This is a genomic window from Corynebacterium gottingense (genome assembly GCF_002285125.1).
In the GTDB taxonomy this organism is placed as follows: domain Bacteria; phylum Actinomycetota; class Actinomycetes; order Mycobacteriales; family Mycobacteriaceae; genus Corynebacterium; species Corynebacterium gottingense.
The window spans coordinates 1-55,131 of record NZ_NSGN01000005.1 but is presented as its reverse complement, the minus strand read 5'-3'; the positions used below and the strand labels follow the sequence as shown (position 1 = coordinate 55,131).

General features: G+C 66.6%; 56 protein-coding genes and 1 rRNA gene (1 of these 57 only partly in view). 21 read left to right on the top strand and 36 right to left on the bottom strand.

Translation table 11 applies throughout. The features are described 5' to 3' along the window. Window positions 1–1,882, bottom strand: the 5' portion of a protein-coding gene (locus CKJ82_RS06245) for a glycosyltransferase (protein WP_276291592.1). Its footprint begins 65 nt before the window's first position; 1,882 of the gene's 1,947 nt are visible here — the first part of the coding sequence; its start codon is at window positions 1,880–1,882; its stop codon lies off the left edge, out of view. 261 nt (window positions 1,883–2,143) lie between these two features. On the opposite strand from CKJ82_RS06245, the gene CKJ82_RS06240 reads away from it, so the two are divergent. Together CKJ82_RS06240 and CKJ82_RS06235 are read left to right on the top strand one after the other, a co-directional pair. Then, on the top strand, window positions 2,144–3,259 hold the full coding sequence (locus tag CKJ82_RS06240; protein WP_240510710.1) for an ATP-binding protein: 1,116 nt from the start codon (window positions 2,144–2,146) through the stop codon (window positions 3,257–3,259). A 22-nt stretch (window positions 3,260–3,281) separates the two neighbouring features. Further along, window positions 3,282–4,052 carry an alpha/beta fold hydrolase gene (locus CKJ82_RS06235; protein ID WP_095537457.1) on the top strand — a complete coding sequence of 257 codons (771 nt, stop codon included), beginning with the start codon at window positions 3,282–3,284 and terminating at the stop codon, window positions 4,050–4,052. A 290-nt stretch (window positions 4,053–4,342) separates the two neighbouring features. Here the strand turns inward: CKJ82_RS06235 and CKJ82_RS06230 are convergent, their stop codons facing one another. Beyond that, a complete protein-coding gene (locus CKJ82_RS06230; RefSeq protein WP_095537456.1) occupies window positions 4,343–4,981 on the bottom strand; it encodes a 3-oxoacid CoA-transferase subunit B in 639 nt (212 codons plus the stop codon). Next, complete coding sequence (locus CKJ82_RS06225; RefSeq protein ID WP_095537455.1) at window positions 4,982–5,725, bottom strand: CoA transferase subunit A; 744 nt, start codon at window positions 5,723–5,725, stop codon at window positions 4,982–4,984. It lies immediately after the preceding gene. A gap of 151 nt (window positions 5,726–5,876) precedes the next feature. Here CKJ82_RS06225 and CKJ82_RS06220 point away from each other — a divergent pair, with 151 nt between their 5' ends. From CKJ82_RS06220 to CKJ82_RS06210, 3 genes are read left to right on the top strand one after another with little or no spacing between them, the layout of a single operon-like run. After that, window positions 5,877–6,644, top strand: a complete 768-nt coding sequence (locus CKJ82_RS06220; RefSeq protein WP_095536002.1) for an IclR family transcriptional regulator domain-containing protein — start codon at window positions 5,877–5,879, stop codon at window positions 6,642–6,644. A 16-nt stretch (window positions 6,645–6,660) separates the two neighbouring features. Further along, window positions 6,661–7,878: an acetyl-CoA C-acetyltransferase gene (locus tag CKJ82_RS06215; RefSeq protein WP_095537454.1), complete on the top strand. Its 1,218-nt coding sequence runs from the start codon at window positions 6,661–6,663 to the stop codon at window positions 7,876–7,878. A gap of 49 nt (window positions 7,879–7,927) precedes the next feature. Next, complete coding sequence (locus CKJ82_RS06210) at window positions 7,928–8,284, top strand: hypothetical protein (RefSeq protein ID WP_205691389.1); 357 nt, start codon at window positions 7,928–7,930, stop codon at window positions 8,282–8,284. 3 nt (window positions 8,285–8,287) lie between these two features. Here CKJ82_RS06210 and CKJ82_RS06205 read toward each other — a convergent pair whose 3' ends face one another. Then, a complete protein-coding gene (locus CKJ82_RS06205; protein ID WP_095537453.1) occupies window positions 8,288–9,892 on the bottom strand; it encodes a cation:proton antiporter in 1,605 nt (534 codons plus the stop codon). 280 nt (window positions 9,893–10,172) lie between these two features. On the opposite strand from CKJ82_RS06205, the gene CKJ82_RS06200 reads away from it, so the two are divergent. Both CKJ82_RS06200 and CKJ82_RS06195 read left to right on the top strand, forming a co-directional pair. Then, window positions 10,173–10,376, top strand: coding sequence for a CBS domain-containing protein (locus CKJ82_RS06200; RefSeq protein ID WP_240510709.1), 204 nt, complete (start codon window positions 10,173–10,175; stop codon window positions 10,374–10,376). A gap of 99 nt (window positions 10,377–10,475) precedes the next feature. Further along, window positions 10,476–11,429 carry an ABC transporter substrate-binding protein gene (locus tag CKJ82_RS06195; protein ID WP_240510708.1) on the top strand — a complete coding sequence of 318 codons (954 nt, stop codon included), beginning with the start codon at window positions 10,476–10,478 and terminating at the stop codon, window positions 11,427–11,429. A 20-nt stretch (window positions 11,430–11,449) separates the two neighbouring features. Here CKJ82_RS06195 and CKJ82_RS06190 read toward each other — a convergent pair whose 3' ends face one another. The 5 genes from CKJ82_RS06190 to glf are packed head-to-tail and all read right to left on the bottom strand — an operon-like array spanning window position 11,450 to window position 16,401. Next, on the bottom strand, window positions 11,450–12,220 hold the full coding sequence (locus tag CKJ82_RS06190) for an ABC transporter ATP-binding protein (protein ID WP_095537452.1): 771 nt from the start codon (window positions 12,218–12,220) through the stop codon (window positions 11,450–11,452). After that, window positions 12,217–13,212: a FecCD family ABC transporter permease gene (locus CKJ82_RS06185; protein WP_095537451.1), complete on the bottom strand. Its 996-nt coding sequence runs from the start codon at window positions 13,210–13,212 to the stop codon at window positions 12,217–12,219. The genes CKJ82_RS06190 and CKJ82_RS06185 overlap by 4 nt, the downstream gene beginning before the upstream one ends. Beyond that, window positions 13,212–14,234 (bottom strand): FecCD family ABC transporter permease, encoded by a 1,023-nt coding sequence (locus CKJ82_RS06180; RefSeq protein WP_240510707.1) that lies wholly within the window; start codon window positions 14,232–14,234, stop codon window positions 13,212–13,214. Before CKJ82_RS06180 ends, CKJ82_RS06185 begins: the two co-directional genes overlap by 1 nt. Before the next feature lie 12 nt (window positions 14,235–14,246). After that, window positions 14,247–15,149: a siderophore-interacting protein gene (locus CKJ82_RS06175; protein ID WP_095537450.1), complete on the bottom strand. Its 903-nt coding sequence runs from the start codon at window positions 15,147–15,149 to the stop codon at window positions 14,247–14,249. Between the two features lie 58 nt (window positions 15,150–15,207). After that, window positions 15,208–16,401, bottom strand: a complete 1,194-nt coding sequence (gene glf / locus CKJ82_RS06170) for a UDP-galactopyranose mutase (protein WP_095537449.1) — start codon at window positions 16,399–16,401, stop codon at window positions 15,208–15,210. A gap of 156 nt (window positions 16,402–16,557) precedes the next feature. On the opposite strand from glf, the gene CKJ82_RS06165 reads away from it, so the two are divergent. Beyond that, the gene (locus CKJ82_RS06165; protein WP_095537448.1) at window positions 16,558–18,528 is read left to right on the top strand and encodes an N-acetylmuramoyl-L-alanine amidase; all 1,971 of its coding nucleotides are present in this window, start codon (window positions 16,558–16,560) and stop codon (window positions 18,526–18,528) included. 16 nt (window positions 18,529–18,544) lie between these two features. Here CKJ82_RS06165 and glpK read toward each other — a convergent pair whose 3' ends face one another. The 4 genes from glpK to serS are packed head-to-tail and all read right to left on the bottom strand — an operon-like array spanning window position 18,545 to window position 22,979. Then, window positions 18,545–20,011, bottom strand: a complete 1,467-nt coding sequence (gene glpK / locus CKJ82_RS06160) for a glycerol kinase GlpK (RefSeq protein ID WP_095535992.1) — start codon at window positions 20,009–20,011, stop codon at window positions 18,545–18,547. A 22-nt stretch (window positions 20,012–20,033) separates the two neighbouring features. Continuing rightward, window positions 20,034–20,861, bottom strand: coding sequence for an HAD family hydrolase (locus tag CKJ82_RS06155; RefSeq protein ID WP_095537447.1), 828 nt, complete (start codon window positions 20,859–20,861; stop codon window positions 20,034–20,036). Window positions 20,862–20,865: 4 nt separating this feature from the next. Next, a complete protein-coding gene (locus tag CKJ82_RS06150) occupies window positions 20,866–21,726 on the bottom strand; it encodes a lysophospholipid acyltransferase family protein (RefSeq protein ID WP_095537446.1) in 861 nt (286 codons plus the stop codon). Beyond that, entirely contained in the window at window positions 21,726–22,979 is a 1,254-nt protein-coding gene (serS, locus tag CKJ82_RS06145) for a serine--tRNA ligase (RefSeq protein ID WP_095278896.1), read from the bottom strand. The genes CKJ82_RS06150 and serS overlap by 1 nt, the downstream gene beginning before the upstream one ends. Window positions 22,980–23,122: 143 nt before the next feature. On the opposite strand from serS, the gene CKJ82_RS06140 reads away from it, so the two are divergent. Genes CKJ82_RS06140 through CKJ82_RS06130 form a run of 3 tightly spaced genes read left to right on the top strand, consistent with a single transcriptional unit; the run spans window position 23,123 to window position 25,296 of the window. Next, entirely contained in the window at window positions 23,123–23,866 is a 744-nt protein-coding gene (locus CKJ82_RS06140; RefSeq protein ID WP_095537445.1) for a GntR family transcriptional regulator, read from the top strand. Window positions 23,867–23,869: 3 nt separating this feature from the next. Beyond that, a complete protein-coding gene (locus tag CKJ82_RS06135; protein WP_095278889.1) occupies window positions 23,870–24,949 on the top strand; it encodes a septum formation family protein in 1,080 nt (359 codons plus the stop codon). Further along, complete coding sequence (locus tag CKJ82_RS06130) at window positions 24,949–25,296, top strand: metallopeptidase family protein (protein WP_095537444.1); 348 nt, start codon at window positions 24,949–24,951, stop codon at window positions 25,294–25,296. Before CKJ82_RS06135 ends, CKJ82_RS06130 begins: the two co-directional genes overlap by 1 nt. On the opposite strand, the gene pheA is transcribed toward CKJ82_RS06130, so the two are convergent. Further along, window positions 25,293–26,216 carry a prephenate dehydratase gene (gene pheA / locus CKJ82_RS06125; protein WP_095537443.1) on the bottom strand — a complete coding sequence of 308 codons (924 nt, stop codon included), beginning with the start codon at window positions 26,214–26,216 and terminating at the stop codon, window positions 25,293–25,295. The two genes, CKJ82_RS06130 and pheA, sit on opposite strands and share 4 nt — an antisense overlap. Before the next feature lie 17 nt (window positions 26,217–26,233). Between pheA and CKJ82_RS06120 the strand changes: the two genes are divergently transcribed. Then, a complete protein-coding gene (locus CKJ82_RS06120; RefSeq protein WP_095537442.1) occupies window positions 26,234–26,980 on the top strand; it encodes a CPBP family intramembrane glutamic endopeptidase in 747 nt (248 codons plus the stop codon). A 98-nt stretch (window positions 26,981–27,078) separates the two neighbouring features. Here the strand turns inward: CKJ82_RS06120 and CKJ82_RS06115 are convergent, their stop codons facing one another. Together CKJ82_RS06115 and CKJ82_RS06110 are read right to left on the bottom strand one after the other, a co-directional pair. After that, window positions 27,079–28,212, bottom strand: a complete 1,134-nt coding sequence (locus CKJ82_RS06115) for an MFS transporter (RefSeq protein ID WP_233127025.1) — start codon at window positions 28,210–28,212, stop codon at window positions 27,079–27,081. Beyond that, entirely contained in the window at window positions 28,212–28,538 is a 327-nt protein-coding gene (locus tag CKJ82_RS06110) for an ArsR/SmtB family transcription factor (RefSeq protein WP_095278884.1), read from the bottom strand. Before CKJ82_RS06110 ends, CKJ82_RS06115 begins: the two co-directional genes overlap by 1 nt. A gap of 185 nt (window positions 28,539–28,723) precedes the next feature. On the opposite strand from CKJ82_RS06110, the gene CKJ82_RS06105 reads away from it, so the two are divergent. Further along, on the top strand, window positions 28,724–29,968 hold the full coding sequence (locus tag CKJ82_RS06105) for an LCP family protein (protein ID WP_095537440.1): 1,245 nt from the start codon (window positions 28,724–28,726) through the stop codon (window positions 29,966–29,968). A 63-nt stretch (window positions 29,969–30,031) separates the two neighbouring features. Here the strand turns inward: CKJ82_RS06105 and CKJ82_RS06100 are convergent, their stop codons facing one another. The 7 genes from CKJ82_RS06100 to CKJ82_RS06070 form a co-directional block, all read right to left on the bottom strand. Beyond that, window positions 30,032–31,162, bottom strand: coding sequence for an ABC transporter ATP-binding protein (locus tag CKJ82_RS06100; RefSeq protein ID WP_095537439.1), 1,131 nt, complete (start codon window positions 31,160–31,162; stop codon window positions 30,032–30,034). Between the two features lie 40 nt (window positions 31,163–31,202). Further along, window positions 31,203–32,507, bottom strand: coding sequence for an ABC transporter substrate-binding protein (locus CKJ82_RS06095; protein WP_095537438.1), 1,305 nt, complete (start codon window positions 32,505–32,507; stop codon window positions 31,203–31,205). 69 nt (window positions 32,508–32,576) lie between these two features. After that, window positions 32,577–33,539 carry a carbohydrate ABC transporter permease gene (locus CKJ82_RS06090; RefSeq protein WP_095535978.1) on the bottom strand — a complete coding sequence of 321 codons (963 nt, stop codon included), beginning with the start codon at window positions 33,537–33,539 and terminating at the stop codon, window positions 32,577–32,579. Then, window positions 33,540–34,505 carry a carbohydrate ABC transporter permease gene (locus tag CKJ82_RS06085; RefSeq protein ID WP_095537437.1) on the bottom strand — a complete coding sequence of 322 codons (966 nt, stop codon included), beginning with the start codon at window positions 34,503–34,505 and terminating at the stop codon, window positions 33,540–33,542. It lies immediately after the preceding gene. A 133-nt stretch (window positions 34,506–34,638) separates the two neighbouring features. Further along, a complete protein-coding gene (locus CKJ82_RS06080; RefSeq protein ID WP_095537436.1) occupies window positions 34,639–35,544 on the bottom strand; it encodes a DUF5926 family protein in 906 nt (301 codons plus the stop codon). Between the two features lie 24 nt (window positions 35,545–35,568). Next, on the bottom strand, window positions 35,569–36,309 hold the full coding sequence (locus CKJ82_RS06075) for a glycerophosphodiester phosphodiesterase (protein WP_095537435.1): 741 nt from the start codon (window positions 36,307–36,309) through the stop codon (window positions 35,569–35,571). Between the two features lie 9 nt (window positions 36,310–36,318). Further along, window positions 36,319–37,083: a glycerophosphodiester phosphodiesterase family protein gene (locus CKJ82_RS06070; protein ID WP_233127012.1), complete on the bottom strand. Its 765-nt coding sequence runs from the start codon at window positions 37,081–37,083 to the stop codon at window positions 36,319–36,321. Window positions 37,084–37,148: 65 nt separating this feature from the next. Here CKJ82_RS06070 and CKJ82_RS06065 point away from each other — a divergent pair, with 65 nt between their 5' ends. Beyond that, window positions 37,149–39,035 carry an alpha/beta-hydrolase family protein gene (locus CKJ82_RS06065; RefSeq protein WP_095537532.1) on the top strand — a complete coding sequence of 629 codons (1,887 nt, stop codon included), beginning with the start codon at window positions 37,149–37,151 and terminating at the stop codon, window positions 39,033–39,035. On the opposite strand, the gene msrA is transcribed toward CKJ82_RS06065, so the two are convergent. Beyond that, window positions 39,032–39,673 (bottom strand): peptide-methionine (S)-S-oxide reductase MsrA, encoded by a 642-nt coding sequence (gene msrA / locus CKJ82_RS06060; RefSeq protein WP_095537434.1) that lies wholly within the window; start codon window positions 39,671–39,673, stop codon window positions 39,032–39,034. The genes CKJ82_RS06065 and msrA overlap by 4 nt on opposite strands. 116 nt (window positions 39,674–39,789) lie before the next feature. Here msrA and CKJ82_RS06055 point away from each other — a divergent pair, with 116 nt between their 5' ends. Together CKJ82_RS06055 and CKJ82_RS06050 are read left to right on the top strand one after the other, a co-directional pair. After that, window positions 39,790–40,392, top strand: a complete 603-nt coding sequence (locus CKJ82_RS06055; protein WP_095537433.1) for a superoxide dismutase — start codon at window positions 39,790–39,792, stop codon at window positions 40,390–40,392. A gap of 120 nt (window positions 40,393–40,512) precedes the next feature. Beyond that, window positions 40,513–41,694, top strand: coding sequence for an MFS transporter (locus CKJ82_RS06050; protein WP_240510706.1), 1,182 nt, complete (start codon window positions 40,513–40,515; stop codon window positions 41,692–41,694). Here the strand turns inward: CKJ82_RS06050 and CKJ82_RS06045 are convergent. Beyond that, a complete protein-coding gene (locus CKJ82_RS06045; RefSeq protein WP_240510705.1) occupies window positions 41,686–43,182 on the bottom strand; it encodes a TM0106 family RecB-like putative nuclease in 1,497 nt (498 codons plus the stop codon). The two genes, CKJ82_RS06050 and CKJ82_RS06045, sit on opposite strands and share 9 nt — an antisense overlap. A gap of 76 nt (window positions 43,183–43,258) precedes the next feature. Between CKJ82_RS06045 and CKJ82_RS06040 the strand changes: the two genes are divergently transcribed. Further along, a complete protein-coding gene (locus tag CKJ82_RS06040; RefSeq protein ID WP_095537430.1) occupies window positions 43,259–43,891 on the top strand; it encodes a DUF6474 family protein in 633 nt (210 codons plus the stop codon). A gap of 28 nt (window positions 43,892–43,919) precedes the next feature. On the opposite strand, the gene CKJ82_RS06035 is transcribed toward CKJ82_RS06040, so the two are convergent. Both CKJ82_RS06035 and CKJ82_RS06030 read right to left on the bottom strand, forming a co-directional pair. Next, window positions 43,920–44,558: a LuxR C-terminal-related transcriptional regulator gene (locus CKJ82_RS06035; RefSeq protein ID WP_095537429.1), complete on the bottom strand. Its 639-nt coding sequence runs from the start codon at window positions 44,556–44,558 to the stop codon at window positions 43,920–43,922. Further along, complete coding sequence (locus tag CKJ82_RS06030; protein ID WP_095537428.1) at window positions 44,533–45,828, bottom strand: sensor histidine kinase; 1,296 nt, start codon at window positions 45,826–45,828, stop codon at window positions 44,533–44,535. Before CKJ82_RS06030 ends, CKJ82_RS06035 begins: the two co-directional genes overlap by 26 nt. On the opposite strand from CKJ82_RS06030, the gene CKJ82_RS06025 reads away from it, so the two are divergent. Together CKJ82_RS06025 and CKJ82_RS06020 are read left to right on the top strand one after the other, a co-directional pair. Further along, complete coding sequence (locus CKJ82_RS06025; RefSeq protein ID WP_095537427.1) at window positions 45,827–46,408, top strand: DUF2020 domain-containing protein; 582 nt, start codon at window positions 45,827–45,829, stop codon at window positions 46,406–46,408. The genes CKJ82_RS06030 and CKJ82_RS06025 overlap by 2 nt on opposite strands. Beyond that, complete coding sequence (locus CKJ82_RS06020; protein WP_095537426.1) at window positions 46,405–47,400, top strand: TIGR00730 family Rossman fold protein; 996 nt, start codon at window positions 46,405–46,407, stop codon at window positions 47,398–47,400. Before CKJ82_RS06025 ends, CKJ82_RS06020 begins: the two co-directional genes overlap by 4 nt. 16 nt (window positions 47,401–47,416) lie before the next feature. Here the strand turns inward: CKJ82_RS06020 and CKJ82_RS11800 are convergent, their stop codons facing one another. Together CKJ82_RS11800 and CKJ82_RS06010 are read right to left on the bottom strand one after the other, a co-directional pair. Next, the gene (locus CKJ82_RS11800) at window positions 47,417–47,569 is read right to left on the bottom strand and encodes a hypothetical protein (RefSeq protein ID WP_095278866.1); all 153 of its coding nucleotides are present in this window, start codon (window positions 47,567–47,569) and stop codon (window positions 47,417–47,419) included. Between the two features lie 3 nt (window positions 47,570–47,572). Beyond that, window positions 47,573–48,370 (bottom strand): class E sortase, encoded by a 798-nt coding sequence (locus CKJ82_RS06010; protein ID WP_095537425.1) that lies wholly within the window; start codon window positions 48,368–48,370, stop codon window positions 47,573–47,575. 72 nt (window positions 48,371–48,442) lie between these two features. On the opposite strand from CKJ82_RS06010, the gene yidC reads away from it, so the two are divergent. After that, complete coding sequence (gene yidC / locus CKJ82_RS06005; protein ID WP_095537424.1) at window positions 48,443–49,555, top strand: membrane protein insertase YidC; 1,113 nt, start codon at window positions 48,443–48,445, stop codon at window positions 49,553–49,555. Here yidC and CKJ82_RS06000 read toward each other — a convergent pair. The 4 genes from CKJ82_RS06000 to CKJ82_RS11795 all read right to left on the bottom strand — a co-directional run bounded on the left by CKJ82_RS06000 (window position 49,543) and on the right by CKJ82_RS11795 (window position 51,826). Next, entirely contained in the window at window positions 49,543–50,172 is a 630-nt protein-coding gene (locus CKJ82_RS06000) for a TetR/AcrR family transcriptional regulator (protein WP_095537423.1), read from the bottom strand. The genes yidC and CKJ82_RS06000 overlap by 13 nt on opposite strands. A gap of 164 nt (window positions 50,173–50,336) precedes the next feature. Then, complete coding sequence (locus tag CKJ82_RS05995; protein WP_095537422.1) at window positions 50,337–50,606, bottom strand: GlsB/YeaQ/YmgE family stress response membrane protein; 270 nt, start codon at window positions 50,604–50,606, stop codon at window positions 50,337–50,339. 81 nt (window positions 50,607–50,687) lie between these two features. After that, window positions 50,688–51,608 (bottom strand): universal stress protein, encoded by a 921-nt coding sequence (locus CKJ82_RS05990; protein ID WP_095537421.1) that lies wholly within the window; start codon window positions 51,606–51,608, stop codon window positions 50,688–50,690. Window positions 51,609–51,679: 71 nt separating this feature from the next. Beyond that, entirely contained in the window at window positions 51,680–51,826 is a 147-nt protein-coding gene (locus CKJ82_RS11795) for a hypothetical protein (RefSeq protein ID WP_165765395.1), read from the bottom strand. On the opposite strand from CKJ82_RS11795, the gene CKJ82_RS05985 reads away from it, so the two are divergent. Beyond that, window positions 51,762–52,838, top strand: a complete 1,077-nt coding sequence (locus CKJ82_RS05985) for a pseudouridine synthase (RefSeq protein ID WP_369825033.1) — start codon at window positions 51,762–51,764, stop codon at window positions 52,836–52,838. The two genes, CKJ82_RS11795 and CKJ82_RS05985, sit on opposite strands and share 65 nt — an antisense overlap. Here CKJ82_RS05985 and CKJ82_RS05980 read toward each other — a convergent pair. The 3 genes from CKJ82_RS05980 to rrf all read right to left on the bottom strand — a co-directional run bounded on the left by CKJ82_RS05980 (window position 52,751) and on the right by rrf (window position 55,123). Further along, on the bottom strand, window positions 52,751–53,377 hold the full coding sequence (locus CKJ82_RS05980; RefSeq protein ID WP_095537420.1) for a DnaB-like helicase N-terminal domain-containing protein: 627 nt from the start codon (window positions 53,375–53,377) through the stop codon (window positions 52,751–52,753). The genes CKJ82_RS05985 and CKJ82_RS05980 overlap by 88 nt on opposite strands. A 63-nt stretch (window positions 53,378–53,440) precedes the next feature. Next, a complete protein-coding gene (locus CKJ82_RS05975) occupies window positions 53,441–53,983 on the bottom strand; it encodes a hypothetical protein (protein WP_095537419.1) in 543 nt (180 codons plus the stop codon). 1,022 nt (window positions 53,984–55,005) lie between these two features. After that, window positions 55,006–55,123 (bottom strand): 5S ribosomal RNA (gene rrf, locus CKJ82_RS05970). Window positions 55,124–55,131: the final 8 nt, after the last annotated feature.

Genomic DNA, 55,131 nt, shown 5'->3' with positions numbered 1-55,131 from the left:
ACTCGGACTGCAGGTCCGCCCACCGCTCCTTGATCTGCGCCTGGAGTTCCTTGGTCTGCTTGAGCAGGGCGTCGCTCGTAGCCTTGTCGCGCTTGCGGAAGGCCACGCCCGTACCGCCGGCGGTGGATACCGTAGCGGAATCGACGCGGGCCAGCGTGTACCAACGGGCCTCCTCGGCCGTGAGGTTGAGCTGCGGCGCGTCCCAGTGCGCGCGGTCCTCGGTGGTGAACTGGTGGCGCAGCGCCTTCAACGCCCACGGAATCTTCTTCACCTTGGCCAGGCGGCCGCCGATGTTGCGGGTGGGCACGCCCGGCGCGCCGGTGGGCGCGGGCAGGTCCGCGGCGGAACCGATGACCTGGGCGTCCGGGTACTGCTTGCGGATTTCCTGGATCCTCGGAAGCGAGGACTCGAGGATGCTGAACAGCTGGTCCGGCCCCTTGAGGAAGTCCTGCATGGCCTCCACCTGGATCGCCATGGTGGAGTACTCCATGCACATGATGTGCTTGTAGGTGGACTTGAGCATGTTGCGCAGGATGCCGTCGGCCTTCTCCGGGCCGTACATCGCGGCAACGATGAGGCGGTTGCGCAGGTGGAAGTAGGCCTGCCAGTCGATCGCGTCGTCCTTGTCCGCCCACGCCATGTGCCAAATGGCCACGCCCGGCCAGGTCACCGTGGGGTAGCCGGCCTCCTTGGCGCGCAGGGCGTACTCGGTGTCGTCCCACTTAATAAACAGCGGCAGCGGCAGGCCGAGCTGCTCGGCGACGGCGCGCGGGAACAGGTTCATCCACCAGCCGTTGTAGTCCACGTCGATGCGACGGTGCAGCGCGCGCGAGGTGGTCTTGCGCGGGTCCAGCTCCTCTTCCTGGGTGCCCACGTAGCCCAGCGGGTACTTGGAAAAGTCGTGGTCGTAGACGGCGTGCTCGGCAGCGCCCCACATGAAGGTGGAGCGGTCCACGGCCTCGCCGGTGGTACGCAGCTGCGCGCGGTCCTGCAGGTTGAGCATCTGCCCGCCGACCAGGATCGGGGTGCGCGCGTAGCGGGCTGCCTGCACCGCGCGCACGATGGAGTCGGGCTCGATCGCGATGTCGTCGTCCATGTAGAGGATGAACGGCGCGTCCGTATTGTTCAGGCCCTCGTACATGATGCGGCTGTAGCCGCCGGACCCGCCCAGGTTGCCCTGCGGGAAGATGCGCAGCTTGTCACCGAGCGCGGCCTGCGCCTCCGCGAAGTCCGGCTCGTCCGCCGGGTGCTGGTTGCCCTGGTCCGGCATGAGCACGTGGCTGATGCACGCCTCCACTACCGGGTCCTCGGCCAGCGCGTGCAGCGCGTTGACCGCGTCGCGGGGGCGGTTGAACGTGGGGATGCCCACGGCTACCTGCTTGGGTTGGGGAGGGATCGTGGTGGCGTCGTGAAGCACCTGCTCCTGCGGCGCCTGGTCGGCGCACCACGCGGCGTTGGTGACGGTGGCGTCGGACTCCGCGGTGATGTCGAACCAGAGCCAGCCGCCGTCCTCGAAGTTTTTCAGCGGGAGCGGAATCTCTACGTGCTGGTCGGCGACCTCAACGTTGGTCACGCTGATGCGCACGCCGTCGTGCTTCGAGCGGTAGACGGAGATGGTGGCCGCGCCCTGAATATCCAGGCTCAGGACCACGCGGTCCAACTGCGACCAGCGACGCCAGTAGGAAGCCGGGAACGCGTTGAAGTAGGTCTCGAAGCTGACCTCCTGCCCTTCCGGGACAGTCAGGGTCGTGCGGTCCGACCAGCGCACGCGCTGCTTATTCTGCTCCGCCTCAACGAGGTACAGCGAGCGCACGTCGTGCGGTTCGCCCTTGCGCGGCATGAGCACGCGCGCCAGCGTCTCTACGGCAATCTGCGTATCCAAGAGGTCTCACTTCCACTGTATTTGTGTACTGGGTTTGTGTACTGGACGTATTTCAGACAGTTCCTCCCCAGCGTAATGGCTCGCGGCCCGTTTGCTTCGTGCGGCTCGCGCGGCAGCGGGGTTTTCGGGTTGGGATGACAGAGCGGTTGCGCAGCACCGGAATAGTAACAGTAGTAAGAATAGTAAGAATAGTAACGAGTAAAAACGAGGTGCCTCATGCCACAGCTGCCGCGACGCCCCCGCAACCCGTACACCGCCACCATGGGCAAGACCCCTCCCGTCGTGGCGGGCCGCGACTCCTACGTCCAGGACTTCGCCGAGGCGCTTTACGACGGCCCCGGTACTCACGAGCGGATTTCCATCGTCACCGGCCCGCGTGGCATCGGAAAAACCGTCCTGCTCAACGAGTTCGAAGAAGCAGCACGACAACAATCTTGGCTCGTCATTTCAGAAACCACGACCGAACATTTCAATGAACGCATCCGCGATACGCTGATCCGGAAAATTCGGGAGGCAACCCCTGACAGCACACGCCTGAGCTTCGACTCAACTTCCGACCAAGCTCCGTCTCAGTCACTTCGCTCAGTGTTAGAGGAGTGCTTCTCCCTACTTGAGACGATTGACCAGAAAATGGGTAAACCACCAACTGGCATCCTCATTACTCTGGATGAGCTGCACTATGCGCACGTGCGCGACATCATCGAGTTCGGCACGACCATGCAGCACATGATCCGCGAAGACCGCGAAATTGCCGTCGCGATGGCGGGCATCCCCGGCGCGGTGAAACGCCTGCTTGCCTCGAACGAGGGGCGCAACCCTGTCACTTTCCTACGCCGTGCGAATCGTATCGCGATGGGTCTCGTGCCGCTGGACAGCGTCGCCAATGCGCTCAAGGCCCCTGCCCTCGAGGTGGGAATCGAATGGACCCCGGAGGCGCTCGAACTCGGCACCGAGGCGACCGGGGGTTATCCGTTTATGATCCAACTCGTCGGGCAGCATGCCTTCCGCAACACGAGTGACGGAATTATTGACGAATCCGCGGTACGTGCTGGTATTGAGACAGCGCGACGCAAACTCGGCGAGCTGGTTCATGAACCGTCGCTTGCTGATCTTTCAGATGTGGACCGCACATTCCTCACCGCCATGTCGAAAGACGATGGGCCGTCGCGGATGGCCGACATCGCCGAGCGGATGGGCGTTGATACGCAATACGCGGGCACGTATAGGAGGCGTCTCATTGAGGCCGAGATGATCCGCCCAGCCGGCCGCGGTTTCGTGGATTACGAGCTGCCCTACATCCGGGAGTACCTCCGCGCGCATCCAGCGTCCGACGCAATGGAGCAGCTATCCTTTCCATCAGAAAACTACGACGTGTGACGCAGACCATTAGACTGTCCGCATGACGATTCTGCACTCCGTTGATTTTGGCCCCCGCGACGCGCACCCGGTGGTGTTTCTCGGCTCCATCGCCTCCACCACCGACATGTGGCTGCCGCAACTTGACTCACTGGCCAAAGACTTCCGCGTCATCGCCCTCGACCACCCCGGCCACGGGCTCTCCCCCGACCCGCAGGCCATGCCCGGCGAGACCACGATCAATGATCTGGCCAACAACGTCCTCGACACCCTCGACGCTCTCGGCGTGGACGAGTTCGACGTGGTCGGCCTTTCGCTCGGCGGCGCGATCGCGCAGTACCTCGCCGCCACCAGCGGCCGCGTGACCAAGGCAGTCTTCATGTGCACCGCCGCCAATTTCGGTGGCCCCGACACGTGGGCCCCGCGCGCCGAGGAAACACGCGCGGAGGGCATCGCGCCCCGGGTGCAGAGTGCCATCGAACTGTGGGTCACGCCCGAGTTTCGCCAGGAACGCCCGGCGCTTACTTACGCTCTCACCCGCATGATCGCCTCCACCCGCGGTGAGGGATACGCCGTCGGCGCCGATGCGCTGGCCAGCTGGGACTACACGGAGGAACTGCACAACATTACGGTGCCGGTCCTCACCATCTCCGGGGCCGTGGACCCCTCCACCCCTCCCGAGGTCGTCCACGGGATCGCGGAACTGGTCGGCGGCGAGTCGCAGTCCGTCACGCTCAGCGGCGGCGGGCACGTGCCCACCGTCGAGGTGCCCGACGAGGTCACCCGCGCGATCCGCACCTTTATTACTGAGTAGACCAATGTAGGTCAATCCCCCCGAAACACAGCTGCCACTAGTTGGTGTGGCGGCTGGCGGCCGCGATGGCCTGGAGAACAGTGTTCGTCTCGTAGGTCAGGAAACGCTTCCAGAACTTCATTGCAATTCTCCTTTCTGTTTGCCTGTGGTTAACTTCGCGTTAACTTTAAGCAGTTTAGTTGGTTCACGTCAAGTATTGACGGGGATCAACTATCTAAGAATGCAAGAAACGCCCCGCTGTCCACGGAAAATGTGGACGACGGGGCGTCGATACGCGTGCGAAAGCGTGACTACACGGCAACCTCAAAGGGCGCCTCAGTGGCCTCGCGGACGGAATCAACTGTCTCGCCCGGGGCGACCTCGACGAGGGTCAGGCCGTTCTTCGGGTCAACCTTGAACACGGCGAGGTTGGTAATAATGAGGTCGACACACTTCGCACCGGTGAGCGGGAGGCGGCACTCCTCGAGCACCTTGGACGCGCCCTTCTTGGTGGTGTGTTCCATGAGCAGGATGATCTCCTTCGCACCGTGCACCAGGTCCATCGCGCCACCCATCCCCTTGACCATCTTGCCCGGGATCATCCAGTTGGCCAGGTCGCCGTACTGGGAGACCTCCATCGCGCCGAGGACCGCGACGTCGATCGCGCGGGAGCGAATCATGCCGAAGGAGTCGGAGGAGGAGAAGAAGGAGCCGCCCGGCGCAACCGTGATGGTCTCCTTACCGGCGTTGATCAGCTCCGGGTCCACCTCGTTGTCCTGCGGGTAGGCGCCCACGCCGAGGATGCCGTTCTCGGAGTGCAGGACTACCTCGAGCCCCTCGGGCAAAAAGCCCGGGATCAGCGTGGGCATGCCAATGCCCAAGTTGACGTACTGGCCGTCGCGCAGTTCCTTCGCCGCGCGCGCCGCCATTTCTTCGCGGTTCCAGCTCATTTACTTACTCACCGTCCTAAACTCGATGCCTGTTTCCTGCGGGCCGACCTCCACCACGCGGTCGACGTAGATGCCAGGCAGGTCCACATCCGCCGGCTCGATCGTGTCCACGACGTGCTCCGCCTGGACGATGGTGACCTTGCCGCAGGCGGCAACGTCGGGGTTGAAGTTGCGGGCCGTCTTGTTGAAGACGAGGTTGCCGTAGCGGTCCGCGGTGTGCGCGTGGACGAAGGCGAAGTCAGGGGTCAGCGCCTCCTCCAGCACGTAATGCTCGCCGCCAAACTCGCGGATCTCCTTCGGCGTGGAGTACTCGGCGATGGTGCCGTCCGGGTTGTAGCGCACCGGGATCTCGCCGTTGGCCAGCGGGGTACCCACCCCGGCCTTGGTGTAAAAGGCGGGCACGCCCGCACCGCCGGCGCGCATGCGCTCAGCGAGCGTGCCCTGCGGGGTGAACTCGACGGTGAGCTCGCCCTCGAGGTACTGGCGCGCGTACTCCTTATTGGTGCCCAGGTAGGAGCCGATGGAGCGGGCGATCTTGCCGTCCCGCAGGAGGAGGCCCAGACCGAAGCCGTCGGTACCCAGGTTGTTCGAGATGATGGTCAATTCGCTCGCACCCTGCTTGCGCAGCGCGTCAATGAGCCGGGCAGGGATGCCGACGAGGCCAAAACCGCCAACGGCGATCGAGGCGCCGTCACCGATGTCGGCGACCGCCTCGTCGATGTTTGTCACAACTTTGTTCAGCATGGCTCCACCCTAGCGGGCGTTCGACTCCTGCACAAGGGTTCACAAAGCGAACGGTTTTGCGCTATCGTGGGGCGTGGCGCACATTAGAGTACGTAATGTGGCCGACAACATGGCGTCGAAAAGCGCCCTTGACCTGCGCAAAGGAGATACGATGCAAGTCCAAACCGTACAGTCGCTGATCCGCGGCCTTGCGGTCATCCGCGCCTTCGACGCCGAGCACCCCCGCCGCAGCCTCGCACAGGTGGCCGATGCGACGGGGCTGGCGCGCGCAACCACGCGCCGGTTCCTGCACACGCTTATCGCCGAGGGCTACGCCGCCACCGACGGCGCGGAGTTCTGGCTCACACCGAAGATGCTCGAGCTGGGCTACGCGTACCTGTCCAGCCTGGGGCTGCCCACCATCGCGCAGCCACACCTCGAGGCGCTGTCGCGCACGCTCAACGAGTCCTGCTCGCTCTCCGTGCTCGACGGCACCGACGTGGTCTACGTCGCGCGCTCCGCGGCCCACCGCATCATGAGCGTGAACATCACCATCGGCACCCGCTTCCCGGCGCACGCCACCTCGATGGGCCGCGTCATGATGGCCGGGCTTGACGACGCCACCGTGGACCACTTCCTCGCCGGCCCGCTCGAGGCCATCACGCCATCCACCATCACGGACCCGGACACGCTGCGCGCCGCCCTGCGCAACATCCGCGACGCCGGGTGGTGCGTCGTGGACCAGGAGCTCGAGGCGGGGCTGCGCTCCATCGCCGCCCCGGTGCGCGACGCCACCGGCGCCACCGTCGCCGCCGTGAACGTCTCCACCCACGTGGCCGCCCACCCCTACGAGGAGCTCGTGGACTCCCTCCTGCCCAAGCTTGTGGACACCGCGGACGCCATCACCCGCGACCTCGTGGCCACGCATGCCAACGCTTAACCCGAAAGGACCCCTCATGAACCAGCCCGAAATTGTCATCTGCCACCCCAAGCGCACCGCCGTAGGCCGCTACGGCGGAGCCTTCGTCGGCGTGCCCGTCCAGGACCTCGCCACCGCCGTGGTCACCGCCGTGATCAAGGAGTCCGGCATCGACGGCTCGCTCGTTGACGACATCATTCTCGGCCAGGCCTCCCCCAACGGCGCGGCGCCCGCCCTGGGCCGCGTGGTCGCGCTCGACGCCGAGCTGGGCGTGAACGTGCCCGGCATGCAGCTGGACCGCCGTTGCGGCTCGGGCCTGCAGGCCGTGGCCACCGCTGCCGCCCACGTCGCCTCCGGCGCGGCCGACTTGATCATCGCCGGCGGCGCCGAATCCATGTCCAACACCGAGTACGCGGTGGACGGCAAGATCCGCTGGGGTGCCAAGGGCGGCACCATGGAGCTCACCGACCGCCTGCAGGAGGGCCGCGAAAAGGCCGGCGGCAAGCACCACCCGATCCCGGGCGGCATGATCGAGACCGCCGAAAACGTCCGCGAGGAGTACTCCATCGCCCGCCAGCGCCAGGACCAGCTGGCCGTCAACTCGCACCAGCGCGCCGCCGCCGCGCAGGAGGCTGGCCACTTCGACGAGGAAATCGTCCCCGTCTCCGTGCCGCAGCGCAAGGGCGACCCGATCATCGTGGACAAGGACGAGCACATCCGCCCGAACGCCTCCATGGAGTCCCTGGCCAAGCTGCGCCCCGTCATGGGCAAAACGCTTGACGACGCCACCGTGACCGCCGGCAACGCCTCCGGCCAAAACGACGGCGCGGCTGCCATGATCGTGACCACCCGAGAAAAGGCCGAGGAGCTGGGGCTCACCCCGTCCGTCGTCCTGCGCGGCTGGGCCGTCGCCGGCGTGCCGCCGGAGACCATGTGCATCGGCCCCGTCGACGCCACGAAGAAGCTCTTCGACCGCCTCGATATGTCCTTCGACGACATCGACCTCATCGAGCTCAACGAGGCTTTCGCCGCGCAGGCCCTCGCCGTCCTGGATGCCTGGGGCATTTCTGAGGACGACCCGCGCATCAACCCGGTCGGCTCCGGCATCTCGCTCGGCCACCCGGTGGGCGCCACCGGCGCCCGCATGCTAGTCACCGCCGCGCACGAGCTGCAGCGCACCGACGCCTCACGTGCCCTGGTGACTATGTGCATCGGCGGCGGCCAGGGCCTCGCCGCGGTGATTGAGAAGGTGTAGGGCCCGACGCCAGTTGCCACACCGGGGATCCCCCGGGATACTCGGTGGCATGAAGAAGTCCCACATGGATCTCCTGATCGGCATCGCGCTCATCGTCGTCGCCGGCCTCGCGGTCGCGTTCCTGTCCGGATCGACCGGCGCTTTCATCGCGATCATCGGCGCTGTCGCCGGCGCCGTCTTCATTATCAAGGCCATGCAGGCTAACGACGACGCACCGCACCCACCCGCCGGACAGCCCGACCCGCTCGAGCTGAACAACTCCAGCCCGGCGCAAGAGACCAGCGGCTCGGGACTCGGCGCGGGTCTGGCCGGGGAATACGACTGGGACGCGCACTACCAGCGCGAATTCGGCCAGCAGGACGGCAAGCCGGACGATACACAGGGCGGCAGCAGCCAGTACCGCTAGGCGCTACTTCTTCGCCTCGCGGTAGACGTCGCGCGGGCTCATCAGCGCGTTGCGACGCCCCGCCACGATGAGCCGGTCCAGGTCCGCGCGCACCGCGTCCACGTCCGCCGGGTTGTACTTGCGCTCGCGGCGAGCGCGCTGCAGCTCCTGGCTCGCTGCGGCGAGCGCGATCTGCTGCATGTCCGCAGCAGCCAGGCGGACCTGCTGGAACTTCTGCTTGCGGTCCTCCGCCGTCTCCGGGTCCTCCTCCTCGTGGCTTTGCGAGAGTTTGTCTAGCCACTGCTGCACGATCTCATAGGACTCCGGGGCGAGCTCCGGGCCGTGCTTCTGCACCGACCGTCGCGCCGCCGCGTAGGCGCGCTTGTTCAGCTCCGCCTTCGCGCGGTCGCCGGCCGGGTCCGGGCCGGACTCCATGTCCAGCTTGCTCACCAGCCACGGCAGCGACAGGCCGGGCAGCACCATCGTGCACATCAGGACGGTCAGGGCGATGACGTCGAACTCGTGGTGGTACTGCGTGACCCCCAGCGGCACTGACAGCACCAGGGCCAGCGTGACCAGGCCTCGCATGCCCGACCACGCCATAAGCAGAACCTCCTGCATGCGCAGCGGGGCGACATTGGTGCGCTTCTGCTTCTGGTTGATCCCGCACAGCACCCACATCCACAGCAGGCGGACCAGGAACGCGACGACGGAGAGCGCCACGCCGATGCCCACGGCGTGCCAGAGGACGGTGCCGGCGGCGTCGATAGCATCGCGCACGCTCATGCCGATCAGGCCGAAGGCGACGCCGGTGAACAGCATCTCCACGGTGGACCAGAACGAGGAGCCGGACAGGCGGTCCTCCGCGGTCAGGGGCGCGCGCGAGGACATCTCCACCGCCGCGATGACGATGGCGATCACGCCGGAGGCCTCGACCTCCTCGGCGATGATGTAGATGAAGAACGGGAGCACCCAGGTGAACGCGGTGCGGATCACGGAGTCCGGCACGGAGTTCACAAACAGGGCCGCGAGCCTACCGACGATCAGCCCGATGACGACCGCGACCGCCGCCGCGTAGAGAAACTTCAGCAGGCCGTGACCGAAGTCGATCTGGTTATCCGCCACGAGCGCTGCGACGGCGAGGTTGAAAGTGACGATCGACGCGGCGTCGTTAAACAGCCCCTCCGTTTGCAGCGTGCCGGTGATGCGTTTCGGGATGCCGGCGGGCCCGGCCACCGCCTCCACCGCGACCGGGTCGGGCGGGGCGATTGCCGCGGCGAGCACCACCGCGGCCGCGAGACTGATGCCGGGCAGGAGCCACATGGCGGTGGCGGTAAGCGCCGCGGTGGTGAGGAAGACGAGGATCACCGACATGGTGACCACCACGTTGAGCTGCGAGCGGATCATGCCCCAGCTGGTGTGGCGCGCGAGCGACCAGAGCAGCGGCGGCAGGAAGATGGGGAGGATGATTTCCGCCGGGATTGTCACCACCGGCACGCCGGGGATGAAGATGGCGGCCGCCACGACGATGGTGAGCAGCGCCGGCCAGGGCAGGCCGGTGCGCTCGCCTACGGCGGCGACGAGCACGGTTGCGAACAGCAGGGCGATAACGGCAATCAGGACTTCCACAGTCCTGATAGTAGTGGGCGCTCGCCGGAGGTGTTCGCGGAACTAGATGGGCTCTAGTGCCCGCGCGCCTGGTTCAGCGCCTCGCCGTCCTCGGTGTAGACCCGACAGCAATAATTCATACAGCCGGGCTGCTACAGTCGGGTCGGCACCGGTGACGGTGGCGGTACCAAACTCGGAACGGGGCAGTACCGAGTCTTCGGAACACCGGTACCAAAACCCACAGCCGGCACGCCCGTACGCGCTGCTCGCGCACAACAGCTCGACGGAGTTCGGTACTGACGTGACTGCTGCCCTCGACCGACCGGTCTCGTCAATTGCGACGAAGTCCGTCATCACGGTGAGCGTCAACGACGACCTCGGCCGCATCTCGGCTGTTCTTGCAGACAAGCACCTGAAAAAGGCCCCCGTCGTTGGCATCATCAATCGCTCCGACATCAACCGCTACCTCGTCTCGACGTTTGTCGCTCCCGTCCCGAGTGCATAGACAGGGATTGCCCGTGAGGTAAGGCATGCCTTAAAATGCATCCTTTAGGTTAGGCAGGCCTAACTGGACATTCTTCATTTACCTACGGAAGGTGCAACCTTGGCACTCTTTACCTCTCGCCCCTTCAAGGCAATCGCCGCCACTGTCACCGCGGCATTCATGCTTGCCAGCTGCTCGAGCGAAGCAAGCAGCCCAACAGCCGCTCCCGAAGCTTCCGATGCCAACGGGTCAGACGAGCGCATCGTGGCACTGGGTCTTGGCGACGTCGATACGCTCCTTGCCCTGGGCGAGCAACCAGTCGGTTACGCCACCTGGGAGCAAGAGGGCTCGGGCGATCCCTCCGGACTTGGACCGTGGGCCAAGGACAAGCTCACGGTCAACCCGAACCCAATCCGTGATACCACCACCGAATTCAGCACCGACACTGCGGAAAAGGTGGCGTCGCTCAACCCGACACAAATCATTGCAGTAAACAGCGGTCTCGAGGACGACAAGAAGGCACTGCTCGAGCAGATCGCGCCAACCACCTTCCACTCGGACGAGTACCAGGATTGGCAGGTCCCTTGGGATGCACAGGTCAAGGAGATCTCCAAGGCCGTAGACAAGGAAGACGAAGGCCAAAAGCTTATCGACGACGCCGAGCAGGCATTCGAAGACTTCCGCGAAGCACACCCAGAGCTGCAGGGGAAGACAGCGGTCATCGGCATGCCTTACGACGGGAAGTTCGGCGTGTACACCGCTGGCGACGGCCGCGGCTCCTTCATCGAAAAACTGGGCTTCAAGATCCCGGAGAAGTTCAACGGTGATGGCTCCAGCTTCTTCCTCGACTGGTCGCCCGAGAACTACGCAGATTTCAACGACGTGGACTACCTCTTCGTGTTGGACCACTACGGCGCGATCGATGCGCTGAAGAACGACGAGAACTTCATAGACCTTGACGTCAACAAGCGTGGCGGGCTCTACTGGCTCGACACCGACACGGCCAACGCAATGAGCATGCCCAACCCCCTCACTATCCCGTACGCAATCGAGCAAATCGACGAGCAACTCTAAGCCTCGCGGGGACGCAGCGTCTACCGGGGAACGACCAGTGGGCCACCGCTCACTGGGTCTGACGCCACGACCGCGGGGAGATCAAAAACGCGGCTCAACAAAGACTCCGTGACCACCTCGGCAGGCGCACCGACCGCACGAACCTCGCCGCGCTGCATCACGATCAGCTGATCTGAGTAGCGTGCGGCGAGGTTCAAATCATGCAACACCATGAGCACAGTTCGCCCCTCCTGATCAGCGAGGCGACGTACAAGCGACAAGACCTCGACGGAGTGAGACAAATCGAGGTACGTCGTCGGCTCGTCCAAAAATACAAGCGGAGTGTCCTGCGCTAAGACCATCGCGATCCAGGCGCGCTGGCGCTGTCCGCCAGAAAGCCGTTCGAGTGGACGTTCTGCAAACTCCGCAATATTGGTCAGCTCCATCACTGCATCGACCGCACGCGCATCCTCCGCAGAGGCCTGCCGTAGCCACGACTGATGCGGGTGACGCCCGCGACTGACTAAGTCACGGACCGTGAGTCCCTCGGGTGCGACAGGTGCCTGCGGCAATACTGCAAGCTGTCGCGCAATCTCGCGGCGCTTCAGTTTCGCCGTGTCCACGCCGTTGATCGTTACCGTGCCACCATCGCGCGCAATAAGCCCAGCGGTAGCTCGCAACAGCGTTGACTTGCCGCAACCGTTCGGGCCGATGATCGTGGTGACGCCGCCTTGAGGCACGTCGAGATCAATGCCATCAACGATGACGGTAGCGCCATAACTCACCTTGAGATTTCGAACTTGAAGCATCATACGGACACCTTTCGTGTTGCACGTAGCAGCGTGTAGAGCAGCGCTATGCCACCAATCGCAGTTGTAGCTATACCTACCGGCAGGTTCCCGGGCACCAGGGTGCGCACTGCTAAGTCAGCGCCGGACACGATCGCCGCACCGGCGAGCATCGCGGTGCCTAAAGTTGGCGTTGCTGCATGTGTGATCTTGCGTCCGATCTGTGGCGCGACAAACGCCACGAAGGCTATCGGCCCGGACGCCGCGACGGCCGTCGATGCCAGCACGACAGCCATGAGCATGAGGATGAGTTGCATTTTCCGGAGCTCCACCCCGAGGCCAGCAGCCGTATCCTCCCCGAGCGAGAGCGCCTGAAGATTGAAGGCTGCCCACCGCAAGAACGGAACGACGACTGCCAGCGCAATAAGTACGGCGAGTGCATCGCGCCAGTTCGAAGACCCCACCGAACCGGTGATCCACGCCTGCGCTTTGCCCACATCGCGATAGTCGGCGCGAACGAGCAGGAACGAGGTATATGCCATCACCAGCGCATTGATGATGATCCCGGCGAAGACAAGCTGGAAAGACCCGAGACCCGCGCCACGGCTCAGCCACCAGATTGCCGCAGACACTGCCAATCCACCGAGGAATGCACTGAGCGGGACCCCCAGAAGATGCAGCAGCATTCCGGAGCTTCCACCAGCAAGTAACGCAGTCAACGCGAAAGCGGAGGCACCCGAGGTGACGCCCAGAATGTCTGGGCTCGCCAATGGATTCCTCGTGATGGTCTGGAAGATCGCCCCCGCAAAACCCAGCGCAGCTCCTACTCCCAAAGCTGTCACTACCCGCGGCAGACGCCACTCAATAATCACCGTACGAGCCAATTCCGTGGTTTGGCCCATGAGCGCAGAAACAATATCCCGGACCGTAAGCTCGAAGTCTCCGACCATGACACCCCCAAGGGCCGCGGCGAGAGCCAACACCGTAAGGACACCATTCGTCACGAAAACCCGCATCACAGTTTCGCCCCTTTACGCAAGAGGTACAGGGCGAACGGGGCGCCAACAAAGGCGAGCGTGATACCCACCTGCAATTCGCCGGGCCGTGCGATGACGCGGCCAATGACGTCGGCAAGCAAGAGTAGCGAGGCCCCAGCCAGCGCGGAGCAGGGCAGCACCCAGCGGTAATCGGGCCCGGTGAAGGCGCGCACAAGGTGCGGAACAACCAGGCCAACGAACCCGATTGGGCCCGCCCCAGCCACCGCGGCGCCAGTAAGCAATGCAACCAGGACGATGCCCACGGCACGCGCGATGGGGACGCTCACCCCAAGTCCACTTGCCACGTCGTCTCCCAAGTTCAAGAGGTTCACCCGATTGGCCGTGGCAAAGGCCCCCACAAGCCCGAGGAGAATCACCGGGGCGAGCACCGCAACCACCTGCATGTCGCGCCCAGCGATAGCACCCGCTGTCCAACACCGCATCTCGTTGAGGCTTTGCGTATTCGTCAGCACAATGCCACTGGTAAGCGCACTACAGACCGCGCCCAGCGCAGAACCACCGAGCACGACCATGATTGGGGTAGATCCCAGGCTCCTCATGCTAAGCGCGAACACGAGCGCCACCGCGAGTATTGCGCCGAGGAAGCCCACCCCAACAGTGCCCAACACCGTCATGGAGCCGTGAAAGGAAATAGCTGCCGCCACTGCGAGCGCCGCACCGGGCCCTACTCCCAGCAGGTTTGTGTCTGCGAGCGGGTTTCGGGTGTGGCCCTGCAGCAGCGCCCCCGCTGTACCTAGCGCTGCCCCTACCAACAGGCCGAGCAGGGTGCGCGGAACTCGAAGTTGCGCAATGATCTTCGCCTCGTCGCTGGCCGCCTCGAATTGTTCGGCGCCTCCCGAGAACGCCAGCGTGATTCCGTCGCGAACCGCGCTCACCGTTGCCGCGAACCCCATTTCGCGCGCCCCGAACAGAAGCGACACTAATGCTGCGCACACGGTGAAAGCCGCAAGGAAAGCGACAAGCCCTACACGTTTATCCACGTTGTAACCCCGTTATCGCCAGTACCCCATAAACGACACGTGGTGGCGAGGCACACCCGCCTCTTTCACCAGGAGCCGCCGCATCGCCGTCACAGCCGTGTTCTTCCCTGCGATCCAGTAGTAGGTATGCCCTGCAGTACCCGAAGCGGGGGCGATAGATTCACCGCCGCTGGAGTACGTGGGTGTCTCCCAGACCATGTCGAGGAGGACCTCATCAACTGGCTCTAGTTTTCCAGCTCCCGAAGATACTGAGGCACAGCGGGATGCGACATCGTCTTGCAGTTGTGCACGAAGTAAATCCCCGTGGTCGACGTCGTGGTGTTCGCGGAAGTGCCAGCGGACGTCGACCTGCACAGGGGCGTCGATGGGCAAGTGGTTGCCGGCCGGTACCTCAATGTCAGCAGACCCGGCGAGGCCCTCGGGCCAATCCTCCAAGATGCGGGCTATTGCTGGAAGCGCGGTCTCGTCACCATAGAGGCATGCCATTGCTGCAGACCCCGGATTGAATTCGATGCCAACACCGGAATCATCGTCGCGGGTCGGCCCAATTATCAGGAGCTGCTGGCCAGGTTGCGCGTCCTCCGCCCATGCCGAGGCGGGGCCGGGGTTGTCACTGTGCAGAACAAAATCCACATCTATTTCATCAGGGCCGTCGGCGCATCGTCGGAGCTCTCGAATCGAGTAGGTACGGAGGTGCCCGCGCGTGTGCTCCGGCATCGCACGCCACGCGTCCCACCATCCTTCCTCTGGGAGGCTGAGCATTCCGCTGGCAGACGGGATCAGCAGCTTGATTCGCAAATCCCTGATGGGTACGGCAGGCCCCATTGCATCGACCCCGGTGAACGTCACTCGTTGGAAATTCGGCGCGACACGTTCACTACGGAGGACGGTTGCAAGGAAGGGCCTAAAACTCACCCTGCAGACTATATAGGATTGCCTTACCTAAAGGAAGAAGGGCGGGCTGTCGGCCCCCTTAGTGCCCGCGTGCCTGGTTCAGCGCCTCGCCGTCCTCGAAGTGCGGTCGCAGGTGGTTATCAAACAGGGACAGCGCAGCGCCGATGGCCATGTGCATGTCCAGGTACTGGTAGGTGCCCAGGCGGCCGCCGAAAAGCACCTTGTTCTCGCGGGATTCTTGTGCGGCGAGCTCGCGGTACTTCTTCAGCTTCTCGCGGTCCTCGGGCGTGTTGATCGGGTAGTACACCTCGTCGCCGTCCTCGGCGAAGCGGGAGAACTCCTTCACAATCACCGTCTTGTCGGCAGGGTATGCCTCCTGCCGCTCCGGGTGGAAGTGGCGGAACTCATGGATGCGGGTGTACGGCACGTCCGCGTCGTTGTAGTTCATCACCGGGGTGCCCTGGAAGTCGCCGGTCTCCAGCACCTCGCGCTCGAAGTCCAGGGTGCGCCAGCCCAGGTGGCCCTCGGCGTAGTCGAAGTACTGGTCCACGGGCCCGGTGTAGACCACGGGGGCGTCGGGGGATTCGGCGCGAAGCTTTTCGCGGACGTCGAAGTAGTCGGTGGACAGGTGGACGTCGATAAGCTCATGCTCCGCCATCTTCTCCAACCAGGCGGCGTAGCCGTCGACCGGCAGGCCCTCGTAGGTGTCGTTGAAGTAGCGGTTGTTAAAGGTGTAGCGGACCGGGAGGCGGGAGATGATCTCCGGCGGCAGGTCGGTGGGGTCGGTCTGCCACTGCTTGGCGGTGTAGTGCTTGACAAAGGCCTCGTAGAGCGGCTTGCCAATCAGCGCGATGCCGCGCTCTTCCAGGTTGGTCGCGGCGGCCGGGTCGAGGCCCTCGCGCTGCTCCTCGATGAGCTTGCGCGCCTCATCCGGCGAGTAGTACTTGCCAAAGAACTGGTTGATCAGGCCCAGGCCCATCGGGAACTGGTAGGCGGTGCCGTCGTGCATGGCAAACACGCGGTGCTGGTAGTCGGTGAAATCCGTAAAGCGGTTCACGTACTCCCACACGCGCTTGTTGGAGGTGTGGAAGAGGTGCGCGCCGTATTTGTGCACCTCAATGCCGGTGTCCGGGTCCTTTTCGGAGTAGGCGTTGCCGCCGAGGTGGTCGCGCTTTTCCACGATCAGCACGCGCTTGCCCAGCTCGCTCGCGGCCTGCTCCGCCACGGTCAGCCCAAAGAATCCGGATCCAACAACGATGAGGTCATAAGTCATGGCCTCAATCTTTGCATATTTGCTTATCGACGTAGCCCCGCCCGACACGACGACACGCCGGAAGTCTCAAGACTTACTTTAAACTTTAGATTCCTCTACACTGCTCAACAGATAACTGTTTTCACATCCGCCACAGGAGTTTCCAGGAGTCCTACCGTGCAACAACGCAAACGCCTTAATCCGGCGCCCACCCGGACCTCGCCGCTGCTGACCACCACCGTGGCCGCAATCCTCACCGTGGCCGTCGTCGCCGCGGGCGCCTTCGGCGGCAACCACATCCTCAACGTCCAGTCGGTCGGCGGCGCGGACGCCGAAATCTACTCCGACACCGCCTCCTTTGACACGGGCAACAACACCACGGTGGACGACGCCGCCGTGAAGACCCAGGGCGGCGACTCGCAGGCACGCCGCGTGGTCAAGGAGTTCAGCCGCGACCGCGAGTTCAACCTCTTCGGCCTGACCTGGAAGGGCGACCGCGACATCGTCGCCTACGTACGCTCGCAAAAGGCCGACGGCTCCTGGACCGAATGGTTCGAGATGGACCACGCCGACAACGCGCAGGGCGAGACCAACGGCACCGAACCGATCTTCGTCGAATCCACCAAGCGCATCCAGGTCTCCACCGGCAACGTCGACCTGCTGGATGAGGGCCGCACGGACTCCGCCGCCCCCACCACCGCGAAGGACCTGCAAGCCGTGTTCCTGGACGGCGGCAGCGGCAACGCGAACCCCATCGCCCCGGCGGCCGACTCCTACACCCGCGGCATGCCCAAGGTGATCACCCGCTCCCAGTGGGGCGCGGGTGCCTCCTCCAACCCCACCTACACCGAGCCGGTGACGGCGGCGACGGTGCACCACACCGCGGGCTCCAACAGCTACTCCGAGGCCGAGGCACCGGGCATTGTCCGCGGCATCTGGCAGTACCACGCCCGCAACCTGGGCTGGGGCGACATCGGCTACAACGCGCTGGTGGATAAGTACGGCAACATCTACGAGGGCCGCGCCGGCGGCCTGGACCGCGCCGTCGAGGGCGCGCACGTGGGTGGCTTCAACCAGAACACCTGGGGCGTGTCCATGCTGGGCGACTACGAGACCGCCTCCCCCACCGAGGCCGCCATCAACGCGATGGGCGAGATCATCGGCTGGAAGGCCGCCGTCGCCGGCTTCGACCCGATGGGCTCCGACTACCACTACGCCGACTTTTCCTTCCCGGGATCCCGCTACCCCGCGGGCCAGGGCGCGATGTTCCCCAACATCAACGCCCACCGCGACTTCCACTACAACGCCTGCCCGGGCCAGAACCTGTACAACCGGATGGGCGACATCCGCCGGATTGCCAACCGCAAGTACGACAGCCTCAAGGGCTCCACGGGCCTCGACTCCATCCTCAACCCGTCCAAGCCGGGCAACAACGGCGGGATTGATAACGGCCTGCCCGACAACGCCAACCCCGACGTCGAGGCCACCGACACCACCGTCGGCGACCTCTCCTCCGCCCTCGGCTCCAGCGACGCCGACACGGAGACCGTGACCAACCCTGACGGCACCACCACGACCGTGGTCCGCCCGAACGGCGATGCGCAGAAGGCGAAGAGCAACGTCTCCCTCGAGGGCCTGGCCGCCGGCGACGCCGTCGCCATCGCCGCCGCTGCCGGCACGCTCGCCGGCCTGGTCATCTTGTACGCCAACTCCCGCGGCCTGTTGCCCGGCGCCACCAAGTCCGTCGCCGGGATGGAGATCATCCCCGGCCTGACCGTGCAGCAGCTCACCCCGTACATCGGCCCCGCGCTGCAGGCGGTGGGCAAGCAGGACCTCGCTGACGTGTGGTACCAGTTCGAGCCGACCCTCGGCGCGATCACCGCCGGCGTGGGCGGCCCGCAGGTGGGCGGCCGCGAGTACGCCTTCTTCCAGAAGGGCATCGGTGTCAAGGACCGCCAGGGCCAGATCTACACGCTGGCTGGCAAGGTGGCGGACGCCTGGCTCCAGCAGGGCATGGACGCCGGCCCGCTCGGCATGCCGATCTCGCAGGAGCGCACGCTTGGCGACGGCACCGTCCAGGTCACCTTCCAAGGCGGCTCCATCAGCTACAACCCCGCCACCAGCGCGGTAAACATCACGACCAACTAGGCCGTCAGGCCCGCAGCTAGGCCTGGTCGTAGGAGCGGCGCACCGCGTCCTCCCACCGCGCCACCAGCCGGTCCCGTTCGGGGCCGGCCCACGTGTTTTCCCAGGCGGTGGTGGGACCGAGGGACAAGGGGGCGCAAATAAGTTTGGCCCCAATGCCCGCGGCCGACGCTGCGCCCATCACCGTGGTTTCCGTGTTCGCGGGGCGCTCGACGCGAAGGCCCAGGATGTCGGCCTGCATCTGCATGAGCAGGTCATTGGTGGTCATGCCGCCGTCGACGCGCAGCTCCGTTGGCTCGCCACCCATCGCGCGCACCACCTCGAGCGCCTGCAGGCAGGTGGCCTCGAGCGCCGCGCGGGCGATGTGGCGGCGATCCACGAACCTGGTCAGGCCCGTGATCACGCCGCGCGCGTCGGGGCGCCACCGCGGCGCGAACAGCCCGGAAAACGCCGGCACGATCACCACCCCGCCGCTGTTGTCCACCTGCGCCGCGAGCCGCTCCGACTCCTCCGCGGTACGCAGGATGCCCAGCTGGTCGCGCAGCCACTGGATCAGGGAGCCACCGACGGCCACGGAGCCCTCCTGCGCGTACACCGGCGGCTCGCCGTCGATCTGGTACGCCACGGTGGTAAGCAGGCCGTCGCTGCTCATGCGCGGCTGCGCACCCGTGTTGAGCAGCATGAACAGCCCGGTCCCGTAGGTCATCTTCGCCTCGTTCTCGCGCAGGCAGTGCTGCCCGAACAGCGCGGCCTGCTGGTCGCCCAGCACGCCCGCGATGGGCACCCCCGCGAGCGGGCCGCGGCGGCGCACGGTGCCGAAGGTGCCTATCGACGCCCGTATCTCCGGCAGCAACCGCCGCGGAACCCCAATCTCCGCGCACAGGTCCTCGTCCCACGCGAGCGTGCGCAGGTCCATGAGCAGGGTGCGCGAGGCGTTCGTGACATCGGTGACGTGCAGCGCACGCTCCGGTTCCCGCGCGCCGCCGGTGAGGTTCCAGATCAGCCAGGTATCAATGGTTCCGGCGAGCAGCTCGCCGCGCTCGGCGCGCTCGCGCGCGCCTTCGACGTTGTCCAGGATCCAGGCCCACTTCGGTCCGGCCGGGTAGGAGTTGTGCAGCAGGCCGGTCCGCTCGAGGTAGCGGCCCGGGTCGGCGTCGTTTTCCGGGTTGGTGCGGGTGTCCTGCCACACGATCGCGTTGTAGATCGGCGCGCCCGTCGCCTTGTCCCAGATGACGGCGGTTTCGCGCTGGTTGGTCAGGCCGAGCGCGCCGATGTCGTCCTCGGCGATGTCGGCCTCCGCCATCGCCTCGCTCAGCGCGCGGCGGGTGTTGCGCCAGATCTCCATGGGGTCGTGCTCGACCCAGCCTTCGCGTGGCATGTGCTGGGTGTGCTCGAACTGCGCCTGGGCGACGACGCGTCCTTCGGTATCGGTGATGACCGCGCGGGTCGAGGTCGTGCCCTGGTCAATGGCGGCGATGAGAGGCATGCCGACAATTGTATGGTGTGGGCTAGAACCAGTGTTCCAGCACCTGCGCCACCCCATCTTCGGAGTTGGTGGCGGTGGTGTAGTCGGCGGCGTCGAGAAGCACGGGCGCGGCGTTGCCCATCGCCACACCCATCCCGGCCCAGGCGAGCAGCTCGAGGTCGTTGGGCATGTCGCCGAACGCGATGACCTGGGAGGGTTCAATGCCGTAGCTGGCGGCGAGCACGGACGCGCCGGTCGCCTTGTTCACGCCCGGGTGGGACAGCTCGATGAGGCCCTCGTCCATGGAATAGGTCAGGTGCGCGTCCTCCGGCTCGATGGTGGGTGCGACCAGGTCGAACAGTTCCGCGGAGCGCAGCTGCGGGCAACGCACGAGCAGCTTGGCGGCGGGCTCGGCGACGATCTCCGCGGCGGTGCCGATACCAAAGCTGCTGTCCCAGGCGTCCCGGTTGTATTCGGGGGTGATGAGGAAGCAGTCCTCCTCCGGGTCGAGCGCGCTTTGGCCGACGCGCTCCACGCCGAAGCCGTGCTGCAGGCCGTGCGGGGCGAGCGCCTTGCCGACGGCGTCGACGACGCGCTGCATCGTCTCCGGCGCGAGCTCGAAGGAGCGCACCACGGTGTCTTTCACCGGGTCGTAGACCACGGCACCGTTCGCGCACACGCAGGTCGGCGCGATGGGCAGCTGATCCAGCACCGGCATGAGCCAGCGGTGAGGGCGCCCCGTGGCCAGGGCGAACTTGGCCCCCGAGCGCACCGCGCGGACCACCGTGTCGCGCAGCCTCGGGGTCACCCGGCCGGTGGGGGTGATGAAGGTGCCGTCGATGTCGCTGATGATGAGCTTGGGGGCGTGCATGAGTTTAGGTGCCTTTCTTGGCTTGCTTCGCGGCCTTCTTCGCCTTGCGTTCCGCGCGTTCGCGCTCGTACATCTCGGCCGCCTGCTCCAGCGTGGGCGCGCCGCCGCCGAGGGAGGCGGGCACCCACTTGTCGCCGGGCGCAAACGGTCCGAACTCCGCGTCGTACTCCGCGCGGGACTGCTCGAGCATGCGCTGCATCGCCTGCTTGAGCCGCGCCGTGTCGGCCTCGGCGTCGCCGGTGATCTCGACCGGTGCGCCGTAGCGCACGATCACGCCGACGCCGCGGAACTTTTTGGGCAAATCTTTGGTCCAGATGCGGTGCGAGCCCCAGATCACGCACGGGATCAGCGGCGCGCCCGCCTGCGCGGCGATGCGTGCCGCGCCCGTCTTGAAGTCCGCGAGCTCGAAGGAGCGCGAGATCGTGCCCTCCGGGAAGATGCCGACCAGGTCGCCGTCGCGGAGGCCGCGCACGGCGGCGTCGACAGCCGAGCCCCCGTTGTCCCGGTCCACCGGCACGTGCTTCATGGTGCGCAGCAGCGTCCCCAGCACGGGGATGTCAAACACGCCCTGCTTCGCCATGTATCGCAGCAGGCGCCCGCCCTGCAGGAGCGGGCCGGTGCCGGTGAGCATGAAGTCGTAGTAGCCGGTGTGGTTGGCAGCGATGATCGCGCCACCGCGCTCCGGGACGTGCTCCGCCCCCACCACGCGCACGCGCATGCGCTGCAGGCGCATCAGGCGATTGAACATGCGCACGGTGAACGGGTAGAGCCGCTCCTTCGACTCCACCGGGTGCTTCGCCGGGGCCCGGTAGTCCGCCGGGACGGTGAACCCGCGCAGCGTCTTCCACTGCGGTGCGGTGCCCATTAGGCCTCGAGCACTTCCTTGCCCACCCACGGCTGCAGCGCGGCGGGCACGCGGACGGAGCCGTCGGCCTGCTGGTTGTTCTCCAAGATAGCCACCAGCCAGCGGGTCGTGGCCAGGGTGCCGTTCAGCGTCGCGGCGATCTGGGTCTTGCCGTTCTCGTCGCGGTAGCGGATGTTCAAGCGGCGGGCCTGGAAGGTTGTGCAGTTGGAGGTGGAAGTCAGCTCACGGTAGGTGTGCTGCGACGGCACCCACGCCTCGGTGTCAAACTTGCGGGCCGCGGAGGAACCGAGGTCGCCCGCGGCGACGTCGATGACGCGGTAAGGCACCTCCACGTCGGCGAGCATCTCGCGCTCCAGACCGAGCAGCTTTTGGTGCATGTCCTCTGCCTCTTCCGGCTTGCAGTAGACAAACATTTCGAGTTTGTCGAACTGGTGGACGCGCAGGATGCCCTTCGTGTCCTTGCCGTAGGAGCCGGCCTCGCGGCGGAAGCATGAGGACCAGCCGGCGTAGAGCAGCGGGCCGTCGGAAAGATCGATGATCTCGTCCTGGTGCAGGCCGGCCAGCGCCACCTCGGAGGTGCCCACCAGGTAGAGGTCATCGCGCTCGAGGTAGTAGATCTCCTCGTCGTGCTCGTCCAGGAAGCCGGTACCCGCCATGATCTCGGGGCGCACCAGCACCGGCGGGACAACGACCTTGAAGCCGGCCTCGCGCGCCTTCTTCGCGGCGTGCATGAGCATGCCCAGCTGCATCCAGGCGCCGTCGCCGACCAGGTAGTAGAAGCGGGCGCCGCCGATCTTGGTGCCGCGCTTCATATCAATCGCGCCGAGTGCCTCGCCCAGGTCCAGGTGGTCCTTGACCTCAAAGTCGAACTCCGGGACCTCACCAACGTGCTCGAGCACGACGAAGTCTTCCTCACCGCCGGCGGGCGCGCCCTGGATGGGGTTCGGGATCTTGGACTGCAGCGCCTTGACCTTGGCCTCTGCCTCCTCCTGCTCGGCCTCGGCGGCCTTCACGCGCGCCTTGAGCTCGTTCGAACCCTCCAGCAGTGCGGGGCGGTCCTCCGGCGCCGCCTGCCCAATCTTCTTGCCAAACGCCTTCTGCTCACCGCGCAGCTCGTCCGCCGCCTGGATCGCGGCGCGGCGCTGCTCGTCGGCGGCAATCAGCTGGTCAACCAGCGCCGGGTCCTCACCGCGGGCGGTCTGGGATTGGCGTACAACGTCCGGATTTTCGCGCAGGAATTTCAGATCAATCACAAGCACTCACTCTACCTTGTCGCCGCCCCACCGCAGCCGGGAATGGGGCGTGGCGTTGCGCACCGAGCTTAGCGACGCTTAGCGACGCACACCACATCCCATTTCACCCCAGCTGGTCATAACCAGCGCGGTATGGTGGAGGTATGATCACCAACGGCCCGGTCCCCAAACACGCCCAGCTGCGGGCGCTGTTGGAGCGGCGCTGCGCCGAGGAACTCGCTCCCGGGGACCTGCTGCCCGGCGAGCGGGCGCTGGAGGAGGAGTACGGCGTTTCGCGCATCACGGTACGGCGCGCGATCGGGGACCTCGTCGCGGACGGGAAGCTGCGGCGGGTGCGCGGCAAGGGCACGTTCGTGGCACCGTCGCCGCTGGTAAGCCGCATGCACCTGGCGAGCTTTTCGGAGGAGATGCGTGAGCAGCGGGTGGACGCGGCGTCGATAATCTTGCACTCTGGCCTCGCCACTCCACCGCTCGACGCGGCCGAGTTCTTTGGCACTGCGCCGGAGATCCCGCACATCCAGCTGCGCCGGCTGCGGCTTGGCGACGGCCAGCCCTACGCCGTGGACGACGCCTGGTACAACGCGGCGCTCGTGCCGGATCTGCTCGAGCACGACGTGGAGCAATCCATCTACTCGCTACTCCGTACCCGCTACGAGCTGCCCATCACCGAGGCAGAGCAGACCGTCACCGCGGCGAGCGCCACGGCCGCCAACGCGAAGGCGCTGGAGGTGCAAACCGGGACCGCACTGCTGCGCATCGTGCGGCGGGCCGGAAGCGGCGCGCGACCGGTGGAATACTGCACCTCGTGCTACCGCTCGGACCGCTACTGGCTGACCACCCGCGTCGGCCAGGACGCCGACTGCGGCGAGCAGTTGCCTAGTATGTAAGGCATGGTTTCGACTTCCAACGCCACCCGCGCGTTCCTCATCGCCGCGCTCGCCGGCTCGGTGGGCATGGGTTCCTACGCCATGACCACCGACGCGAACGCCCCAGGCGGGGGCGCGAACGGCGAGCAGGGACAACCCCAGGCGCAGACCAGCGAGCACGGCGCGCCGCCAACGCCGTTTACCACCGCTGACCAGGGCGCTTGCCTGACTTGGAACGTGGCCGAGGACGGCAGCGTCACCGGCTTTGAACAGACCGACTGCGCCGTCGAGCACCGCTTCGAGGTGGCCTCGCGCCAAGACCTGGCCATCTACCCCACCTCCGAGTTTGGGCAGGACGCACCCATGCCCAACCCGACGCGCCAGGCGCAGCTGCGCGAGGAGCTGTGCGGCGCGTCCACCCTGCGCTACCTGGAGGGCAAATACGACCCGAACGGCCGCTACTCCATCGCGCCGATCCTCCCGCCGGCCACCGCCTGGGAGGCTGGCGACCGCACCATGCTGTGCGGCCTGCAGGAGACCAACCGCGCCGGCGAGCAGCTGCTCACCACGGGCCGCGTCGCCGAGGAGGACCAGGCGCGCACCTTCGCGCCCGGCGAGTGCGTGGCCATCGACGGCGCGAACAACGCCACCGTGGTCGACTGCGGCCAGCCGCACCAGATGGAGATCACCAGCAAGGTCGACCTCGCCCCGGTCTTCCCCGACGGCACGCCGTCCGTGGAGGACCAGGACAAGTACCTCGGCGACGCCTGCACCGAGGCCGCCCACACCTACCTGGGCAGCGAGGAGAACCTGTACCAGATCTCGTTGCAGCCGTTCTGGACCACGCAGCAGCCCGCCTCGTGGGAGGGCGGCTCGCACAGCGTGAACTGTGCGCTCGTCTTCTCCTCGCCCAACGGCGGGTTCTCCGAGCTCACGGGCTCGGCAACCGGGGGCCGGGAGGCATTGCTTATCGACGGCACCCCGCCGCCGGAGCGACCCCAGCGCCGCCCGCTGCGCGAGAACCAGACGCCGGCCGCCGCCTCCGCCCCGGCCTCGCCTGCCCCAGAAGCCGCCCCGGAGGCTGCCCCGGAGACTGTGCAGTAATGGTCGAGGTCAGCGACGAGGAGTTCGAGGCGATGATCGACGACGCCCTGGACACCATCCCCGACGAGTTTGCCCGCCGGATGACCAACGTGGTCATCCTTGCGCGCGAGTTCAACGAGGACCAGCCCGAGATCCTGGGCCTGTTCGAGGGCGTGCCGCTGCCGGAGCAGCACGCCAACCACACCGGCTACCTGCCCGACGCGGTGTTCATTTACAAGCAGCCGCTCCAGGCGATGTGCCACTCCGTGGAGGAGCTGCGCCACGAGGTGGACGTGACCGTCAAGCACGAGGTGGGCCACTTCTTCGGCATGGAGGAGCACGAGCTCCACGCCCTCGGCTGGGGCTAGCGGGCGCGCTCCTGCTGCCCGAGTGTCCCAGCGCGGGCCGCGTCAACCCACTCCGCAGCCGCCGCGATGCGCGCGTCGCGCACCGGGTGCGGCCCGCCGGCGCAGCGCGGCCACGACCCGAGGAACCGGATCCGCGAGGAGCGCAGGTACACCCCGCGCAGCGCCTCCGCCACCGGCGCGTCATCGATGTGGCCGACGAGGTCGGCGAAGAAGTTGTACGTGTTCGGTTCCTCGCGGGTCGGGCGGGACTCGATGCGCGAGAGGTCCACGCCGCGGTAGGCGAACTCCTGCAGGATGCCCACCAAGCTGCCGGGCTCGTTGGGCGTTTGGAAGACGATGGAGGTGCGGTCGTTGCCCGTGCGCGCGGGCGGGGCCGCCACCGGGCCCGCGAGGACGAAGCGGGTGCGCGCCGCCTCCAGGTCCGCCACGTTGCGGGCGTGAACCTCAAGCCCGAAGAGCTCGGCGGCGCGCTCCGGGGCGGCGGCGACGTCGGCCGCTCCCTCGGCGACCTGCTGCGCGGCGGCCGCGTTCGAGGTCGCGGCCTGGAAGGTGGCGCCCGGCGCGTGCTCGCCCATCCACCGTTTCACCTGCTGGTAGGCGACGGGGTGGGTGGCGAAGCGGGTGGCGCTCGCAAGCGATTGCCCCTTGCGAGTCATGATGGCAAACGCGATCTCCAGCTCGGTTTCGGCGAAGATCTGCACGCCCGGGGTGGCCAGGAGCGCGTCCGAGGTGGTGGTCACCGCTCCGTCGACCGAGTTCTCGATGGCCACCACCGCGCGGTCGGCCCGCCCCTCGGCCACCGCGGCGAGCGCCTCCGCCGACGAGTCCACGGCCACGAGCTCCGGTGCGGGCAGCGCGAAGGCGTGCACCGCCTGCTCAGTAAACGTGCCGGCAGGTCCCAGGTACGCGATACGGGTCATGGGCTTAAAGTTATCGTATGCGCCGCCGCCTCATCACCGAAATTATTCTCGTGCTCGCAGTCACCTTCGGCATGAGCGGGCTTCGCTCCGGGCTCAAGCTTATCGACGCCCTCCTCACCGCCCCCTTAAACGATCAGTCCACCACCCTGGTGCAGCAGGCCTCGGCCATCGGCTGGTTGGACCTGGCCATGCAGGTCGCCTCCGCGGGCACGCTGTTCGCGTGGGGAGGGCTGGCCTGGTACCTCCTTGGCGCCAAGTGGCGCTGGCCGAAATGGCGCGACTGGGCACACGGGGCCGGGCTCGCTGCGCTCATTGGGCTGCCGGGCCTTGCGTTCTACGTAGGCGCGGTACACCTGGGTTTGTCCAAGGTGGTGGTTCCCGCGACGGAGGCGGTGCAGATCCCGACCTCGCTGTTGTGGGCACTGGCAAACGGGTTCGGCGAGGAGGTCGTGGTGGTGGCCTACCTGGTGACCCGGCTGCGGGCCCTGGGGTGGGCACCCTGGCAGGCGGTCGCGGCGTCTGCGCTGCTGCGCGGCTCCTACCACCTCTACCAGGGCGTTTCGGCGGGCGCGGGCAATATTGTGATGGGCGTGGTCTTCGCGGGCTACTTCCTGTGGCGGACCGAGCGGACGCACTCTGCGGCCGCAGAGTGGCGCACACCCGAGATCGGCGCCGTGTGGCCGCTGGTGCTCGCGCACTTCCTCATTGACTCCGTCGCGTTCGTGGCGTACCCGCTTCTAGACCTCTCCTGGCTGGGCATCTAGATATACTTCCGTGCTAGTCGGCTCCGCTGGTTTTTGCAACAATCACACGTCCTCGTAATCCGTCAGGATGCACGGCCTGGGCGCTGGCGAGCACGTGTCTACTCCTTGGAATTCATGCGCTGCCTAAAAAGCTGGCAAAGCAGTGCCATCCCGGCCACGGCAGCTGCAGAGCTACAGAGAACGGTAGGCGCCGCCTGTGCCGCTACGAGCAGTGAGCCAGCAGTCGCGCCCAGTGCCGATCCCAAGTAGTTAGCAGAGGCATTCGCGGCTACGGCAGTGGCGCCGTCAGCCGGGTTTGCCTGGAGAAGGATGTGCTGCTGGGGCGCAAGTGAGGCCCACCCGCACATTCCCCAAACAAATAGGCTCGCAACCAGAAGCCAGACGGTCTGCCCCTGCGTCATACCGAGCAACGCGCAGATGAGCCCCACGAGGATGGTCACACTGAGACGCAGCGGATTGCACCGATCCATGAGTCTGCCTATACCTAGCGCACCCACCGCGCCTCCAACGCCCCAAACCCAAATCGCAAGAGTCTGGTGTGTGGCGAGACTTCCCACGGACAGAATCACGGTCATATATGTATAGAGCCCCAGAGAAGCTACGCCAGTCAGCAATGTCACTGTCACCGTGAGCAAGTTCTTGGGGCGCGCGATCGATCGCAGCCGGTCGCCCGCACCCGACGCAGGTATTGCTGGCAGTTCTCCTCCGCGCACAGCGACTCCCACTAGGGATGCGCCGCCGATAGCCACGATCAACAAAATGGCGGCTCGCCACCCCCAGCGATGTGCCAGCTCCAAGCCTATCGGGACACCGAACACGGTACCAACTGCCAAACCCGCAAGGACCAGGGCTAACGCGCGTCCCCGGCGTTCTTCTCCCACGAGTTCGGCGGCAACCGCGGACGATAAGGGCGAGTACACCCCCGCTGCCGCGCCAGCCACTATTCGGGTAACCAAGAACACCACAACGGTCGACGAGAGCGCTGTGGCTAAGTTCGCCACTGTAAAAACCAGAAGGGAAAGGATCAGGCTCCGTCGTGATCTCCGACCCGCACGCCCAGCCAGCAGGGGTCCTGCTACTGCATATGCGCCGGTGAAGGCCGCCACCCCCAGGCCCACGGTGGATTCGCGTGCATTCATGGACGAGGCAATAGCAGGAAGAAGACCGGCAACAACGTAGGCGTCTAGCCCGAGAGCAACACTGCCCACCACGAAGGGCCAAAGCCGCCCCATCAAGCTCGTCCCGCCTTCGTGCCGGCGTTGGCGATCACAGCCGCAAGCACGCCCGGGAACAACTGATCTAGATCCTCACTTCTCAGCCGAATGAGACACGCACGACCTTCACTCCGTGTCCATGTCACACCCGCATCGCGCAGCATGCGGGTGTGATAAGTCAGGGTCGACCGAGGAAGATCGTCTGCGAGCTCGAGACTATCGTGCTCACCCCCGTCCGCTAGGCGACGAATCATCTCCAGACGCGTGGGATCGCTCAGGGCTGCCAACACTCTAGCCAGTGTGATCTCATCGGTTTCTGGATGGTGGTATGTGCGAGGGGACATGAAACCTCCTTCTTTCGTGCGGTGATACCTGCATGATAATCGTGCAGCAATTGTTGCACAACTCTTCTTCGGTAGCTTCCGACCGCCCCGTCCAGGGCATCTAGTGGCGGATTTCCCGGCGAACTCCCAGCGCGCGGCGCTACGAAGCAGTAGGTCCCACGCGCCACAACCGTTACACTAAGTGCATGTCTTCGACGCCCCACTCCAACGACCCACGCGATCACCTGGGGGAGTTCGTGCTGGGCAAGGATGGAAAGCCCCTGGTAGACCGGTACGGTCGGCCAATCCGCAAGCGCAGCGCGCGCCAGGAGCCTCCCCGGCAGCCGGCGCCGCGCCAGGAATACGAGCCGCGACGCGTCCCCGAATTCACCCGCGTGGAGCGCCCCCGACAGCAAGCGCCGCGGCAGCAAGCGCCCCACCAGGAGTACCAGCCCCGTCGCACCCCGCAGTACTCGCGCCCGGCGCCCGAGCCCGCCCGCGAGCCGGTGCCGTCGCAGGTGTCGCGGGGGCGTCGAAGGGGAACGAAGCGGCGTCGAAAAGCGAAGGCCCCGGGCTGCGGCGTCCTCTTCCTCGCGCTGATCGTGCTCGTGGTGGTGGGCACGCTGTTTACCGACGCCCGCCTCACCCGCATTCAGGCGCTCCCGCCCGAACAGATTGCGAACACTTCGGGCACGAACTGGCTGCTCGTCGGCTCCGACTCCCGCCAGGGCCTGAGCGAGAAGGACGTGGAGCGCCTCGGCACGGGCGGCGACCTGGGCACAACCCGCACCGACACGATCATGCTGCTACACCTCCCGCTGCACGGGAAGCCGACGCTGGTGTCCATCCCGCGCGATTCCTACGTGGCCGTGCCGGGCTACGGCTACGACAAGATCAACGCCGCGTTCGCGTACGGCGGCGCCCCGCTGCTGGCGCAGACCGTTGAGGAGAGCACAGGCCTGCACATCGACCGCTACGCCGAGATCGGCATGGGCGGGCTGGCCAACGTGGTCGACGCCGTCGGCGGCGTGGAGATCTGCGTGCAGGAGCCGATCGACGACCCCCTGGCCAACATCTCCGTCCAGCCCGGTTGCCAGAAGATGGACGGCGCGACCAGCCTGGGCTACGTGCGCACCCGCGCCACCGCACAGGGCGACCTGGACCGCGTCATGCGGCAGCGCGACTTCCTCGGCGCGATGCTGGACAAGGTGACCTCGCCCGCCGTGTTCCTCAACCCCTTCCGCCTGGTCCCGCTGCTGTGGACGGTGCCGACGATGTTCTCGGTCGGCGAGGGCGACCACATCTGGAACCTGGCCCGCATCCCGCTGGCGATGCGCGGCGGCATCAACGCAGAGACGATCCCGCTCGGTGGTTTCCAGGACACCGACGTGGGCAATGTGTTGCTCTGGGACGAGGCCGCGGCGGAGGAGCTCTTCGCGTCCCTGCGCTAATCACTTCAGCCCCGTCCACGCCGAGGACGTGTCCTGGGGCAACGCCGCAAACTTCTACCGGCTCTACAGGTAGTCGTAGTTGATCTCGGTGTCCGGGGCGAAGAAGACGCAGCCGCCCTCCATCGGGCGCAGGTAGATCGTGTCGCCCTGATCCACGTTGATGCCGCGCGGCACCTTCACCGTGATGCGATCGCCGCGCACGGCGATCACGTCGTCGGCTTTCTCCTCGCGGCTGCCATAGACGTACAGCTCAGAGCCGAGGTGCTCCACGATGTCCACGCGCACCGGCAGGCCGTACTGCTCGCCCGGCTGGTTCACGCCGAGGATCTCCCAGTTCTCGGGGCGGATGCCCACGATCACGCGGTCGGACTGCACCTTGGCCATCTGTTCCGCCGGCATGTGGTAATCCAGCGCGTGGTCCTTGCCGCCCGCGACGCGGTTGCCAACCACCGGCACGTTCTCAATCAGCGTCATCGCCGGGGAGCCGATGAAGGTGGCCACGAACGTATTGCCGGGGTTCTCATAGAGCGTATTCGGGGCGTCGACCTGCTGGATGATGCCGTTCTTGAGCACGCAGACGCGGTCGCCCATAGTCATCGCCTCGGTCTGGTCGTGGGTGACGTAGACCGTGGTGGTGTTCAGCTCCCGCTGCAGCTGCAGGATCTGGGCGCGAGTGGACACGCGCAGCTTCGCGTCCAGGTTGGACAGGGGCTCGTCCATGAGGAAGACCTTCGGCTGGCGCACGATCGCGCGGCCCATGGCCACGCGCTGGCGCTGGCCGCCGGACATGGCGGAAGGCTTGCGGTCGATGAGGTCCTCGAGCTCGAGCATCTTCGCCGCGAAGTTCACGCGCTCCTCAATGGTCGCCTTGTCCACCTTGGCGTTCTGCAGGGCGAACGCCATGTTTTGGCGCGCAGTCATGTTGGGGTACAGCGCGTAGGACTGGAAGACCATGGCCACGTCTCGGTCGCGGGAGCGGGTCTCGGTGACGTCGGTGCCGTCGATAAGAATCTGCCCCTCGTCAACCGGCTCCAACCCGGCGAGCATGCGCAGCGTGGTGGACTTGCCGCAGCCCGACGGGCCTACAAGCACCAGGAACTCGCCGTCGGCGATCTCCAGGTTGAGGCGGCTGACCGCCGGCGGCTTCTGCGGATCGTAGATCCTGGAGGCCTGGCGGAATTCAACAGTGGCCATGATGTCCTTTCAGGTGGTGCGAAATGTGCAGGGTGCGGGCTTAGAGCTTCGGTGTGATGTCGCGGTCGATGACGCCCTGGGTCTCCTTCTGCAGGTCGGCGAAGGTCTGCTCCACGTCCTGGCCGCCGACGGTGATGCGGTCGAGCGCGCCGCCGATGCGCTGGCCGCCGCCCGAGACGAACACGCGGGCGTAGTCCTGCGGCTTGGTGTTCTCGTTCAGCTGCTTGATCGCGGTCTCCGCGTTCGGGTTCTCCTCCAGGAACTTCTTCTCCTCTGGATCCTCCAGGGCGTCCTTACGCACCGGCATGTAGCCAGTCTTCTGGGAGAACTTGATGGTGTTCTTGGTGTTGGTCATGAAGTCGATGAACTTCACCGCGTTGGCCTTGCGCTCATCGGAGATGCCGTTCGGCACGGCCAGGCCGGCACCGCCGGTTGCGGCGGACGGGCCAGGGCCGGGCAGGTAGGTGGTGATGAACGGGATGGTCGCGGTCTCCTTCAGGCCGCCGAGGGAGCCGGTGGACTCCAGCAGGCCGGACGCCTTGCCCGAGCCGAACGCGACGGTCGGGTCGGTCGCGATCTCGATGTGGCCCTCCTTCACCTGATCCTGCAGGAACTTGCCCGCCTCGATGGACTCAGGGGAGGTGAAGTTCGGCTCCCACTCGTTGGAGTAGGACCCGCCGAATGCCCAGATCATGCCCTGGAAGTACCAGTCCAGGTAGTTGGAGCCGTCCGGCACGGTCACGGCCGGCTTGTTCAGCTTCTCCTTGATGGCGGTCGCCCACTCGTCGAACTCCTGCCAGGACTCCGGGCCGCGATCGGTCGGCAGGCCCGCAGCCTTGAGGTCGTCGGTGTTCCAGTACATCAGGTTGGTGGAGCGGGAGTACGGGACGCCGTAGTGCTTGTCGTTGTACTTGTAGTCCTCGCGCAGGGTGTCGACGTAGCTGTCGGCGTCGATGTCGTTCATCTCCCACAGCTCATCCAGCGGGGTGGTTGCCTCGTTGAGCGCGAAGTTGAACCAGGTGACGTCGGAGGCCACGAGGACGTCCGGCTGGTCGCCGCCGGCCAGCGACGCGTTGAAGCGCTGCGCCACCTCCTCGTAGTTGGAGCCCGCGGTCACCAGCTCGACGTGCAGGTCCGGGTTCTCCTGCTCAAACTCCTTGATCATTTCCTCTTCCAGGTCGCGGGAGGAACCCGGGTGGTTGGACCAGAAGGTGATGGTGTTGGCGTCGCCGGAGTCCTTGGAGCCGTTGGAGGCGGTGGTGGAGCCGCCCGCGCAGGCGGTCAGCGAGACGGTGGTGAGCAGTGCTGCGCCCAGGGCGGCGATGCGCTTGGTGTGACGGGACATGGTGTTTCTCCTTGATGTGTTGTTGGAAGTGTTGCGGTTGGTGGGGGTGACGGTGGCGTCGAAAAGCGCCTAGCCCTTCACCGCACCAGCGGTGAGGCCCTTGATCATCGGCTTCTGCAGGATGAGGAAGATGATGATCATGGGCAGGGTGGTCAGCACGGTGCCGGCCATCACCGGGGCCCAGTTGGTCACGCCCTCGGCGTCCTGCAGGCGAGTCAGGCCGACGGGCAGCGTGGCCGCCGCCGGGGTGTCCGTGATCAGGAACGGCCACAGGTACTGGTTCCACTCGTTGACCACGGTGATCAGGACGAACGCGGAAAGCGTCGGCCACGACATGGGCAGCACCACACGGAAGAGGGTGGTAAAGAAGCCCGCGCCGTCCATGCGGGCGGCCTCCAGGATCTCAGGCGGCAGCGACTGGAAGTGGTTGCGCATAAGGAACGCGCCGAAGGCGACGCCGGCCAGCGGGATGATCACACCGGCGTAGGTATCGCGCCAGCCCAACGACGCCACCAGCGAGTAGTTAGAGATGATGGTGATCTGGTTGGGCACCATCAGCGAGGCGATGATGAGCAGGAACAGCAGGTTGCGGCCCGGGAAGCGCAAGAACGCGAAGGCGTAGGCCGACAGCACGCCGAGGACCACCTCAATGATGGTGAGCACGAGCGTGATGATGACGGAGTTCTTCAGGTAGCTGGCAAAGCCGGAGGTCTGCCACACGTACGAGTAATTCTCCGCCTTGAACGGGTTGGGCCAAAACGAGATCGGATCCGAGTAGACGTCCTGGAACGACTTAAAGCTGGTGATGAAGATGAAGTACAGCGGCACCATGATCACCAGGACCGTCAGCACGAGCGCGATGTAGCCCAGCACCTTCACCGCCGGGTGCGAGTGGTCCATCGGCGCGCCCTTGCGCTTGCGCTGCGTTTCCGTGATTACCGGCTCCGCGTCGGACTGGGAGCCCGGCACCGGGGGCAGGTCGCCCCGGGGAGCGGAGTGCGTGACCGCCGGGATGGTCTGCTTCGTAGACATTTACTTCTCCATCCTTTCCTGCATCTTCACCTGGATGACCGTGATGATGAGGACCACGAGGAACATGATCGTGGCCACCGCGGCGCCGTAGCCGGCGCGGTTGTTCACAAACGTCTCCTGGTAGACCTGGAACACCATCGTGGAGGTGCCGTAGCCGAACGGACCGCCGCCGGTCATGGCGTTGATGATGTCGAAGACCTGGAACGAGTTCAGCAGCACCGTGATGAGCAGGAAGAAGGTCGTGCCGCGCAGCTGCGGCAGGACCACGCGGAAGAAGTGGCGCGCCGGCGAGGTGCCGTCGATCTCCGAGGCCTCGTCCAGGTCGCGGCGGCGCCCCTGCAGCGCGGCGAGATAGATGACAAAGACGTAGCCCACGTTCTTCCACACGTAGGTGACGGTGACCATGAACAGCGCCCAGTTCTGCTGTTGGTAGAAGTTGGGCACGTCCACCCCAATCTTGCCCAGGAAGAACTGGATGAGGCCGTAGGAGGGGTCGAAGACGAACTGGAAGGCCACGCCGATCGCCGCGCCGGCGATGACGTAGGGAGCGAAAACCATGGAGCGCACCGCGGCGCGGCCGAACAGCTTCTGGTCCAGCAGCAGCGCCAGCGCCAGCCCGATCACCATGGAGCCGGCGACGGCGAAGAAGGTGAACACGACGGTGTTAAACACCACGCGCCCGGTGTCCGGGGCCTGGAACCAGTCAATATAGTTCTGCAGGCCGACAAAGTGCATCGTCGGCGAGGAGATGTTCCAGTCGTAGAAGGAGATGCGGATGTTATCTACCAGCGGCCGGTAGGTAAACAGAATGAGGAGCAGCAGGTTCGGGCCGATGAGCAGCGCAGCCAGGCCGATCTGCCGCCAATCAATCTTCCGTTTGCGCGGGTTGCGCGCGTACTCCTCGGAGACCTCCGGGACTTCGGAGACCGCGGGAATCCGCGCGCGCGTCTGCGATGTGGGTTGCATGCGCAAGAACTTAGAGGCCCCGGGTGAACATTCGGTTGACAGAAAGTTCTACCTGAGAAAACTACTTGCAAACTTCAAGAGATCTGCAAGAGATGTACAAAAGCTCTGCGCGACAACTGTCTTTCAGCTGGGTTTAGATGGTCACCTGGCGCGACTTGATGTTGTCCAGCTGTTTGCGCTCGGCGGCGGTGAGCTGCGCGTCGTTGCCCAGCTCCGCCTCCAGCTTCGCGTCCAGCGCCTTCAGCGCCTCCGCGTAGGACTCCGGAGCGACCTCCGGGTCCAGGTCCCACACCGGCACGACCACGCCGTGGGTGCGGAACGCGCCGGCGAACTTCGTGCCCTCGCCCAGCACCAGCTCGCCCTTCGCGGCGATGCGCGCGAGCGCGTTGAGCACCTGCGACTCGTTGTCCTCCGTGCGGATCCACCGGATGTGCGCCTTCCCGCCGCCCGGGTTGACCCACCACACGGCGCCCGGCACGCCCGCGCTGACCTCGGCGGACGGCCACACAGCGCCGTTCGCCTGGTTCATCGCCTGCCGCAGCTGCGCGGGGACGTCCTCGCCCTCGGCGAACCACCAGTTGAAGTCGTTGTGGACGGTGATCTCGGGGGTGAAGGTGGCGTCGATAAGCGCCTGCAGCTCCGGCTGGCTCCCATCGGCGGCGGTGGACTGGAGCGTCTCGCCCGGCTTCGCCTCGAGCACCCAGCTCAGCGCGTACGCGAGGTCGCGGCCGGGGTTTTGCGAGTGCGCGCCGACCTGCAGGGCCACGAGCCGCTCGCCGCTCTCGCGCACCATCGCCGCGGCCGCGCCCGGCAGCACGGTGGCCACGGTGACGTCCTCGCCCTTGACCTGGAACTTCGCGCTTGCCGACGGCACGAACTCCTGCAGCGCGATCAACTCGGCCTCAGCGGCGAGCCCGCCGAACGGGCGGGGATCCTTCTGCAGCGCCTCGCGCTCCTTCGCGCGCGCGGCCATCTTGGCCTGGCGGCGGCTCATGCCCTCGGGCAGGTCCTCTTGCTTCTTACGCTTCTTCTTAGCCATGCGGTCAAATCTACCGGACGCGCGCTACTCGCCCGCGAACGTTTCCAGCGCGAGCTGCGGCAGGTCCGTGGCCATGAGGTCCACCCCGCGGGCGCGGCACCACTGCATCTCGCGTGGCAGGTTGACGGTCCACACGTAGGACGGCTGGTCGGCCGCGCCGAGTGCCTCCGGCTCCGCCTGCGCCTGGCGCACGGATGGCCCCGGGCCCGTGGCCTGGCCGAAGTCCACCGGCAGCGGATCGGTGGGGTCCATCAGGGCAAAGGAGCGCAGCTCAGGCAGCAGCTCGCGGAAGCGCTCGATGGCCTCCGGGTTGAAGGAGATGAGGTGCACCTGCTCGCCGGTGTCCATGCTGTGCGCGCGCACGATCCGCGCGACCTCCTCGTCCAGCTCGGCGCCGAACGGGGACGGGTGCTTCGTCTCAATGAGCAGGTGCTTTCCCGGGTACTGGGCGAGGAGGTCGAGCAGCTCGCTGAGCAGCATGATCTGCTGCGGGTCCTCCGGAGTGCCGAAGTTGAGCTGGCGGATCTCCTCCAGCGTCAGCTCCGCGACCTCGCCGGTGGCGCGCTCGCCGTCGACGGTCATGGCGGTGCGGTCCACGGAGAGGTCGTGGATCACCACGGCCTGGCCGTCCTTCGTCATGTTCACGTCGCACTCGATGCCGTAGATGTCCAGCTTGAGCGCCTCCTCGAAGGCGCGGCGCGTGTTCTCCGGGTAGCAGCCGTTGAATCCGCGGTGCGCGACGATGCCGGGAATGTTGGAATCCATGGAGTCTCCTTAACTCGCAGGTGCCGGGGCGGGCACGCTCGTGGCGTCCGCGCGCGCGAACGTCTCCAGCGCCAGGTTGGGCAGGTCGGTGGCCAGGACGTCCACGTTGTGGTCACGGCACCACATCATCTGCCGCGGCGTGTTCACGGTCCACGTGTACGTCTTCAGCCCGCGCAGCCCGACCAGCTGCTGCCGCGCCTGCAGGTGCTGGATGGACGGGCCGACGCCGTACGGGCGCGACAGCATGGTGCCGCGCGGGTTCCACCGCTTCTCGCGCACGCGGAACAGGTAGTAGGTCTCCAGCTGCGGCGCCATGTGCGTGAAGTAGCGCACCGCCTTGTGGGAGAAGGAGATGATGTGGATGCGCTCGCTGTGCAGCAGCCCCGCGTAGGTGAGCACGCGCAGCGTCTGCTCGTCCACCTCGGGCCCGTAGAGGGTGGGGTGCTTCGTCTCGATGTAGAGGTGCTTGTCCGGGTAGTCCTGCATGAGCTCCAGCAGCTCCTCCAGCAGCATGATCTGCTGCGGGTCCTCGTCGGTGCCGCAGTTCAGCTCGCGCAGCTGCGCGTAGTCCATGCAGTCGACGCGCCCGCGCCCGTTCGTGGTGCGCGAAACGTTCGCGTCGTGGAAGACGACGAGCTTGCCGTCGCGCGAGAGGCGCACGTCGCACTCGATGCCGTGGATGGGGAGCTTCAGCGCTTCCTCAAACGCTCGCCTGGTCAGCTCGGGGTACATGCCGGAAAATCCGCGGTGCGCAACAATGTTCGTCTGCCTCACAGTGCCCAAACCTACAACGGGTTGCGCCCCCGCGCGACCGGAGAAACTTTGTCATAATGCTGGGCATGGGCACACCCAAGCTTATCGACGCCACCGCGCCCCTTTCCCGCCTCACCGCCGGTATCGACTCGGCGCGTCGGGCCGTGCGGCGCGCCCGCGGCCGGTACAGCTTCGACCGCCACGGCGTGCTGGCCGCCCCGCTCGCCGCCGTGGAAATCCTCGCGGACCTCTCCCCCATCGTCCGCCTGCAGGGCCTGCGCCGCCTGCCCAACAACTTCCGCTCCGGGGTGATCGGCGCGGAGATCGCCTCGTGGGGCGCGGTCGCGCCCTCGCTGCTGCCCCGCCGCTGGTGGACCACCGCCGCGAACGTGGCGATCTGCCAGGCCGTCGGGCACATGATCGGCTCGGGTGTGGGCAGCGTCGCGCGCGCCTGCGGGACGAGCGGGCCGCGGGGGCGTCACGCCAACCCGGCGCGCATCGTGATGAGCTCGATGACGATGGCGGCCTACGGGGCGTCGTTAAGCGTGCATGCCCGGCAGGAGCGCCTGGTGGAGAACCCGCGCCCGGTGCGGGCGGCTGACACGGTGGCCGGCCTGGCGGTGGGCACGCTGGGGTACGGCGCGACGCTGCTGCTTGGCGAGGCCCTGCAGACCTCCGTCGACCGCATCAACGCCGTCTTCGGCCGCCGTCTCCCGCCCGTGACCTCGTGGCCGCTGGCAATTCTCGCGGTGGGCGCGGGCGCCTACCTGTTCACGGATCGCCTGGTGGTGCGCAACTTCCTCTCCAACGTGTACAAGGAGGCGGAAGAGCTTAACCGGCAGTTCCTCCCGGGCGCCGCGCAGCCGCGCGAGCCGGAGCGCACGGGCTCGCCCGCGTCCGGCGAGGCGTGGCGCAGGATGGGCCGCCAGGGCCGCGCGGTGGTCGCGGGCGGGCCGCGCAAGCGCGACATCGGTCTGGTCCTGGGCGAATCCCCCGACAAGGTCAAGGAGCCGATCCGCATCTTCATCGCGCTTCGCGACGGCAACCGCAGCCGCTCCTACGAAGAGATGGCCGCCGCCGCCCTGCGCGAGATGGACCGCACCGACGCCTGGTCGCGCCGCCACATCGCGGTCCTCTCCGCCGCCGGCACCGGCTGGATCAATGATTTCCACACCTCCGGCTTCGAGTTCGTCGCGCGCGGCGACTGCGCCATCGTGGCCATGCAGTACTCCTACGTCCCGTCGCTCTACTCCTACATGGCGGACCGCGAATCCGCCGTCCAGTCCTCCCGCATCCTCATCAATGCGATCTCCGCGCGCATTTCGCTTCTCGACGCCCACCGCCAGCCCAAGCTCTACGTCGGCGGAGAGTCCCTCGGCGCCTACGGCGTCGCCGACGCCTTCCACGCACCCGAGGAGCTGCTCGCCCGCACCTCCGGCGGCGTGTTCACGGGGGCGCCGGCGTTCTGCGCCGCTCACGCGGCACTGACGCGCCGGCGCGAAGAGGGCAGCCCGCAGCGCCTCCCCGTCGTGGACGGCGGCCGCCACTTCCGCTTCATCTCCCACCCCGACCACCTCGACCACGACTATGCGGGCAACGAGTACGACGCCCCGTGGGAGTTCCCCCGCGCCGTCTTCGCCCAACACGCCTCGGACCCCATCGTGTGGTGGGATTGGAGCCTGCTGTGGCGGGCCCCCGACTGGCTCAAGGAGCCCGGCTCGCGCGGGGTCCCCGCCCCCGCCGCCCAGCACTTAGACGTACTGGACACGCTGCGCTGGTGGCCGTTTGTCACCTTCTGGCAGGTGGGTATCGACCAGATCAACTCCAAGGACTTCGCCGCCCCGCACGGGCACAACTACCACGCCGAGACCGTCGCGGCGTGGAACAAGGTGCTCGACGGCGGGCTCACCAACGCCGAGCTGGAGCGCATCAACCGGTGGATCGCGGCGGACGCGACGAAGCTGCGCGCTTAGATCCCGCAGGCGACGCCCGTGGAGTGGTGCGGGCAGTAGCCGTTGGGCACCTTGTGCAGGTACTGCTGGTGCTGTTCCTCCGCCAGGTAGTAGTCCACGTCCGCGCGGACCTCGGTGGTCATGTCCCCGTAGCCGGCCTCCTTGAGCTGGCGGCCGTACTCGTCGCACCACTGCCGGATCTGTTCCGCTTCCTCCTCCGTATCCGGGTAGAAGGCGGAGCGGTACTGGGTGCCGTGGTCATTGCCCTGGCGGTAGCCCTGCGTGGGGTCGTGCGCCTCGAGCGCGGTGCGCACCAGGTCCTTCAGGCTGATCGTTTCCGGGTCGTAGACCACCTCGACGGTCTCCGCGTGATTGGTCCTGCCGCCGCACACCTCGGCGTAGGTGGGGTTGGGGGTCTGCCCGCCGGCGTAGCCCGCGGAGGTGGACTCCACCCCGTCGAGCTCCCAGAACATCTTCTCCACGCCCCAGAAGCAGCCAATGGCGATGCGCAAGCGGCGCTGCTCCAGCTTCCACGGCCCGGTAATCGGGGTGCCCAGCACGGCGTGCGGCTGGGGGTTTGGCAGCAGCGGCTCCGCGCGGCCGGGCAGCGTCTGGTCGGCCGGAACGAGCTCAGGTGTCAGTGCAAAAAGGAATCCCATGTGTCTAATAACTAACAATTGGGCCCCGGAAATTCCACGGATATTTTCATTGCACGAAATGAGTTTTTGTCTACTATGGGGCACGTCATCACAAGCTGACGAAAGGATTTAGCACAATGGCTGTTTACGAGCTTCCGGAACTCCCGTACGCATACGACGCGCTGGAGCCCCACATCTCCAAGGAGATTATGGAGCTGCACCACGACAAGCACCACGCAACTTACGTCGCTGGCGCGAACGCTGCGCTCGAGGCCCTCGAGGCTGAGCGCAACGGCGAGGCAAACCCGGACAAGCTGCGCGCGCTGTCCAAGAACCTCGCGTTCAACCTGGGTGGCCACACCAACCACTCCATCTTCTGGAAGAACATGGCACCGAACGCTGGCGGCAACCCGACCGGCGCAATCGCCGAGGCCATCGACCGCGACTTCGGTTCTTTCGAGGCATTCCAGAAGCAGTTCGCTGGCGTCGCCACCGGCCTGCAGGGCTCCGGCTGGGCCGTCCTGGGCTACGACCACATCGCTGGCCGCCTGATCATCCAGCAGCTGACCGACCAGCAGGGCAACATCTCCGTTGACTTCACCCCGGTCCTCATGCTGGACATGTGGGAGCACGCGTTCTACCTGCAGTACAAGAACGTCAAGGCTGATTACGTCAAGGCTTGGTGGAACGTCGTCAACTGGGACGACGTCAACGAGCGCCTCGCCGCTGCGTCCAAGTAAGACGCCGCACCCCGCGCCGACCACGCACCCGCGTGGCCGGCGCGGTTTTTTATGGGCACGCCACAGGAAATCCGGCGAAACCGTTGCGGGAGCGCGCAAAAAGGTGGACCATAAGTCCTTATGAGGAAGGGCACGATTGAGTATCGCAGGGCGTCGATAGGCATGCTCCTCGTCGGCCTGGCGATCTTCTCCTCGCTCTACGCCACGCAGGCGCTGCTGCCCACGCTCACGCACGAGATGGGGATCGACCCGTCCACCGCCGCGCTCACCGTGTCCGCCGCGACGGGCGCGCTCGCGGTGTGCGTGGTGCCGGCGTCGATCCTGTCGGAAAAGTTCGGGCGCGGCCGCGTACTGGTCATCTCCGCGCTCGCCGCCACCGCGCTCGGGCTGACGTTGCCGCTGGCGCAGAGCATCGAGCAGCTCGTGGTGCTGCGCTCGCTGCAGGGAGCGCTGCTCGCGGGCACGCCCGCGGTGGCGATGGCGTGGCTGTCGGAGGAGCTGGACGAACGCGACCTCGCCGGCGCGATGGGGCTCTACATCGCGGGCACCTCGGTCGGCGGGCTGACCGGCCGCCTCATCCCGGCGTTCATGCTCGAGGTCACCGGCTGGCGCTGGGCGCTGGCCACGAGCGCCGCGGTGAGCCTCGCCCTAGCCGTCGCCACCGCCATCCTGCTGCCGGAGCAGCGCAACTTCCGCCCGAAGGCGTCGATCCGCCCGGGCGCCGAGGTCCGCGCCGTGACCGGCCACCTGCGCAACCCGCGCCTGGTCGGGCTGGTCGCCACCGCGTTCATCGCCATGGGCGTGTTCGTGTCCATGTACAACTTTTTCGGGTTCCGCGCCATCAATGATTTCGGGCTCGCGCCATCGCTGGCGGGCCTGACCTACGTGATGTACCTGTCCGGCACGTGGTCGAGCGCGAGGGCAGGCAGCTTTGTCTCCCACTTCGGCCGCGGCCGGGTCGTGCTCGCCGCCGCGGTGCTCATGCTCACCGGCGCGCTCATCGGGTCGAGCGGCAACCTCATCGTCACACTGGTGGGGCTGCTCCTCTTCACCGCCAGCTTCTTCGCCCTGCACTCCACGGCGTCGGGCTGGGTAGGGCTGATTGCGGAGAAGGACCGCGCGGAGGCGTCGAGCCTCTACGTGTTCTGCTACTACATGGGCTCGTCGCTGCTGGGGGCGGCGACGGGCCAGGCGTTTGAGGCGCTGCCGTGGGCGGGATTCGTGGCCGTGCTCGCGGCGATGCTGGGCGCGCTCATCGCCATCGCGGTCGCGCTCGCCGTGGCGGAGAAGCGCTCAGAGTAGCGGCAGGCCCGGCGCGCCCGCGTCGAGGAACTCGCGCACGGCGCGCGTGGCCCGGCAGTCGTCCTCGTTGTAGCGCAGCAGCGTCTCCCGCGCCGCCGCGCCGTCGACGCCGCCCTCCCGCGCGGCGCGGCGCAGCGCCACGGAGACCTCGCCGTCCACGTCGTCGTCCTCCCAGGTAAATCCCACCACCGGCCCGAGGACTTTGAGGCCCAGCCCGTCGGTGCCCACCAGGTGCGTGCGCACGTGCGCGAACACGTCCACCCACTCGTCGGAAGCGATGAAGGCCTGCACCTCGGCCAGCTCCACTGAGTCGAAGCGCTTGGCGGATGACTTCATCCAGTGGTTCTCGCCGCCCGCCGCGTAGCAGTAGGCCGCAAACGTCTTGCCCGCCGCGTGCGCCGCGTCGCGCACGCCCATCAGCCAGCGCCAGAACTGCGTGAAGTTGCGTTCCTCGGCCTCGCCGCCCACGTCGTCCCAAGTGGCAAACGCGCGGTACACCGCGCCGTCGTACGCGCCCCACAGGTAGGCGCCCTGGTCCAGGTACGCCTCCATGTCCACGTCGATCTCCACGTCGGCGCGCGGCACGCGGATCGGCCCCTGGCGCCGCAGCACCGGGATACCCTCGCGCCAGGAGCGGGCGATTACCGACGCCTCGCCGCAGGAGGCGTCGATAAGCTCCTGCACCGTGACGATCCCCTTGTCGCGCCACGCGTCGCCCCGGCCGCCGGAGAAGACGAGCGAGATGTCATCGAGCTCGCGCAGGCGCGGCTCGCAGAGCTGCCAGAACCGGCAGCCCGCGCACTGCTTGAGGCGCAGCGGCTCGTCCGGGATCGGTGCGCCGAGCGCGCGCAGCATCGGCGGCACGAACCGGGTGACCTCGCCGAGGTAGGCGCGCTCGCGGTCCTGGCCGATGCTCGCGCCGAGGCCGGTGGCGGACTCACCGAGCAGGAGTTCCGCCATGGCGAGGCGGTAGCCGTCGATGGTGTGGTGGCGCGGCTTGGCGCGCACCGCGAGCGGTTTGCCCAGCCCGAGCCGGCCGGTGGGCACCATCCGCGTGCTGGACTCCGGGTCCTTGCGCGCGACGCGGTGGTTGGACACGATGACGGGGAGGTAGCCGTCGTCGGTGCGCACGAGCACGTCGATCTCGTCCACCACGCGGATCCCCTCGAGTGTGCCGCAGAGGACCGCGCGCGTGATCAGGTGGGCGCCGCGGCGCATCGCCGCCCGCGTCTCCGCGTCGCGGCTGAGCAGCTCGGTAGGGGTCGTGGCCGACGGGAGGTCGACGCGGACGAAGGCTTTCCGGCGGCCGTCGCCAACCGCCCGCTTCGTGGGCAGCGCGGCGAAGACGAGTTCGCGGGCGGCCTCGAGCTGCGCTTGGCGGGACTCGCCGCTCGGGGTTGGACCGATCTCCGGGTGCGCCCAACGCTGGCGCAACCGGAACCTGCATCCCACGAGGTCCGCGGGGCGGACCTGAAACGGCTCATTCACAATATGGACCACATTACCTGGACGGCGGGTAAGATCGGGACAGCGAAAAACGACACGACCAAGGAGCACCACCCCAATGGGAGTTTTTGAAGCGATCCGCAAGGCCCGCGCGAGGACGAAGGCGGAGATCAAGGCCGCCGAGGCGCGCGCCCGCAAGATGGCCAAGGAGCAGGCGAAGGCCGATCAGAAGACGGCGAAGCTGCTGGACAAGGCAGAAAAGCGCCTGATCAAGGAGGAGAAGAAGGGCCTGAAGCGCAAGCGCAAGCACGAGAAGCAGCTGGCCGAGGCGCACCTGAAGCGCATCGAGCAGACCGGCTTTACGCAGAAGAAGGCGAAGCAGTGGGTCGGCGCGTCGCGCATCCTCGTGCCCATCCTGCTGCCGCTGGCGTACAAGGCGTACACCTCCTACCAGCAGAACCGCATGAACTCCCGCGCCGCCGATCTGGGCGTCAACCCGCAGGACCTCGCGCGCCACTCCGGCCGCGGCGCCGAGCTCAAGGCGCGTATTGACGCCCTGCGTACCTCCGTCGAGTCCGCCGACAACCTGCCGTCTGGCTTCTCCGGCGACGCGAAGGTGCGCCTCAACGAGCTGGCGCGCAACGTGCGCGACGCGGAGCACCTCAACCCGGAGCAGCGCCGCCTGGCGTACGGCACCGTGGAGGAGGAGCTGGACACACTCGGCGCGGAGATCGCCAAGAAGTCCCGCTAAGCCTCGGGGCTCTCGGAGCTCTTGGGGGTTACAGCACCCCCTGCTCGCGTGCCGACGCCACCGCCGACGTCCGCGAGCGCACCCCCAGCTTGTCGTAGATGTGCACCAGGTGCGACTTCACCGTTGCCTCCGACAGCATGAGCTGCTGGCCGATCTCCCGGTTCGAGGAGCCTTCGGCCACCAGCTGCAGCACCTCCAGCTCGCGCGGCGTAAGCGAGGACCGCGGTGCCCTGTCGCGCGTCTCCAGCTTGTCGCGCACGACCGGCGACAGTGAGGCGTCGCCGCGCGCGGTGGAGCGCACCGCGGCGAGCAGCTCCTCCGGCGGCGCGTCCTTGAGCAAGTATCCCACCGCGCCGGCCTCAATCGCGCCCAGGATGTCCGCGTCCGTGTCGTAGTTGGTCACCACCAGCACCTTCGGCGGCGTCACCATGCTGGAGCGGATCTCTGCCGTCGCTTGCGCGCCCGTGGTCACCCGCGCGCCCTCGGACCCGGCGCCGAAGCGCAGGTCCATCAGGATCACGTCGATGCCGCCCGCCTGCGCGGTCGCGATTGCGGCCTCGGCGGTCGCCACCTCACCCACGACGCGGATGTCCTCCGCCGCCTCGAGCACGGAGCGCAGCCCGAGCCGCACAATTTCGTGGTCATCGGCCAGCAGCACCCGGATCATCGTTCACCTCGTCCTTATCTTCGTCGATGCGGTTGGCCGCATCATTCTTTTGATTGACATTACTCGGTACCGCGACCGAAAGCGCCGTAGGTCCGCCCGGCGCGGACTCCACCACCAGCTCCCCGCCCAGCTCCGCGGCGCGCGAGCGCATCGCGTCCAGCCCCAGGTGCCCCAGCCCCGCGGGCTGCTCCGCCTGCGCCTCCGTGTCGAACCCCTGCCCGTTATCCACCACGTCCAGGCGCACCTCCCCCGCACCGTACGTCAGCGTCACCCGCATCCGCGTCCCGCCCGAATGCTTCACCGCGTTCGCCATCGCCCCCTGCGCGATCCGCAGCAGCCCGGCCTCGGTGCGCATCGGCAGCTGCTGCGCCTCCCCGTCCGTGTCGATCTCAATGCGCATGTCGCTCGCCGTCTCCAGGTCGCCCGCGATGCGGGTGAGGGCATCGCTTAACGACGTCTCACTCAACGGAGCCGGCGCCAACGCCGCGATCATCGCCCGCGTCTCCGCCAAGTTGTTGGACGCCGCCCGGCGCGCCGTCTCCATCCGCTTCAGCGGCGCCTCCAGCTGCTCGGCCGGGACGTCCAGGCCCGCGAGGTCCCGCTCGGCGGCGTGGAGCAGCATCTGGATCGAGGATAAGTTCTGCGCCACCGTGTCGTGGATCTCGTGCGCGAGGCGCTCGCGCTCCTGCGCCACGCCGGCGGCGCGCTCGGTGGCGACCAGTTTGTCGCGGGTGGAAAGCAGCTCGTCGATAAGCGCCTCCCGCTCCTTGCTCACCCGTCCGATGGTGGTGAACGCGTAGTTGATGGCCACCACGACCGCGGCGGAAAGGACCGGGCCGAGGACGCCGCCGAGGGTGAGCCCGCCCGGGATCTGGATGAGGACGGAGATGATGAGACCGGCGGCGACGAGGAGGAGGCCGCGCCAGTTGTTGAAGACGCGGAGGAAGACGAAGAAGAGGATGAAGACCCAGTAGACCGCGACCGGCGAGATGGTCATATCCGCGACCCACACCGCGGTAAGCGCGAGGCACCACAGGCCGCGCATCCAGCGGCCCCATCGGTGCATCTCCACCATGCCGTAGAACAGGACGAAGGAGAAGGAGGAGACCAGGAGGATCTGTAGCAGCGCCAGGTTGAGCGGCATCCGGGCCAGCGCGCCGAGGGAGACGAGCACGAGGCACACGGCGAGCACCGTGATGCCGGTGTCGAGCGCCTTGTTGTCCGGCACGTCTGCGGTCGGCTGCGCCGCGCTGGCTAGTCTAGAGCTCATGCGTTTGACACTACCCACTGTGTGGATGACCCCCGTGCTCGTGGCAACCGGTCTCGCGCTCGCCGCGTGCGGCAGCGGTAGCGAGGGCGGAGCAAGCATCGCGGGTGGGGAGCCAACGGAAGCGGCCGCGCCCGACTCCGGGCTGCCCGTCGAGGCGCTGCCGGCGACGGACCGCAACGGGTGGGTCGACTGCCCCTACCTGGATACGGAGTGGGTGGCGCAGACCAACGGGCAGCGCGTCACGGGCGTGGGCATCGACGAACGCTTCGACACGCCCGCCTGCCAGTTCTGGTCCTACCCGGAGGAGCCGCAGCTGACGGTGGTGGTGCGCCACATGGACAGCCCGGAGGCGGCGATGCAGGTGGTGGACTGGGCCACGCCGATCGCGTACACCTCGCCCGCGGACCAGCCGGTCGGGTGGAACGGCGGGCGACACGGCGGCGGCGAGGTCCCCGACCGGATCGGTGCCGCATACTCGGTGGCCAAGGGCTCTCACGCCGTCACCGTGTTTACCAACCAGGACGAGTCGGTGAAGGCACAACACGTGGCGGAGCAAGTCATCGCTACCCTGGGCCTGTGACCGAACACGTAACGCCCCCAGACCAGCCACTCGCAGAGATCATCGTCGCCGCAATCGTCTTCCGCGACGCGGAAGGGCGGGTGCTGTGCGTGCGCAAGCACTCCAGCCCTCGCTACCAGCTGCCGGGCGGCAAACTCGAGCCCGGCGAAAGCACCCTGGACGCCGCGCTGCGCGAGACGCGCGAGGAGATCGGCGTGGAGGTCGACCGCTCCCGCCTGAGCTACCTGGGCCGCTTCAGCGCGGAGGCGTCGAACGAACCGGGGCACACCGTCACCTCGACCGTGTACGTGCACCCCACTCCGCCCGCCGCGCCGGCGCCCGCGGCGGAGATCGCCGAGGCCGCCTGGATCGACCCGGAGGCGCCCGGCGACCGGCAGATCGCGCCCCTGCTCGCCTCGCGGATCTTCCCGGCGCTGCGCCCGCGCCGGCTGCGCGCCGTCACCGTCTTCGCCGGGGCCAACCCCGGCAAGCGCCCGGAATACCTCGAGCAGGGCCGCCTGCTCGGCGAGGCACTCGCCCGGCGCGGCGCTACCCTGGTCTACGGTGGGAGCAAGGTGGGCGTGATGGGAGCGGTGGCCGCGGGGGCGTCGGCAAGCGGCGGCTCCTCGCTCGGCGTGCTCACCACGCAGCTGGCCAACTACGAGCTCAAATTCGACGGGCTGGACCGGCTCGAGCTGGTCGGCTCGATGGCGGAGCGCAAGGCAATGATGAGCCAGCAGGGCGACGCGATCGTGGCGCTGCCCGGCGGGACGGGCACGCTGGACGAGCTGTTCCAGGAATGGACGAGCCAGCAGCTCGGGCTGCACTCCAAGCCAATCGGGCTGCTTGACAGCGAGTTCTGGCAGCCGCTGCTGGACATGGTGGACCACATGGTGCGCAACGGGTTCGTGCGGCAGACGGACCGCGACCACCTCGTCGTCGCGGACGACCCGGACGAGCTGCTGGACAGGCTGGAGCGGTGGGTGCCGCCGGTGCCGCGTTGGACGGACTAGACGGCGCTCGACGGCGCTAGACGGCGACGTCGTTGTACGGCATCATCGCCGAGATCCACGGGAACACGACCTCCATCAGCAGGAAGAACACCGCGACCAGGACGACGACGGTGATGAGGGCCTTGACCCACGTGTTGCCCGGCAGCTTGCGCCACAGGAATGCGTACATGCGCTACTTCACCTCCGACATCGCGCTCGGGAGGGTGTTGCCCTCCGGGTTCTTCGGCAGGACCTCGGTGCGCATCGCGTGGACCACCATGCGCTCCGCGTTGGAGAACTGCGGGTGGCAGGTGGTCAGCGTCATGATGCCCTCCATGCCGTCCACCACCTCCATGGACTTCGTCTCCGGCATCGGGTTGACCACGTCGATGTCGCCGGGCAGCGTGATGTGGCGTCCCTGCACCTTGCCGTAGTCGCCGGTGGCCACCCGCTCGTTCATCCCGCCCGGCAGGCAGTCCGCGGTCTCGGCGCGGCGCTCGTCCGGCTGCTGCGACATGGGGAGCACGCGGTAGGTCACCCACTGGGTCTGGGTTTCCACCACGATGGCGTCGCAAGCCTTGAGCCCGCCCAGGTCGTTGAAGGGCGCGCCCTTGCCCACGCGGTGGCCGGCGACGGCGAAGTTGCCGTTCTCGCCGGGCATCTGGGTGTCCGGGTAGCGGCCCGGCCCGACGAGCAGCTCCTGTTCCTGCACGCCCTCGATGATGGCGAACTCGTAGTCGGGGCCGAAGGCGGGGATGTACATGCGCGCGAAGGCGTCGCCAAGCGCCGGCGCTTTCGCTTCGCGCGGGTTGACCCAGCCTTCGCCCCACTGCAGCTCGAGCTTCTGCTGCGCCTCATGCTGCTTCTCGCCGGAGGCGATGTTGGTCCAGAACGACTCATAGAACGCGAACAGGAGGAGGAGGGCGCCTGCGGTGAGCAGGAGTTCTCCGATGACCTGTGAGGCACTGATGCGGTGAGGGGCTGCGGGCATGGCATAACATTAACTCACGACCGCTCGCGCGCGGCACTGCGAACGACGCTACGAAAGGGGCGCTTGCTCAGCATGCTGGAAATGTTGGTCTACCCGGTCTCTGCGGTGATTAAGCTGTGGCACTGGCTGCTTGCAGACGTCCTGGGCATGGGCCCCTCCGCCGCGTGGGTCGCCTCCGTGATTCTCCTCGTGGTCACGGTCCGCGCGCTCATCATGCCGTTTGCGCTGCAGCAATACCGCATCAGCCGCGTCGGCTTCCTGGTCAGGCCGCACCTCGCGCGCATCAAGGCGCAGTACGCCGACGCCACCTCGCCGGAGGCCATCGCCGCGGAGAAGCAGGCCATGAAGAAGGTCCAGGACGAGCACAACTACAACCCGCTCGCTGGCTGCATCCCGGCGCTCATCCAGTTCCCGGTGTTCATCGGCCTCTACCGCCTGCTGCGCTGGATGGCCGTGCCCACGGACGGCGACAACCACACCATCGGCATCCTCACCCCGCAGGACCTCGAGACGTTCCGGGCAGCTTCGCTTTTCGACGCCCCCCTCCCCGCCTACATGGCCATGCCCCCAGAACACCTCGCCGCTCTCGGCACCACGGAGGCGCAGGTGCGGGCCGTGGCCCTGCCCATGGTGATCGCCGCCGTCATTTTCACCTGCTCCAACCTTGCGATCTCGCAAATGCGCAACCGCTCCACGCTGGACTGGGAGAACGCAATGACGCGGAAGTCCTACGGCCTGCTGTGGTTGGCCATTCCGCTCGTCGCCCTGAGCCTCATCTCCGCCGGGCTCTCCGGTATCGTCCCGATCGCGGTGCTGCTGTACTGGGTCACGGGCAACCTGTGGACGATGACGCAGACGATCCTTTTCTGGGCCTGGACGGTCCGCCGCTACCCGGCGGAGGCGCTGCACCGCGAGTTCTGGGCGGAGACGAAGCAGAAGGCCGAGGAGCTGCGCGCCGCGCGCAAGGAGCGCACACGGTCGCGCCGCGCGAAGCGCCTGCGCGCGCTGCGCCACCCGGGAGAGGCGGGCGCGATCGCCCGCGAGCTGCGCGCCGAGAAGCGCGAGCGCAAGCAGGAAAAAGCGCGCGAGAAGCGGGAGCGCAAGGCACTCCAGAAGGCGCGCAACGAGGCGAGCCGCCAGCTCGCGCGGGACAAGAAGCGCCAGAAGCAGGATCAGATGGAGTAGTCCGCGGGCGGCGCGCCAAGCTGGCTTTCCGCCAGGTCGCGCGCCTTGCGCAGCGGTGCGACGTCGCGCAGCAGGCGCGCGCCCGACATCCCGCCGTCGAGGAAGATGAGCAGCTCGTCCGCCTGGTTCGAGGAGTCGTAGCCGTTCTTGTTGCTCAGCAGCTCCGTGAGGGTGTCGTGCATCCAGGTGCGGTGGTTCAGGCAGGTCTGCACGATCCGCTGCTCCGACTCGGTGTCGGGGCGCGGGTACTCCGTCGCCGCGTTGAGGAACGGGGAGCCGCGGAACTCGCGCTGCGGTTCCGCCTCGATGGCTATGTCAAAGAAGGCGAGGACCTTCTCGTCCGCGCTCGATGCTTTGACCGCGCGCTCCTCCCAGCGCTGCCGGTACTGCTCGTCCAAGCGCTCCAGGTAGGCGATGACCAGGTTGTCCTTGGAGCCGAGCAGGCTGTACAGGGACGCCTTCGCCACGTCGGCCTCCCGCAGGATCCGGTCGATGCCGATGACGCGGATGCCTTCCTCGGTAAAGAGTTTCGTGGCCGCGTCGAGGAGGCGCTGCCGCGGGCTCGGGCGGTTGCGGCGACGAGTCGTCGTCTTCTTTTTCGCCGTGCCACTGCTCACGTTGCGTCCTCACTTCCTCCGGTCATTGCATCTGGTCTCAATATAGACAAACCGGTACGTACATTCCAGTCGGCCGGGTATATCTTTCACCCCGCGCATGCGAAAGCCCCCGGCGGCGCCGCGGAAAGCCGCAGGCCGATCCGGGGGCGAATCGTGATCTCGCGCTACTTGCGCTTGTTGGTCACCGCGTTGATGATGCCAAGGAGGATCGCCGCGCCCAGCAGGCAGGTGAGGAAGCTGAAGAACCACCCGGCGCCGGCGACGTCAACGCCGAACAGGCCGAGGACCCAACCACCGATGAGGCCGCCGACGATGCCGACGACGATGTTCAGACCGATGCCCATCTGCGCGTCGCGGCCCTGCATCTTGGAGGCGATCCAGCCCGCGATGCCGCCGATGATGATCCAGGCGATGAAGCCCATAGACAGAGTCATAGTGAGAAAATTCCCTTCGTATTCGTGCGTACCTTCGTTCGCCCTCCCATTATGCCTGTCTTATATGAGGACCGCTAGACCTTACTCCTCCGGGCGGACCACCATCATCGGGCACGGAGCGGATTGCAGCAGCGCGCGCGAGGTGGAACCGAGCAGCATGCCCTTGAAGCCACCGCGGCCGTGCGAGCCCGTGACCAGGAGCTGAGCGCCTTCCGACGCCTCCGTCAGCGCTCGGACCGGACGGTCGCGGGTGATGAGGGTGCGCACCTCGACGTTGGGGAACTGCTCGCGCAGCGTGCCCAGGTACTCCTCGAGTTTGTCGGCCTTTTCCTTTTGCACGGCCGCCCAGCGGTCATCGTCCACGGCGAAACCGGCGCCCGGCGCCTGCACCTGCGTATCGATCCAGGTGTGCACCGCTACGAGCTCCGCCTTGCGAGCGTTCGCCTCCTCAAAGGCGTACTCGACGGCACGACGGGACACCTCAGAACCGTCGACGCCGACAACAACCGGGCCGTACTTGTTGGCGTCGGTGACGTTGTTGTCCTCGCGCACCACCACGACCGGGCAGGACGCGTGGGAGACAACAGCGCCGGAGACGGAGCCCAGGACCATGCCGGACAGGCCGCCCAGGCCGCGGGAACCCATGACCACCATCGTGGAGCTACGCGACATCTCCAGCAGCATGTCAATCGGGGAGCCCTCGGCGACGGCGTGACCGATCTTGATGTCCGGCGCCACCTCGAGGGCGATGTCGCGGGCCTCGTCGATCTTCTTCAGGGTTTCGCGCTGGAGATCGTCGAAAAGCTCTTGCGGCGGAACCATACCCTCCGCGTAGAGAAACTGGGGCATGGTGTAGCTGGAGGCCAGACGCAGCGGGATGCCTCGCTTCATGGCGGTGTTCGCCGCCCAGCGCACCGCAGTCTGCGATGCGGGGCTGCCATCCACGGCGACAACGACGATGTCTTCGCGGTCTTCCAGGTTTTCTCGTTCTTCGCGGCTCATAGCCTCCGCCCTTTCGATTGGGGAACTGGTTATATCCTCAGTGTAGCGCGGTGGCGGGGGTGCAGTCGCCGTTACTGCGGAATCTCAACCTTCTCGGCGGCGTCCGCGTTGGCGGGGAAGAAGACCTCGTACAGGAACCTGAACAGGTCAGCGATGCCCTTACCGATCCCCTCGGAAAAGAACTGCAAAATTGGGTCTAGCATTGCTCCAATGTCCATGCCGGATACGCTACTACATACTATGGCCCGCAAAAAGAGCACGCTCGCACCGCCGTTGCCCCCGCGCGACGGCCTCGGCGCTTCCCGCGTCCGCGTGCCGGAGACCGACGCGCCGCTCACCGCCTTCGAGTTCCTCGCGGAAGTCATCGCGAGCCAGCGCCACCGCCACCCCGAGGACACCCCCGACGCCGTGGCGCGCCGCTTCGCCGACGGCGAGGTCGTGCTGCGCAGCGGCCAGCCCATCGCCGCCGACCGGGTTCTCGCCCCCGGCACCGACGTCTTCTTCTACCGCCGCCCCGCCCCGGAGCGCGAGGTCCCGTACCGGATCACGACAGTGTTCGAGGACGACGACATCCTCGTCATCAACAAGCCGCCCTTCCTCGCCACGATGCCGCGCGCCGCCCACATCACCGAAACGGCCACGGTCCGCCTCCGCCGCGCGACCGGCAACGAGGAGCTCACCCCGGCGCACCGGCTCGACCTCATGACGTCCGGCCTCCTCCTCTTCACCAAACGCCGCGAGCTCCGCGGCCCCTACCAGGAGCTTTTCGCCCGCCGCGAGGTGCGCAAACAGTACACCGCCATCGCGCCGCACCGCCCAATCTCGCCCACCACGTGGCGCCACCGCATCCACAAAGTCACCGGCGACGTCGCCGCCAGGCTCGTCCCCGGCACGCCCAATGCCACCACGCACGTCACGCAGATTTCGCTTATCGACGCCCCCTTGTCCCCCTCCCTCGCCACCACCTATTCCACCCCAGAGCCGCTGGCCAGCTACCTCCTCGAGCCCGTCACCGGCAAGACCCACCAGCTGCGCATCCAGATGTGCGCCGCCGGTGCCCCAATCCTTGGCGACCCCATCTACCCCACCATTCGCCCCTTCGGCACCGAAGACTTCTCCCGACCGATGCTGCTCACGTCCGTCTACCTCGGCTTCACCGACCCGCTCTCCGGCCGGGAACGGGAGTTCCGAGCTGAGGCGTGGCTGCCGGGGGCAGGGTGGCGCCTATAAGCAAACCGCTCCCACGCCGCGCGCTGCTGCTTGCCTTGCGCGACGAGCTGCGCGAACAGCTCGTCCTCGGGCGCCTCGTCCGCGATCTGCGCGAGCCGCTGCACCATGCGGCGGAACTGGCGCCGGTACGACAGCGAGAGGACCTGGCGCGCGTACTCGGCGGCGAGCAGGTCGTTCGCCTGGAGGCCGAGGAGCGTGGCCATAAGCTCGGTGGTGTCGCGAGTAGTCATCCCGTCTTTCGCGCCCTTGGCGCTCAGCGTCGCGATGACCGTCGCCGAGTCCGTCGGGCGGTCCTCCGCGGCACGCTCCTGGATCGCCCTGAAGATCTTGGCGTAGTTAGGGCGGTAGAAATCTCCCGCCTCGACGATGTTGAGGGCTTCTTTGACAGTCAGGAGATCACCGCGCTGACCTGCCCACAAAAGCGCGGAGAGGAGGAGCGCCTCGCTGTCGTGCCGAGGGTTGTAGGGAGGAAAGTCCGGGTCGAGATCGGGGTGCCCCTCCGTCTCGACCTCGGTGTAGCGGCGCTGTTGATCTGCCATGCCACTCCTTTCAGCTAGTTGACTATTCGCACATACTAGCGGATGGAACGGAGTGGTGCGCGGCTACGGAATAAGCGCGGTAACTTTCGCCGGAAGCATCGGCGCGATCTGCGGCCACGCGGCACCGACTACCCCGCCGACGACGAGAAGCGCGAGAAGCGTGGGCCAGAGGATCATCGCCGGCATTGGGGAGCCGTCAGGGTAGAACAGTCCTGATTGCCACTCAGACTCGTCGTAAGAGAGGTTGCGCCCCTTGATGCACGCACGCAGGCCCGGCGCCAGGTAGGACCCCGCTCCGTTTACCTCGAGGTAGTCATCAATCCCCTCCGAGGAACCGGTGGTAGGGCGTTTTCCGCCCTTGTCCAGGTAGGCCTTCTCCTTAGCGATGATCCGGTCGAGCTCCTTCTGCGCCTGAGCCTTCGTCATAGTACGGGTGCGCACCTTCGTATAGCCAGTACCCAGGTCGCCGGAGTAGTTGAAGGTGCACTTGTCCCCCTTCACGATGACTTCGGAAGCCGCCGACTCGAGAGGTGCTGCAACCACTCCGGCAGCGGCGAGCGAGGCGGCGAGGGCGATGGACGTTGCGCGGATCTTCGGGGCACTCATTGTGGTCTCCTTGTGTTGTACTGCACTGCTGCTGCCAGACTGGGGGCGAACTGGGGGTTTGAGCACAGCATAATCAAGAACCGTTAACGCGGGGTGGTTTTCGAGGCTGTTGTGTTGATAGGGACCGAAAGTTGCCGGCGCACCCCTGGCAGGTGAGATCATATTCTGCGGTGGCGGGGTGGAGTGAGTGGTTGCCGGCTCGGGGTGGCCTTCGTCTGGCTCGGTGTTTCGGTGGGGTGTGGTGTCGGGTGTTTGACGAGAATGACGTGAGTTTCACCGTCGCTATGTGTGTTTGACGAAAAGGGGGTGACGAATTCACGCAGGCCCCTCGTCTCGCATCTTCGTCACGGAGACCTCGTCAAATAGCCGCCTAACTGACTGCACGCGGGGTTGGGCGGTGCGCCAGCACGCGTGAATCGGGGGGGCAGCAGCAACGCCGGGCGATCATGCAGAGAGGATAACCGCGAAGCCTTTGCCCGAATATTCAACCGGGTGGCACTCTGCGACGCCAGCGTAGGCACCACGGCGGTCCACGCTCCCCATTTACTCTGCGGTGGCAGAGTAAAGCCCCCGGCACGGCCACAGCTTGGTCTGCGATGGTTGTGAGACTTCGGCGCGGGCTGCGTTATATGGAGCTAGCTCCATTTGTACGGTGGCGCCGGTAAAAGCCGTGGTCGCATCCGTCTGGCAGCCGCAAATGGAGCTAGCGCCATGCGCGCTCGGCTCACCGGGAAAAGCCCAGGTCGCATGTGTCCGGTCGGTGTAGATGGAGCTAGCGCCATGTGCGCACGCCTCGTGGGTCGGCCGAGACGTCGCCATTGATGCCCGTCACAGACGGCAGCTGACAACGGCTACTCCCCGGTGGCAGGTTACGCGTCTCTGCGGGCCAGGCTCCCCCCCCCACCCTGCTACGCACACACGAAGAAGCGCCCCGGCCACAAAGGGCGGTGCGGATCAACACATGATCCCACCACCCCCGGGGCCGGGGCGCACACAATTATTCAATTATCTCTCATGTTTAGGGTCGGCGGTAACCTACTCTCCCACACCCTCCCGAGTGCAGTACCATCAGCGCGGGCGGGCTTAGCTTCCGGGTTCGGAATGGGACCGGGCGTTTCCCCGCCGCCATCAACCACCGACACACCCAA

Bases quoted from the DNA above. Each gene is read 5' to 3' on its own strand.
- CKJ82_RS06080 (WP_095537436.1), bottom strand. From the start codon at position 35,544: ATGGCTAAGAAGAAGCGTAAGAAGCAAGAGGACCTGCCCGAGGGCATG.
- CKJ82_RS06120 (WP_095537442.1), top strand. From the start codon at position 26,234: ATGCGCCGCCGCCTCATCACCGAAATTATTCTCGTGCTCGCAGTCACC.
- CKJ82_RS06130 (WP_095537444.1), top strand. From the start codon at position 24,949: ATGGTCGAGGTCAGCGACGAGGAGTTCGAGGCGATGATCGACGACGCC.
- CKJ82_RS06215 (WP_095537454.1), top strand. From the start codon at position 6,661: ATGAACCAGCCCGAAATTGTCATCTGCCACCCCAAGCGCACCGCCGTA.
- CKJ82_RS06220 (WP_095536002.1), top strand. From the start codon at position 5,877: ATGCAAGTCCAAACCGTACAGTCGCTGATCCGCGGCCTTGCGGTCATC.
- CKJ82_RS06075 (WP_095537435.1), bottom strand. From the start codon at position 36,309: ATGGATTCCAACATTCCCGGCATCGTCGCGCACCGCGGATTCAACGGC.
- CKJ82_RS06025 (WP_095537427.1), top strand. From the start codon at position 45,827: ATGCGTTTGACACTACCCACTGTGTGGATGACCCCCGTGCTCGTGGCA.
- pheA (WP_095537443.1), bottom strand. From the start codon at position 26,216: ATGACCCGTATCGCGTACCTGGGACCTGCCGGCACGTTTACTGAGCAG.
- msrA (WP_095537434.1), bottom strand. From the start codon at position 39,673: ATGGGATTCCTTTTTGCACTGACACCTGAGCTCGTTCCGGCCGACCAG.
- CKJ82_RS06085 (WP_095537437.1), bottom strand. From the start codon at position 34,505: ATGCAACCCACATCGCAGACGCGCGCGCGGATTCCCGCGGTCTCCGAA.
- glpK (WP_095535992.1), bottom strand. From the start codon at position 20,011: ATGCCTCTCATCGCCGCCATTGACCAGGGCACGACCTCGACCCGCGCG.
- CKJ82_RS06115 (WP_233127025.1), bottom strand. From the start codon at position 28,212: ATGGGGCGGCTTTGGCCCTTCGTGGTGGGCAGTGTTGCTCTCGGGCTA.
- CKJ82_RS06140 (WP_095537445.1), top strand. From the start codon at position 23,123: ATGATCACCAACGGCCCGGTCCCCAAACACGCCCAGCTGCGGGCGCTG.
- CKJ82_RS06150 (WP_095537446.1), bottom strand. From the start codon at position 21,726: ATGGGCACCGCACCGCAGTGGAAGACGCTGCGCGGGTTCACCGTCCCG.
- CKJ82_RS05995 (WP_095537422.1), bottom strand. From the start codon at position 50,606: ATGACTCTGTCTATGGGCTTCATCGCCTGGATCATCATCGGCGGCATC.
- CKJ82_RS06135 (WP_095278889.1), top strand. From the start codon at position 23,870: ATGGTTTCGACTTCCAACGCCACCCGCGCGTTCCTCATCGCCGCGCTC.
- CKJ82_RS06105 (WP_095537440.1), top strand. From the start codon at position 28,724: ATGTCTTCGACGCCCCACTCCAACGACCCACGCGATCACCTGGGGGAG.
- CKJ82_RS06190 (WP_095537452.1), bottom strand. From the start codon at position 12,220: ATGATGCTTCAAGTTCGAAATCTCAAGGTGAGTTATGGCGCTACCGTC.
- yidC (WP_095537424.1), top strand. From the start codon at position 48,443: ATGCTGGAAATGTTGGTCTACCCGGTCTCTGCGGTGATTAAGCTGTGG.
- CKJ82_RS06240 (WP_240510710.1), top strand. From the start codon at position 2,144: ATGGGCAAGACCCCTCCCGTCGTGGCGGGCCGCGACTCCTACGTCCAG.
- CKJ82_RS06050 (WP_240510706.1), top strand. From the start codon at position 40,513: ATGAGGAAGGGCACGATTGAGTATCGCAGGGCGTCGATAGGCATGCTC.
- CKJ82_RS06230 (WP_095537456.1), bottom strand. From the start codon at position 4,981: ATGAGCTGGAACCGCGAAGAAATGGCGGCGCGCGCGGCGAAGGAACTG.
- CKJ82_RS06235 (WP_095537457.1), top strand. From the start codon at position 3,282: ATGACGATTCTGCACTCCGTTGATTTTGGCCCCCGCGACGCGCACCCG.
- CKJ82_RS06010 (WP_095537425.1), bottom strand. From the start codon at position 48,370: ATGCCCGCAGCCCCTCACCGCATCAGTGCCTCACAGGTCATCGGAGAA.
- CKJ82_RS05980 (WP_095537420.1), bottom strand. From the start codon at position 53,377: ATGGCAGATCAACAGCGCCGCTACACCGAGGTCGAGACGGAGGGGCAC.
- CKJ82_RS05990 (WP_095537421.1), bottom strand. From the start codon at position 51,608: ATGAGCCGCGAAGAACGAGAAAACCTGGAAGACCGCGAAGACATCGTC.
- CKJ82_RS05985 (WP_369825033.1), top strand. From the start codon at position 51,762: ATGCCCTTACCGATCCCCTCGGAAAAGAACTGCAAAATTGGGTCTAGC.
- glf (WP_095537449.1), bottom strand. From the start codon at position 16,401: ATGACTTATGACCTCATCGTTGTTGGATCCGGATTCTTTGGGCTGACC.
- CKJ82_RS06110 (WP_095278884.1), bottom strand. From the start codon at position 28,538: ATGTCCCCTCGCACATACCACCATCCAGAAACCGATGAGATCACACTG.
- CKJ82_RS06030 (WP_095537428.1), bottom strand. From the start codon at position 45,828: ATGAGCTCTAGACTAGCCAGCGCGGCGCAGCCGACCGCAGACGTGCCG.
- CKJ82_RS06040 (WP_095537430.1), top strand. From the start codon at position 43,259: ATGGGAGTTTTTGAAGCGATCCGCAAGGCCCGCGCGAGGACGAAGGCG.
- CKJ82_RS11800 (WP_095278866.1), bottom strand. From the start codon at position 47,569: ATGTACGCATTCCTGTGGCGCAAGCTGCCGGGCAACACGTGGGTCAAG.
- CKJ82_RS06035 (WP_095537429.1), bottom strand. From the start codon at position 44,558: ATGATCCGGGTGCTGCTGGCCGATGACCACGAAATTGTGCGGCTCGGG.
- CKJ82_RS06225 (WP_095537455.1), bottom strand. From the start codon at position 5,725: ATGCTGAACAAAGTTGTGACAAACATCGACGAGGCGGTCGCCGACATC.
- CKJ82_RS11795 (WP_165765395.1), bottom strand. From the start codon at position 51,826: ATGGACATTGGAGCAATGCTAGACCCAATTTTGCAGTTCTTTTCCGAG.
- CKJ82_RS06055 (WP_095537433.1), top strand. From the start codon at position 39,790: ATGGCTGTTTACGAGCTTCCGGAACTCCCGTACGCATACGACGCGCTG.
- CKJ82_RS05975 (WP_095537419.1), bottom strand. From the start codon at position 53,983: ATGAGTGCCCCGAAGATCCGCGCAACGTCCATCGCCCTCGCCGCCTCG.
- CKJ82_RS06065 (WP_095537532.1), top strand. From the start codon at position 37,149: ATGGGCACACCCAAGCTTATCGACGCCACCGCGCCCCTTTCCCGCCTC.
- CKJ82_RS06155 (WP_095537447.1), bottom strand. From the start codon at position 20,861: ATGCACGCCCCCAAGCTCATCATCAGCGACATCGACGGCACCTTCATC.
- CKJ82_RS06210 (WP_205691389.1), top strand. From the start codon at position 7,928: ATGAAGAAGTCCCACATGGATCTCCTGATCGGCATCGCGCTCATCGTC.
- CKJ82_RS06185 (WP_095537451.1), bottom strand. From the start codon at position 13,212: ATGCGGGTTTTCGTGACGAATGGTGTCCTTACGGTGTTGGCTCTCGCC.
- CKJ82_RS06100 (WP_095537439.1), bottom strand. From the start codon at position 31,162: ATGGCCACTGTTGAATTCCGCCAGGCCTCCAGGATCTACGATCCGCAG.
- CKJ82_RS06095 (WP_095537438.1), bottom strand. From the start codon at position 32,507: ATGTCCCGTCACACCAAGCGCATCGCCGCCCTGGGCGCAGCACTGCTC.
- CKJ82_RS06090 (WP_095535978.1), bottom strand. From the start codon at position 33,539: ATGTCTACGAAGCAGACCATCCCGGCGGTCACGCACTCCGCTCCCCGG.